This is a genomic window from Myroides sp. C1519, assembly GCF_038039755.1.
GTDB lineage: Bacteria > Bacteroidota > Bacteroidia > Flavobacteriales > Flavobacteriaceae > Flavobacterium > Flavobacterium phaeum_A.
In genome coordinates, this window is sequence record NZ_JBBPHM010000005.1 from 1 (window position 1) to 57,671 (window position 57,671).

Here is a 57,671-nt window from a genome sequence, read left to right on the forward strand (position 1 = left end):
CCGTAAACTGAAAACCGTAAACTGAAAACCGTAAACTGAAAACCGTAAACTGAAAGCTGTAAGCTGTAAACCTACTTATAAAACTCTTCTAAATCAAATCCTAATACAGCATTATACTTAGTGTATTGCTCATCAATAGTAGCACGTAGTTTAATGCGTTCTTGTGTTATTGGATGATCAAACTCAAGTTCTAATGCGTGAAGTAGCATAGCGCCAAGGTTATGTGTATCTAACCACAGCTTGTTTTGTTTATTACATCCGTGAGGCCGACTACCGATAATTGGGTGAAAGATATGCTTGAAGTGCTTGCGCAATTGATGTTGTCTCCCTGTTTCAGGATGTGCTTCTACCAAAGAATAACGAGAAGTTAGGTGTTGCCCAAAAGGCATATCTACCTCAACGCGTTGCAAGGTTTTATAATACGTTTTTGCCTCTTGTGTTTGTCCACTATCATTTGTAAGCGCGTAATCAATTGTTTCTTCATCAATGGTGTACCCACGAACAATAGCAATATATTTCTTCTCAACTTTTCGCGTTGCAAAGTCGTCATTCAACACCTTAAGCGTTTCTTTATCTAATGCAAATAACAACACACCAGAAGTTTTTCTGTCTAATCTGTGAACAGGATAAACGTATTGTCCTATCTGATCTCGCAAGATTTGAATAGCGTACTCTTGTATATCGCTCGCGATAAACGACTTGTGTACCAGTAAATCTCTTGGTTTATTAATTGCAACGACGTACTCGTCTTGGTAAAGAATTTCTAACATAAGCGCAAAGATAAAATAAGTCTGCACATTCTAAATAGCTAATTCCTAAAAATCAAAAGCTCCTTTCTTGTGGAGAAAAAAGCTTTTTTAATTTATTTAAAAGTTAAAACGTACCGATGCTAAAACTTGTGTGGGTCTAAGTTTAAAACCTGTTCTTGCTGTTTGAATATTATTTACAATGACCTGTTCATATTCCTTTGTATTCAATATATTTCGCCATTCTATATCAAAGTCAATCTTCTTTTTATTCCACTTAAAACGATACATCAAATCCATAAAACGATTCGAAAAAGTTTGTTTATCAAAGGTATTCTCCCGATAATCTAACTTCCATACAAAACTTTGGGTTTTAAATGGAATAATATCAAAACGAACATTATGACTTGTAGAATAGCTATATACAGATGTTAGTTCTTCTTTTCGTTCTTGTTCCCCATAATTAAAATCATAGGTGAAGTTTACCCAATCAAAGTGATTATTGCTAATTTGTAAACCATAATTATAATTATACATATTAACATCACGTAAAACCCTATTAATCAACACTTCACTATTGTTCCTGTTAAAACTAAACATCCCTTTTACATTCATACTCAATTTGCTCAAAAACTTACCTACATTAAGATTTGCCATATGACTAAAATTAGTATTCTTCTTTTCAATAGCTTCTATAACTTGCTGACCATTATCATCTATATGCGTAGAAAACAATACTTTATAATCTATTTTAGTATAACCAATATTCCCATTTGCAAACAATCCGTTGAAAGGGTTTTTGAACTCAAAAGCTATTCTTGAACTAAAACTTTTAGTATCCTCTATCTTATTTTTAAAAGCAATAAAATCTAATCCTCTAAATATGAAATTCGGATATAATTGACTCAAAGGAGTATAACTTGTTGATTGACTTGTACTCCCTCTAATTGTCCACATAGGCGAAAGTTTATAAGAGGTATAAAACGATGGCGTTAAATTCACTTTGTTTTTTGTCGTCTTCTCATCAATCACACGATTGTTTAAAGAAAATGTATTCCATACAATGGGCAAGTTAAAACTCATATCTAACTTAGTACCTTTATAGCTTACCCCTGTCCTTAATACATTATTAAATCGATCGTAATTTAAATCGTTTTGATATTGATTACCAACATTCTCTTTGTTTTGTTGCCAACCATATAAATCTGTTTCTACTTTTCTATTTTCATATACTAAACTATACTCCTCACTAATTGTCCATTTCTTCACTTTCCACGATATAGAAAAAGCATTGTTGGTATAAAAAGTATTATCCATATACTCTTGTTCAAGAGATTCATATTGCTTTAACGCTTCATCTGGAAAATTTAAAGTACTAATAGAAGTAGCATCATAATCTTGTTTATCACGTGTAAAATCAACAAGTGACTTGAAATTGATAAACTTATTCCTTCCTACTGGTATAAGTGTACTCATTGAGTTTTGTAAACTAAACGAAGGTGATTGTACACTTTGATAAATTGGATCAGTATTTAAGAGTAATACCCCTCTATTTTTAGACCTATTTAAACTAATCGTTACATAATCTTTAAAGAAATTATCTTCAGTATTCTTAGTAAAAGTAAATACTGATTTAAAGTTTTCTTCAAACAAGAAACTGTTATTTTTACGACTATAGCGAATCACTTGATCACTGTTATCTTCTGTAATATTTTTAACTTCAGTATACTCCTCTCCCGTGCGTTCTATCTCATTATTGTAATAATACACATTAGTTCTCATCTCTAATTTCTCCGTCAATTTTGTAAGGAAATTAGCTGAAACTAAATGTGATTTATTGAAAAGATAACGAGATTGATCAATTGAAGGAATAGTCGTTTCTGCCATATATAAAGTTGTTCCTATGGATTTAGAATAACTATACGTATCATAACTTCCTACAATAGAAAAGTCTTGTAGTTTATTAGAAATATTGTTTCCTGTATTATTAGCCTCATAATTAAAAAGATACTGTAAACCTTTGCTTAAAAACATAGGAGAAAGCGACGTATTCCACAAAAATGGATCAGCCCCCACTCCAGCTCTTCCACTGCCACTAAAACTAACTTTATCTTTTAATCGAATATTAATAGCTGGACTTTCTGAGGCTATTCTATTCTCTAACATTTTAATGGGTTGATGGTTTTCTAACACTTCTAATTTATCAACGTGAAGATTGGGTAATGCTTTTGTAATCGAAGAGTATCTTCCTCCCATTAAATCCTTGCCTTCTACGTAAAACTTATTAATTTCTTTGCCTTGATATTTAATTTGGCCTTCTTCAGAAACTTCAATACCAGGCATTTTTTTCAAGACATCCTCTAAAACACGATCATTCTTTCCTGCAAATGCTTTTAAGTCAAAAACAATCGTATCATTGTGCTGTGTAATAGCAGATGCTTTAACAAATATCTCTTCTAATTGTGTAGCTTCAGGAACAAGCTCAAACGCAAATTCTTGTGATTCATTTGCTATCTGCTTTGTCTGAGATAAGAAATTTAATGCATTAACCCGAATATTAACTTCAGACTCTTTACTTCTTAAAGCAAGTTCAAACCTACCTTTTTCATCTACCAACTCATAAGCTATAACAGCTTTAGTATTTAAATCTTCAATAATAACTGTAGCGTGATCAATAGGTTGTTTAGTATTATCAAACACCCTCCCCTTTAAAACCACTTGTGCTTGTGTAGTACAGAAGGTAAGTATAAAAAAAAGTAAAATAAAATGTTTCATAAAGTAAAATCGTCTGTACAAAAGCAACCATTTAACAGAGTCAGTTGCACTGTCAATATTGCTATTTCTAATTGGTTTATATGTCAACTGTTATTCATAACGCATTACCTCTTCAAAATTTTGCTACTAAGAACTACCTATTAACAAAAGGAAAAAGGATTACAATAAACAACATCTATATTTGCCTTTTATAGTTTTTCAATATGATTGGTATCATCTCCAACACGGCTATTTAGATTAGCTTCTGATTCAGAATTAGGCTCAACGTGTATGGTAATTCCACGCTCACTTAAAACTTGTTTTCTTGTTTTATTTGAGGCTATTTCACGTGCTTTAAGCATTCTTTTTGCATCAACAAGCATTGCATCTTCATAACCAAAATATCTACTAACTGTTTGTACCTTTTCACTTTTTCTAAATTCGAAAAGATAATCTGCTTTATCGTCAACTGCTTTTACAACAAAACCTGGTAAGTTCTTAAATTTATAGGGTCCCTCAATCAAATCTATTTCAGTTGTAAACCACACTGTCCATATCCTACCTCGTAACTCTCCTATTGCTTTCTGAACTTTCATCCCTTCATATTCTTCGATTTCCGGGAGTATATCCCACTTAATTTCCTTCAGTGAACTTTCCATCTTCATCAAAGAAGCCCCTACTTTACTAACTACATAAACTTTTTGTCCCTCTCGAATAACAGTCCAATCTAAACGTGTCGCTGCAACTCCAGGAGGAAAGAACATCTCTCCTCTAAACATCGAATTCTTTTCCTCTGCTAAAAACTCAATTAATTTAGATTTTGACTCTGAAGAAAATCTCGATTGATTAGCCCATACATCTAAATACATTTTCTCTGTATAAACACTATCTGCATCTTTTACACTTGGTTTAAACATTACTTCGTATTCATATCGCATTACATCAATTTTATCTTGTGCAATAACATTAAATGAGCTTATAAAGATTATAAGCATAAAATAAAGACTCTTTTTCATAAATAGAATTTTGATATATCAAATATAGCATTAACTGTCTGTTAAAAAAATTAACGATTATAATACATCATATTTCGACATAAAAAATCCCCAAGCACATAGCACTTGGGGATTCAATTACTTTATTTTGTAGGCTACTCTGCTGTAGCTTTTCTAATCATATCTACGTGTGGGATATTGTCTTCCAAATAATCCTCTGACACTGCTTCAAATCCAAATGAACCGTAAAACTTCTTTAAATAACACTGTGCTCCGATTTGAATATCTTGCGCTCCAAACTCCTCTTCTATCTTATCAATTGCGTGTTGCATCAATACCTTGCCATAACCATCTTTGCGATAATCAGCGTGAACAGCAACTCGCCCAATAGATATTTCAGGATAACTCAAGCCCGGTGGTACAATACGCGCACAAGCGATAACTTGATTTAATTTAGTTGCATATACGTGAAGACACTGTTTGTCCTTACCATCTAATTCTGGATAAGCACAATTCTGTTCAACTACAAAAATATCTGTACGCAAACGTATAATATCATATAGTTCCTCATTTGTCAATTCTTCAAATAATTTCGTGTGCCAATGTACGCTGTTCATATAGTGAGCTTTTAAGTTCGATACAAAGGTAAATAATTCTCAAAAAAATCAAATAAAACATTAACACTAAATAGCTTACATCTCAGGAAAATATTTCATTCCGATATAAAAAACGGTAAAGGCAAAGCCATTGTTTAAGGCGTGAAACAAGTATCCGTACCAAAAACCAAAGCGTATTCGCACATACCCCATCCCTACTCCTAAAATCAACTGAGGCAAGGTAATCAATGGGGATAACAACAACAAGCGCAGTGATACTGTGTCAAAATTAAATATGTGCACAAACCCAAACAAGATACTGTAACCGTAAAATACGTATAAAAAATTCTGATGCCAATACTTAGCTATTCGTTCTTTAAAACGAGTAATAACATAAATTCCCCCTGCAAAAATAGCTAAGAAAACTCCACTAATACTAATGCCTTTCGCTATGCTAATATCACCTAATACCTCAACAATAGAAAAAGTACAATACAACAACAATAAAACAAAGCCTATACTAATATACTTAATCCGAAACCGCATAGGCAAACGAAAGATTACCTCTTCTAAAAAAGGTCCAATAACAACTGCAAAAACAAAAAAGAGAGCAAAACCAAATTGCTCTATTAGCTGTTCAAACCCATCGTGCATTGGCAAATCAAAAACCTCATCTATTACACTACTACTGGTTATAACAATCAAAAAGGTAATTAACCACAATTGAAATGTTCGAACCATTTTATACGGTTTGCTCGCCACCATTCCCGATAAATCAGGTTTCCTTACAAAAGACAAATAGTCGCTTAGCAACTGATTAAAATTCATAATACAATTCTTTATGCCCAAGATAAATAAAAAAAGCGACTACTCCCGTAAGAATAGTCGCTCTATTATATCTATTTTTTATTGACTAAAAAAGACCTTTTAATGCATCAAGTGCACCACCTAATCCTTCTTTTCCTCCTGTTAAAGAGCTCAATAAATCTTTAGCATTTCCACCACCTAAGCTGCTTACTAAATCAGTTACTTGGAAACCACTTTCTCCTCCTTTAGATTTAGAAACTAAGCTCTCGATAATTTTTGGAATTACAGAACCTGCGAAGTTCTTAGCGATTCCGTCAGATAATCCTACTTTACTTGTAAGACCACTAATTAAGTTAGTAACCATTCCCATTACAATAGGGTTTGACATTAAGTTACTTGTAGAACCACCTAATAAGCTTGTCAATCCACCGATATCTCCAGCAGAAAGACTGCTTTTTAATCCGTTGATGATACTATCACCTGTTTCTTTTGTAACTGCACCTGCTAAGTCAGAAGAGATTCCTGCTCCACTGATTTCGCTTGAACTAACTTGTTCAATTAATTTTGAAATTTGCTCTATCATAGTATTTATTTTTTTGTGTGCTAAAACTAACCAATTATTTTCTCAATACTTGAATTTTCTCAAATATTTCATCCCAAATTAACACTTTACTCTCATCTGTTGAAGCATTAACATTAGGGGATAAAGAAAACGCTGGTTGCATTAAAACCTGAATAGCAGGATGTGGTTCTTCTTCAAAACGGTCTATTCCAGCAAATAACAAGGCTTCTTCATTAATCTTGTCCACTAAGTCAACCTCATTGATTGCTTCAGGATAAGCACAATTGACAATTCCCAACAAATGGTGTGCATTTTCTAAAACCTCTTTATCTACTAAATAACGTTCGAAATGACGTGTGTGAATTGTTAAAAACTGCGCATCGTGAATAACCTTGTGCTTGTCTGTACTTTTTAGGTCAACAGGAAAATGAATTCCATTTGGCAATACATATTCTCCTTTTAATTCTTCAATCGAATCATCATTATACAGAACGTGCATTCCCAATGCCAAAGCTTTCTGAGCTACTAACTCCCCTGCTTTGTTCATTCCTAAAATACCCAAAGTTTTACCAGCTAATTCAATTCCATTGCCATAAGACTCTTGCAACATCTTGAAGCTTGCATCTCCTTCTAACGGCATATTTCTATTTGACTCTTGTAATAAGCGACACCCCGTTAACAAATGAGCAAACACCATTTCGGCAGTTGCATTAGCCAGTGCCTCTTCAGCCCAAATAACTTTGATACCGTTGCTTTTTAAATGGTCTATCGTTTCTAAATTAACTTGCGTTCCTGCAAAAACAACAGCCTTTAAATGCGCTAATTCATCTATCGTATTTTTGTCTAATAAAGTTCCTCTTTGAACCAATAAGACTTCTATTTCATTCTTTTTAGTATAATTAACCAGTTGTTCGTGAGCAACTCTAACTTCTTTTACTTCAAATCCTATTTCTTCTAAGGCAACCTTAACTTCTTCAGGGATGCCGTCATTTGCTAAAATTCTCATTTGTTCTATTTTATCAATTATACTTGTTTTAACTTGTTTACTTATCTCTACCTATCTGCTTGCTACGTTGACAACGGTTTACACAAAGCTTTGTGTACTAAACAAGGGAGTTCATCTGCTGTAACACAGAAACTAATACTTCCACGCTTTCTAACGGCAATGCGTTATACAAAGAAGCTCTATAGCCACCAACAGAACGGTGTCCTTTGATATTCATTATTTTCGCATCCTGACATAGCACATCAAAAAGAGGTGCCATTTTCTCTTCAACAAAATCAAAAGTAACGTTCATCTTAGAACGAGAGTCTACTTTTGCAATTCCATTGATAAAATCACAATCGTCAATTACCTTGTACAACAAAGCTGCTTTTTGATTATTGACTTTTTCTATGGCTGATACCCCACCTAAATTGTGTAACCATCTAAAGTTTAATAAACTTGTATAGATTGCAAACACGTTGGCTGTGTGGTACAAACTCCCTTTATTTATATGCTCTTGATAGTTCAGCATATTGGGAATAGAACGCGATGTTTTACCTAATACTTCTTCTTTAATCAAAACAACACTCAAGCCGGCAGGACCTATATTTTTTTGTGCTCCTGCGTAAATAACATCAATTTTGTCGTAATCAAATTCACGCGAATAGATATCAGAACTCATATCACACACCATAGGGCAATCTGCTTTAGGAACAGCGTTAAACTGTGTTCCGTAAATCGTATTATTTGATGTAAAATGAAGGTAATCAAGTCCGGTTGGTACTATAATATCTTTCGGAATATAAGTAAACTTTTGATCCTCAGAAGAAGCGATTAAGTCCACTTCTCCAAACTGAGTAGCTTGTTCCAAAGCTTTAGTAGCCCAGGTGCCGGTATTGATATAACCAGCCCTGTGCTCTAATAAATTATAAGGAATGCGCATAAATTCCATACTGGCTCCCCCTTGTAAAAACAAGGCAGTATACCCTTTGTTTTCCAATCCAAGTAAAGACAAAGCCAATGCTTTTGCTTCTTCTAACACAGCGATAAACTCTTTACTTCTATGCGAGATAGATAAAATAGACATACCGCTACCGTTGAAATTCTGAACAGCTTCTGCCGCTTGTTCATACACTGTGGTTGGCAACAAACAAGGACCAGCCGAAAAGTTATGCACCTTTTTCATTTTCTATAAATCTAATAAGAAACGCAATGTATCTACATTATCAGCATAATCCCATAATTGTGGGCTTTGCGTTTGTCCAAATGCAATACTTCCGTCAATTAAATTATTGGATACGATACACTGTATTTTCTCGTGATCGTTTGCAAGACGTGTTTTCACTTCTTCAATATCGTCATAATACTCGTAAAATACAGACGATATAGGTGATGCGTAAGTAGTATCTTCTTTAATTGTCAAGAAACCATTGTCTAACAATTTGAACTCACTCATCAAGAAAACTGCTTTGTTATAGTCGTAGTTATTTGAGTATTTCTCATATTCAATAACATCGCGGTATTCGTACATTCCTTGGTAAAAACCATCAAATACAAAACCTCTTGGCACGAATAACTTAGACACGTTTCTACATCCTAATCCGTAGTAAGTAAATACGTCTTTCCCTAAAGCAACCATATCATCGTGGCTTTCTTCGCCATTTAAAACAGCTACTGAGTTTCTGTTTTTACGAATGATATTAGGCACTTTGCTAAAGTAGTAGTCAAAATAACGCGCAGTATTATCACTACCCGTTGCAATAACTGCATCAAAATCTTCCAATTTACCTTTCACAAAAACTACGCGATCAGCAAATTTAGGTTCAACCTCTACCAAGTAATTTGACAAGAAAGGCAATAGTTTCTGGTCGTTTGAAGACATTTTTACTAAAGCGATATTTCCTGACATAAGAACAGATAAGAAATCGTGGAACCCTACTAACGGAATATTTCCAGCTAAAATAAGTCCAACTTTCTTTAAAGGTTCTTTTGCAAAATCATATTGTGAAGTCCACTTTTCTAAGTTTTCTTTAGTCAAAGCATCAGCCCAAGAGCTAATCGAATTAATAACTTGTTCTTGTGTAAACCAACCATTGTAGTTTACGCTACTATTAATTAATTCTTCAAATTCGCAATAAAATCTATCATTATGACAAACATCATTGTTTCTTATAAACTCATTTGTAGCGAATTGGCGTAAAAAGTCTCCAATTTTAACAAACGCAACTTTTTTAACATCTAAATCCATATTGACTTGTATGTGAATTGTTTTGGGTGTAAATTTGCCACAAAGTTAATACATATAAAACAAAAATATAAGCTATGGCAATCATTATAACAGACGAATGCATTAATTGTGGAGCTTGCGAACCTGAATGTCCAAATACAGCGATTTATGAAGGTGCAGATGATTGGAGATACAAAGATGGTACAGCCCTTTCTGGTAAAATCGTTTTACCTGATGGATCTGAAGTAGACGCTGATGCGGCTCAAGAACCAGTATCTGATGAATTTTACTACATCGTACCTTCTAAATGTACGGAGTGTAAAGGATTCCACGAAGAACCTCAATGTGCTGCTGTATGCCCAGTTGATTGTTGTATTCCAGACGACAATCACGTTGAAAGTGAAGAAACACTTTTACAACGTCAAGCATTTTTACACAAGCACTAAAATATAGAAAGCGAAACTTAACAGTTTCGCTTTTTTTGTGTCTTAAAATACAAACCACTACTTACTTTTACCAAATTCCCTACAACTATCCATTTTTCAAAGAGTTATAAAGTTAAAATCATTTTAATTTCACTAACTTTAGTACATATATTAACCTAAATATTGTGTAAGATGAAAAAAGAAAATTTGTTGTGGACAACAGTTATGTTATTAGCAAGCACGTTTGCAATAGCAGGAGGTCCTTCTATTCAATTATGGGGTGGAGGTTTATTTGGTTTTAGTGTAGGTTCTATTGCCGCAGTTTATTTGTCTTGGAAAAAAAACAAATCTATACTTTGGGCTATTATCCACTTTGTTTTAGGATGGTTTTATGTAATCTATTATCTCATTACTGGAGGTACTAAAAAATAACAATACTTCAAGCTCTTTCTAAAATGAAAGGGCTTTTTTATTACCTCTCTCCCTATGAACTTCCTTATCCTTTTATTCATCTATTTCCTCATTTCCTTTTACTGAGCAATTTTTTAGTCTTGCTAAAAACAGCCTATACTTAATTTGATTGCTTTCCAAATCCTATCATACGTTTCCTATAATTCTAATGGAAGCCCCCAGAAAACAAAAAAATGCAATAAGACAAATAATATCAAGTCTTTCATCCAACTTCAGGTGTTCTGTTTTAATTGACAAACCTAATTTGTACTGTACACATTTTTTAGATTAGGTACAAAAGTTGGGAGCTAAGTATAAACATCTCTTTCCTATACGAAACAAAATAAACAAAGATTTAAAATGTAATGCATTGTGCCTGTAATAAAGAACATATCAAAGCGCAGTTTTAAACACACTATGTTCGAGACATCTACCACATACGTACCACAGAGGTTCGGAAAAAAGGCATTTTCTCGAAGATGTGTGGTACTTATGTGGTACTTGTGTGAAACAAGTATCAAAGAAGCTTATAATAAAAATACTTTAAAGCCAATATAACGCCCTATAATCGGTGATTCATATACTTTATGTATATTCTTAAACTGACATTTTAATTGTTCTACTAATTCTATTTAATACTCTTATAATGTTGCTATTGTATTAAGTATATCCTTTTCTACTTACCTTCACTCTTCAATATAAACACTTTTTTTATTGTAAAAAAATAGGGATAAATCTTTTAAAAGATTTATCCCCCTACCAAAAACTAAAAAATGTAAGATGCTTACAAAATTTAAATTATTCTACCTCATCCAAAATAGGAATCGGTTTAAAATCATCATTCAATGCTACTAAAGTAAACACACCACTTACCACTTGTTGCCTATAATCTTCTTTCATCTTCTCTCTATAGACTTCTACGCGAATGCGAATGCTTGTATTTCCAATTGATTCAACCTTACCAACCATTTCAACTAATGAACCTGCAGGTATCGGTTTAGAGAAATCAATTTTATCACTACTAACGATTACAAAGTTCTTTCTACAAAATCTCGTTGCTGTCATAAAAGCTGTTTCTGTCATCATCATAATCACTCGACCACCAAACATTGTGTTGTGGTGATTCGTAGTATCAGGAAAAACGACTTTAAATACGTGTGTTTCTGCTTTTACTTTTCTCTCCTCTACTGTTTCTTTAAGAACCATTATTATTGCTTATAACTATTTCAATTCGATAAGTACAATGTATGATTACTGATAACAAATGAGAATACTCTTGTTATAGCAAATAACACTGACTTAAAAACGATATGGGAATGGAAAAATAACGTGAAGTATGAATACAATAAAATGCGATTTAGCTTATCAAACAAAAAACTAAATCTCTGCTAAAGTACTTTTAGGCTGTACTTCTTTTATTTGTATTTCAACTTGACATTAAGCTCTAAACCGCGAAAGCATCGTCTTTAAAAAAATAGGCAGGTCTCCTGACTTGTAACAACTTTTATCAACCTTCCCATCGTTTATGACGACAGTGGTTTACTTTGGATAAAAGCCTATGCGTTACTTACAGTTGCGCGACAGTTCGTGATTTTAACACGATTCCCTTTTCATACACAGTTAAGTGTAACCTCTCTTTGTTGATAGATTCCTCCTATATTTAGGAGAACCGAAAAGCGAATATAAAGAAAGTTTTGAGAATAACTATAGATTGCGCTAACGAATGATATTTTTTATTACGCTTTAATTACAGCTAATTTTACAATTAATTTACCGTAATGTAATTAGTAATAAATAAAAAAGGAGTCACATCTTGTAATGTAACTCCTCTTCTTAGCTTATTTATTTTTTAAAATGTCTTGATAAATCTTTATCGTTTTCATCGTTTTATAACTATCCATTTTATCTCGTAAAACCTTAGCGTGTTCTTCTTTCACATCACTTATCTTAAGATCTCTTTTTTGCTTGTTTATCCATTTGTAGAAATAAGGCTGACCATTCTCTATTGAAATTACTCCAATTGAATCTGCTATAAAATTATAATCATTGATTGCAAATCGATATGGAATGTTCTCTTTAAATAAATCGTCTCCTGTATAAGTATATTTAGTATTTGATAATGCTAAATTAAATATAGTTGGAAAAATATCTTTGTGAGAAGCAATAACTTCATCATTAAAATAACTTGGTTTATATTTCTCTGGAATATAAAATAGAATTGGAACACTTCTTTTTAGAAACCCTTGCTCTGGTTTATATTCAAACACTTGTCTAATATTATGGTCTCCTGATGCAACAATAATTGTATTTTCTCCAAATGGCGAATTTTTAATCTCTTTTATTAATCGGGCAAGCTCAGACGCTGCATATTGATGTGAGTAAAAATTAGCATATGCCGTAGCTTCATCTACACGAATCTCCTTTAATAAATTATCAGGCATACGAATAGGCTTTGTTTTAAAGGACTTAGGAACTTCAAAAGGAGTATGGTTACTAATTGTCAACCCAAAAATATACTTAGGTTTAGAAGGGTCTTCTTTTAGTTTATCAAAAATATAGTCAAACAAATAACCATCGTGTACTCCCCAAGCAAATTCCTCTGCATTTGGATATTTGCTCTGAATATTATTTTTCCCCTCAATATAATCATAACCTTGATGTTTAATCATATTATCAATATTACGCCAAGATATACTTGCTCCTGTTAGAAAATACGTACTATACCCATTCTCTTTAAAAGGTAATGCTACCGACGAAGTAAAAGGAGTATCAAAATAAACTGATTGAGATATAATTGTTTTAGGTGTACCTATTAAAAAACTCTCAAGTGTTTGTATTGTCCCATTATAAGCAGATAGTCCATTTTTAAAGTAATACAAATCAGGCAATTCATCAGCCAAATCACCTATTAAATTAAACTCATCTGTATTTATATCAAAGTAATGATTACTCATACTTTCCATTTGAATAAAAATTATGTTAGGAGGATTTTGCTTTAAAAATTCATTATAAGCAGTATGAGCATACATTTCATTGTCGAACAAAGAATCGTTCGTTCCTTTATACATCTTTTGAACCTCAGCAAAACTATTTAAACCAATAGCTTTCAGTTCGCTTTCAATATCTGGATTTATTGCGTTTTCTTTTCGCTCTGAATTAGCAAACTTCAAAGAATACAAGGCATTATAACATAAGGAATTTACAAACTCATTTGTAGTAATATTTGTATGCTCTCTTCTAAGTGTAAAAACACCTACGCTCCCCCTCATTCCAATAAAAAATAAAGGAAATAGTAAAAGCATTATTAAACCGATCACCTTATTATTGGTAGTAGGTAAATTATTAGCACTTCTCTTTACAAAACGAGACACTAATAGTAAACCAAGAATAGCAATAACATATACACCGAGAATTTTAAACAAAGGATAGTCTGTCCAAACTGAATTTAATACTGCTGTAGTATCATCATAAAAGATTCCAAAGAACAATAAATTAATATGAGATTGGAAAAACTGGTAAAAGAAAAAATCTATTGTTATTAAAGAAACAAATACAACTAAGACAAATAATAAATAATACTTAGCAGAACTTAGAAAAACAGAAATAAACTTCGACTCAATTCTCTTAGGTATAAATAAAGAAACTAACCAAAATAAAACTATTGGTAAAAAACCATAACAAATTGCAGACACGTCAAAACGAGCTCCAACAATAAAAGATTCAATAATCCCTGTTTTATAAGCCGCTAACTCAGTAAAGTTTCCATAATTAAGTAAAAAAAATAACCTTCCTATGAAGAACACAAGCAAAAAATATGCGAAATACTTCAAAGAGATTTTACATATTTTCACAAATAAACCTAAATTCATAATGTTTCTATAATTCTATTAAAATGCAAAATTATAAATTCTCACATTATATACTATAATTAGTTACCTTTTCTATTATATTTGCAAGAGAAGGAAAACTCAAAAGAAAAACTAAAAATATTTTTCAAAACATTTTGTAAGAGTAAAAAGACTTTTATATATTTGCACTCGGTTTTGAAAGGACAAGTATTTCGAAGCTGATTTTTTGAGATAGTAAAATTTAAGATTTAAAGATAAAAGCAATGAGCAAAAGAACGTTTCAACCATCGAATAGAAAAAGAAGAAACAAGCATGGTTTCATGGAAAGAATGTCTACTCCAAACGGTAGAAAAGTATTAGCTGCAAGAAGAGCTAAAGGAAGACATAAAATCTCTGTTTCTTGTGAAACAAGACATAAAAAATAATGTTTGTATAAAACATAGCTAAAGGTGTTACTATTATTCGTAACGCCTTTTTTTATAGTCTGTCGGAAACGAAACTATCTATCACACACAACAACACTAAACTTACTTTATTGATTATAAAGTAATTAACATAACAACACAATTAAAGATGCCTAAAGACACTTCCATTAAAACTGTACTAATCATTGGTTCTGGACCAATCATTATCGGACAAGCTTGTGAATTTGACTATTCAGGTTCACAGTCAGCAAGATCTCTAAGAGAAGAGGGAATTAAAGTTATCCTTATTAACTCTAACCCTGCTACAATTATGACTGACCCTTCAATGGCAGATCATATTTACTTAAAACCTTTGACAGCAAGATCAATCATCGAGATCCTTGTGGCGCATCCTGAAATTGATGCTGTACTACCTACAATGGGAGGACAGACAGCATTGAACTTATGTTTAGAATGTGACGATAAAGGTATTTGGTCTGATTTTGGAGTTCGCCTTATCGGAGTTGATATCAACGCTATCAATGTTACAGAGGACCGTGAGCAATTCAAACAATTGTTAGAAAAAATTGACGTTCCTGCTGCACCTGCAAAAACTGCTACTTCTTACTTAGAAGGGAAAGAAATTGCACAAGAATTCGGTTTCCCATTAGTAATTCGTCCTTCGTTTACTTTAGGAGGAACAGGAGCTGCTTTTGTTTACAAAGCGGAAGACTTTGACGAACTATTGAAAAATGGTCTTGAAGCATCTCCAATCCACGAAGTTTTAATTGACAAAGCTTTACTTGGATGGAAAGAATATGAATTAGAGTTATTACGTGATAAAAACGATAACGTAGTAATTATATGTACTATTGAAAATATGGACCCAATGGGAATCCACACTGGAGATAGTATTACTGTAGCACCTGCTATGACATTATCAGATAGAACATTCCAAAGAATGCGTGATTTATCTATCAAAATGATGCGTAGTATCGGAAACTTCGCTGGTGGATGTAACGTACAGTTCGCTGTGTCTCCAGATGAAAAAGAAGATATTGTTGCTATTGAAATTAACCCACGTGTATCTCGTTCTTCTGCTTTAGCATCTAAAGCAACTGGATACCCTATTGCTAAAGTAGCTACTAAATTAGCGTTAGGTTATACATTAGACGAGTTACAAAACCAAATTACTAAATCTACATCAGCTTTATTTGAGCCGACTTTAGATTATGTAATTGTAAAAATCCCTCGTTGGAACTTTGATAAATTTGAAGGAGCTGACCGCACATTAGGTCTTCAAATGAAATCAGTTGGTGAGGTAATGGGTATTGGACGTTCATTCCAAGAAGCATTACACAAAGCAACACAATCATTAGAAATTAAACGTAACGGTTTAGGAGCTGATGGTAAAGGTTATACAAACTATGATCAAATCATTGAAAAATTAACTCACGCAAGCTGGGATAGAGTTTTTGTAATCTATGATGCAATCCAACACGGAATTCCATTAAGCAGAATTCATGAAATTACTAAGATTGATATGTGGTTCTTAAAACAATATGAAGAACTATATATGCTTGAAAAAGAAATTTCTAAATATACACTTGAAACTTTACCAAAAGACTTAATGTTAGAAGCGAAACAAAAAGGTTTTGCCGACAGACAAATAGCTCATATGCTAAAAACAGTTGAAAGTAAAGTTCACAATTTACGTGATGAACAAGGAATTAAACGTGTGTTCAAGTTGGTTGATACTTGTGCTGCTGAATTCCCTGCTAAAACACCATACTACTACTCTACTTTTGAATCTGAAATAGAACGCCCTGACGGAACTCGTTATGTTTCTAATGAAAGTGTTGTATCTGACAAGAAAAAAGTAGTTGTATTAGGATCAGGACCTAACCGTATTGGTCAAGGTATTGAGTTTGACTACTCTTGTGTACACGGTGTATTAGCTGCTGAAGAATGTGGATACGAAACAATTATGATTAACTGTAACCCTGAAACTGTTTCTACAGATTTCGATACAGCTAATAAATTATACTTCGAACCTGTATTCTGGGAGCATATCTACGATATCATTCAACACGAAAAACCAGAAGGTGTTATCGTTCAATTAGGGGGACAAACAGCACTTAAACTTGCTGAGAAACTTGAAAGAAACGGTATCAAAATATTAGGTACAAGCTATGACGCATTAGACTTAGCTGAAGACCGTGGACGTTTCTCTACTTTATTAGAAGAGTTAAACATCCCATTCCCTCAGTTTGGTGTTGCTAAAACAGCTGAACAAGCTTTAAAATTAGCAGACGAACTTGCTTTCCCGTTATTAGTACGTCCATCATACGTATTAGGAGGTCAAGGAATGAAAATTGTAATCAACAAGAAAGAATTAGAAGAACACGTAATTGAATTATTAAACTCAATTCCTGGTAACTCTCTTCTTCTTGACCATTATTTAGCTGGTGCTATTGAAGCGGAAGCAGATGCTATCTGTGATGGAGAAAATGTACACATCATTGGTATCATGGAACACATTGAGCCTTGTGGAGTTCACTCTGGTGATAGCCACGCAATGTTGCCTCCATTCAACTTAGGAGAGTTTGTATTAAACCAAATTAAAGACCACACAAGAAAAATTGCTGTAGCTTTAAAAACAGTTGGTTTGATCAACATTCAGTTTGCAATTAAAGATGACGTTGTTTACATCATTGAAGCAAACCCAAGAGCATCTCGTACTGTTCCTTTCATTGCTAAAGCATACGGTGAACCTTATGTAAACTATGCTACTAAAGTAATGTTAGGTGAGAAAAAAGTAACAGACTTTACTTTTAATCCTCAACTAAACGGATACGCTATTAAAACTCCGGTATTCTCTTTTAACAAGTTTAAAAACGTGAATAAAAACCTTGGTCCTGAAATGAAATCTACAGGAGAAAGCATCTTATTCATCGACAATTTAAGAGATGACCAATTCTACGAAATCTACTCTCGTAGAAAAATGTACTTAAGTAAATAAGCTTTTATCTACTATACTCAAGAGGGAGGTTGGTTTTATACTAACCTCCCTTTTTTTGCTACAAACCATAGCAATACTTTATACTCCTACAATCGTTATATTCCTTATTTTTGGGTTTTAAAAACATTTATTCTCTATGTCACAAGAACTCTTAATTGGTCTATTAGCAATTTTAATTATTGTAGCCTTTTTTATAGGAAAATCAGGAAAGAAAGATGGTTCTACTAACGAATCAGCGATTAAACTACAAGCTGAAAACGACTTTCAAAACAAACAAATTCTTCAACTTCAAGATGAAAAACAAAGTATGGAAGATAGCAATGAAATCTTGCGACAAGACAACCAAGAATTAATTGCCCGTATTAGTATTCGCGAAACGGAATTTGCGAATCTTAAAGAGCGCTTAGAACAACAGCAACAGGAAACTCAAGCATTGCAAGAAAAGTTTACGATTGAATTTGAAAACTTAGCCAACAAGATCTTAGAAGAAAAGAGTGAAAAGTTTACCAAACAAAACAAATTGAACTTAGAAACGATTCTTACTCCTTTGCAAGAGAAAATACTTCACTTTGAACAAAAGGTAGAGCAAACACACAAAGAGAGCATTGACCACCACGCGGCATTGCGTCAACAAATCTTTGGTTTACAACAAACCAATATGAAGATGAGTGAGGAAACACTAAACCTGACAAAAGCACTAAAAGGAGATAATAAAATGCAAGGGAATTGGGGAGAAATGATTCTTGAAAGTGTTTTAGAAAAATCTGGTTTAGAAAAAGGTCGCGAATATGAAACACAACAAAGTTATACGACAGAGAATGGAAACAAACTTCAACCGGATGTTGTTATCTATTTACCAGACCAACGCCATATGGTTATTGACTCTAAAGTATCTTTAGTTGCCTATGAACAATACGTTAACACAACAGATGCAGATGAACAAAGACGTTATCTACAAGAACACCTAATATCTATCAAACGCCACATAGATGGTTTGTCTGAAAAGAATTATTTTGAACTGTACAAAGGGACAAGTCCTGATTTCGTTTTATTGTTTATTCCGATTGAAACAGCTTTTTCAACTGCTATTAATGCAGATAATAGTCTATACACAAAAGCATTTGAAAAAAATATAGTTATTGTAACCCCTTCAACATTGTTAGCAACGCTAAGAACTATTGAATCAATGTGGACACAACGTAAACAACAAGAAAACGCGTATGAAATAGCAAGACAAGCTGGTTTGTTATATGATAAATTTGTTGGACTAATTACTGATTTAACGAAAGTTGGTAAAAAAATTGATGAGACTAAAAACGAATACGAAAGTGCTTTTAATAAATTAAGTGAAGGAAAAGGAAATTTAATTACTTCTGTTCAAAAATTAAAAGATATGGGCGCTAAAGCAAAGAAGAGTTTAGAAAATAATTTACTTGACAAATCGGAAAATAACTCCTAATTTTTCTTTTTTTTGACAACTTTTATATTTGTTTTTAATATAAAACCGGTATAAATTTTAAAATATGCATTCTAAAGCTTATTTTTGTGTTTGTTATTTATCATATCAGTTATAATTACTTTACAAACTTTGTCCTATGACTTTTACAGATATGCACCCAGCAGATATTGCTGAAGCTATTTCAGAAATGAAAAGAAAACAGCGAAACCTTGAATTTTTAAAGCTTTCGCCCGACTTGAAGGTTGAAGTATTTTCTTTTCTTGACATCAATATCCAAGAGGAAATTGTACACAGTATGACACAAGAGGATTATGCTGATGTATTAAATAACCTTGAGCCTGATGACCGTACTGAATTATTAGAAAACTTTCCAGATGAATTAATTAAGTATTCTATCAACTTATTAAATGATACGGAAAAACAAATAGCTTTAAACCTAATCGGATACAAAGAAGATAGTATTGCCAGACTGATGACGCCCTTGTACATTCAAACAAAGGCAAACAGAACAGTAAAACAAGTTCTTCAGCATATCAAGAAATACGGAAAAAAAGCAGAAACATTAAACTACATCTATGTTGTTGATGATAACAACAAATTAATTGATGACTTAAAGTTGGGTGAGCTTGTACTTGCAAATGAAGACACTTTAATTTCTGAATTAGTAGATGATAGTTTTGTTTCAATCACCTCAACTACTCCAATGGAGGAAGCGTTTGATACGTTTGAAAAATACGACCGATCTGCTTTACCAATTATTACTGAAAAAGGAGTATTGGTTGGAATTGTAACCTTTGATGATATCTTAGATAAGATTAAAGAACGTGATACAGAGGACATCCAGAAATTCGGGGGGATGGAAGAATTAGATTTATCATATACACATACACCCCTATTTGAATTAGTCCGCAAACGTGCTGGTTGGTTAATTATCCTATTCTTAGGAGAAATGTTAACTGCCTCTGCCATGGGGTATTTCGATGAAGAAATTGAAAAGGCAGTTGTACTTGCTTTATTCGTTCCATTGATTATTTCCAGTGGTGGTAACTCAGGTTCGCAAGCAGCATCACTTGTTATTCGTGCTATGGCCTTAGGAGAATTGAAATTAAACGACTGGTGGTATGTAATGCGTAAAGAGCTTGCTTCTGGAGTTATGCTTGGAGGATTATTAGGTACAATTGGATTCATCCGTATTCTAATCTGGCAAGAAGCAGGAATATACGATTATGGAGAACATTGGGTATTCGTAGGATTGAGTGTATCTGTATCGTTGTTATTCATCGTTCTTTGGGGAACACTATCAGGTTCGTTAATTCCATTTATACTTAGAAAGTTCGGAATGGACCCTGCAACGGCATCTGCTCCATTCGTAGCTACTTTAGTAGACGTTTCTGGATTGATAATCTATTTCTCTATTGCAGCAATGTTCTTAACAGGAAAAATACTTTAAAACGACTTAAAATCAATATAACAAAAAAGCTTGAAGTTAATTCTTCAAGCTTTTTTTATTTTCTCTTATTACTAATGCACTTGTAATAGATAAGCATCGCAATCGTCTTTCTTTATTTCGTTGTTTTATAAACTGTCTTATATAGAAACACTTTCTTGTTTTACTTCACAATAAACAGCTTTCGAAGCTATGCATATGCTATACTACATAAGTTATCCTCTATCTAAGCACAGGTTTTAGTAAACTAATCTATTTCAGTTGCCTTGCTACTTGTTTACATCAAGTATTGTTGGACTCTAATAACAACCTTCTTAATCACTACTTCTTGATTAATAGAAAACTCTTGTTATCAATCGTATTATAAGTCTGTGGATTTACCGTGTCATTATAAGCAGTTACACGCGTAGTGTATTCCTCTTTATAGGTGTTCTCTTGCTTCATCACAACCACTTTTTTTTGCGAATTTTTCACAACCACTTTCTCTTTGCTAACTGTACAACTAATACAGCCTAAAAAAACAACTAATAGTAATAAAAACTTACCCATATTCATTATATTTAATTGATAATCATAAATACACAAAACGATATTATATCTCCTCTCTAAACTTCACTTTTTTCATATTAGGCAAAAAGGCAGCTATAATTCCAATTAAAGGTAAAAAAGCACAAATGTGATAAATGTGTTCAATAGACGTTTTATCTGCCCACACCCCTAATATAGCTGATCCTAAACCCCCCATACCGAATGCAAAACCGAAAAACAAACCAGATACCATACCTATCTTCTTAGGCAACAATTCTTGTGCATACACCAAAATAGAAGGGAATGCAGAGGACATAATTAAACCAATAATAACAATTAATATACCTGTCCAAAACAAATCTACATAAGGCAACAGCAGTGTAAATGGCGCAGCTCCCAATACAGAGAACCAAATAATATACTTACGCCCTACCCTATCTCCAAAGAAACCTCCGATCAAAGTACCTGCGGCAACGGCAATTAAAAAGTAGAATAAATATACTTGTGCTTGGACTTCACTTACGCCAAACTTTTCCATCGTAAAGAATTGGAAATAACTTGAAATACTCGCTACATAAAAATACTTTGAAAAAATCAGCAATAACAAGACAGCTATAGCTGAGTTAACACGAAACTTAGACAATTCAGGAATGCGAATTACCTTTTTCTTTTTGTGAACCGGATTACTTAAAATCCCCTTATACCAAGTACCTATAAAATAATATACAAACTGTGCGACTAAAGCTACAAACACAAACCACAATAAGTGTTGCTGCCCCTTTGGCAATACAATCCACGCTACTAACAACGGAGCTAATGCCGTACCTGTATTTCCACCTATCTGAAAAATAGATTGTGCTAAACTTCGCTTTCCACCTGAGGCTACAAAAGATACTCTTGACGATTCTGGATGAAAAATAGAAGACCCTATTCCAATCAATACAACAGAACACAAGACAATAGCATAACTTGGCGCAAAGCTCAACAACATCACCCCTAACATTGTGCAAATCATCCCATACATTTGAGAATAAGGTTGTGGATTCTTATCCGTATAATTTCCTACTAAGGGTTGTAGTAAAGAAGAAGAAACTTGATAACAAAAAGTAATCATACCTATTTGAGCAAAACTTAGATTATAGTTTTCTTTCAACATCGGATACACAGCAGGCACCACGGCTTGCAATAAATCATTACATAAATGTCCAAAGCTAATTGCTAATAAAATAGGATACACTGTCTTTTGTGCCAGCGATTGCTGTCCTACTTTATCTAACCATTTCTTTTGAAAACCGATAAAATTAATCATATAAATGTTGTTTGTGAGTTCGTAAATATAGCTGTAAAAGCCCTAAAACTTGGTAAATGTGCATTTTAATTTTTAACTGAAGAGATTTTTACTATTTTTACTACTCACACATCTAAAATAATAACTTCATGCATTCGTCTAACTCACAAATGAATAACACATCGGCATTAAAAGAAAATGAAGGGGTTGAACAACCTCACATTACTAATGCTAATGCTATTCAACGTTTTCAACAAAGACGCAAGCAACGTATCAGTACGGAAGAAATTATCAAGCGAATTACCAACCACGATAAAGTGGCTTTAAGTCAGGGGATCACGCTTATTGAAAGTCTTAATCAAGACCACCATAAACAAGCAGAAGAAATTATTCAAGGTTGTTTACCTTTTGCAAACAAATCTATACGTATTGGTATAACGGGAGTTCCTGGTGTTGGAAAAAGTACGTTTATCGAGTCATTCGGACAACTATTAACAGCAATGGGTAAAAAGGTAGCCGTATTAGCTATTGACCCAAGTAGTAGTATTACCAAGGGAAGTATTTTAGGGGATAAAACAAGAATGGAAGAACTTGTAAAAGATCCTAATGCTTATATCCGCCCTTCTGCATCAGGCGATAGCTTAGGTGGAGTAGCTCGTAAAACAAGAGAAAGCATCATTTTATGTGAGGCGTGTGGTTTTGATACTATTTTGGTAGAAACAGTTGGTGTAGGACAAAGTGAAACAGCTGTTCAAAGTATGGTTGACTTCTTTTTGTTGCTTAACTTAGCTGGTGCTGGAGATGAGTTACAAGGAATTAAAAGAGGGATTATGGAAATGGCTGATGCTGTTGTAATAAACAAAGCTGATGGTGAAAATGTAAAAAGAGCTCACCAAGCTAAGTTAGACTTTAATAGAGCGTTGCACTTATTCCCTAAAAAACCATCTGATTGGACTCCAAAAGTTACTACTTGTAGCGCATTACAAAACACAGGGATTCAAGAAATATGGGATATCATTGAAAAGTATTGTGAATTGACAGCACAAAACAATTACTTCCAAAATCGCAGACAAGAACAGAATCAATATTGGATGATGGAAACCATTAATGAGAACATCTTAATGAATTTCTACAATCACCAAGGTATTAAATCGCTAATTACGGAAAACAAAAAAGCAGTGCAAAACAATGAATTATCACCTTTTGCAGCTGCTCATAAAATCTTAGAATTCTATTTTAAAGAATAAGGATTAGTCTTCTTCTCCTAATTCTTCATCTTCTACATAACGTTCCATTTCTCTCTCGTAAAACTCTCCAGCTTTAACGATCAATCCTTCCATTTCAGCTTCTACTTCAGCTTCTTCATTCTCCTCGATAGTTTCTAAAAACTCAACTTCATCCGTATTTAAGTTGATAATGAATCTTGGAAAATCTAAATGTATAATGAAGATATCATCTGGAAACTCTGTATTATCTGCTAAAACAAATTTAGGTAATTGCATATTATATGATTTTAATTATTTATTAATTTATTTGATAGTTTGTGGAAGCGAAGATATAAAAATATTGCCGCAGTAGTTAATCCTGCTAACAATCCAATCCATATACCTGGCGCCCCTACATCGGTATATAATCCTAAATAGATTGACACAGGGAACCCTATAATCCAATACGATATAAAGGTAATAATCATTGGTATATTTACATCTTGTAATCCACGTAATGCACCAAGTGTCACCACCTGAATACAATCTGATATCTGGAAAATTGCAGCTACTAATAATAATTGTCCTGCTACTCTAATTACTTCGTCATTCAACACAGCGTTTACCTCATCTTTGTTGTCTAAAAACAACATTGGAATATAATTGTGAAACAACACAAAACACAAGGCAAATACAGTATAAATGATAATTGCCATTAATAAGATAGAACGAGCGACAACTTTTAACTGCACGTAATTTTTAAGTCCTTTCTGGTTTCCAACGCGAATCATTGCTGCTACACTCAATCCACTTGCAAACATAAATGTCATTGACGACATACTCAACGCAATTTGATTTGCCGCTTGAGCCACTGTACCAATCATTCCTGAAAGCCAAACAGCTCCAACGAATAGCGCAACTTCAAAGAAACTCATCATTCCTGAAGGAATTCCAAGTTTACTTATTCTATTTAGCATATCCTTTTTTAAATCAGTCACCTGCATCTTAGACATAAATGGCTTGAACATCTCTTGGCGATTCAAAGCAAAGTGCATATACACAATCATCACCAAACGCGAAATAAGTGTACCATACGCTGCCCCTAACATCCCCATTTCGGGGAAAATCCACACACCATAAATCAAAACGTAGTTACAAACAATATTTGTTACATTGGCAATTATGGTTGCGTACATTGAATTTTTGGTCTGACTTTTACCATCGGCAAACTGCTTATAAGCTTGATACATTACCATTGGAATTAAAGACAACGCCACAATATCTAAGAATGGTTTTGCCAATAAAGTAACATCCTCTGGTTGTCCCATATGCATTAATAACGGCTTAGAAAAAAAGATCAATAAAAACAATCCAATTCCTAAAGTCGTACACAAAAACAAGCCGTTCACAAAAATACTTCTTCCCGTATCTACATCATTCTCAGCATCACTATGTGCTACAAGAGGGGTAATAGCAGTAGAAAATCCAACTCCTAAAGAGATGGCAATAAAGACAAAACTATTAGCTAACGAAGCAGCTGCTAATTCAGTTGCTCCAATTTTACCAACCATAATATTATCTATTACTCCAACAATTGTATGTCCCAACATGGCTAAAATAATTGGATAGGCAAGTCGGATATTGTAATTAAACTCTTTAAAGTAAATAGATAAATTCATCTTTTTTTTTGCAAATATACAGAGTTGAGCCCGAAATAAAATTTTCACTTCTCTTAATAAATTAAAAATGTTTAGCCAACGGCAGGTTTTTTGTTTATATCATCCACTATAAAACTAATAAAACTCAAAACCTATGTTCGCATTAAGTAAAAAATTCGCTTTTACTTTACTAACAGGAGCCTTACTTATAGCTTCACCGGCTATGGCTCAACAAAAAACTAAAGCTTATTACCCTAAAGGATTCCGCGTTGGTTTCGGAATTAATGGTGGAGTACCGACAGATTCGAAATACGATGCTGCTTTAGGTGTTGATGCAAGATTACAATATGATGTAAGCAAAAAAACATCATTTACACTTACCTCTGGATACACTCATTTATTTGATGGAGATAACGGAGATTTAGGTTTAGTACCTGTAAAAGCAGGTTTCAAACAATTCTTAAGCAAAAATATTTATGCTATGGGAGAGTTAGGAGCAGCTATTGGTACACATAAAGAAATGGGGAACTCATTCTTATGGTCTCCTTCAATTGGTTTTGCAAACAAATTCATTGATGTTAGTTTACGTTATGAAAACTACAATGACTACAACACAGACCAAATTGGCGTACGTGTTGCTTATGGTTTTAGCTTAAAGAACTACAAAAAACACAACGAAAAAGCTAAAAACAAGCACAACAATAAGTACAAAAAGAAACACAAGAAAAATAAATAAGCCAGCCAAAAAACACAACAGAAAACAAGCCACAATTAAAAACGCCTACAGCATATTGCTCGTAGGCGTTTTTTACTTTTTATACTTTATGCTTTAGAAACTGTGGATCATTCTTCTTCATTCCCTTTTGTTTGCACATCACCCTCTAACAACATTTTCTTATACCTTTCTAAATCAACTTTTATATCTTCAGCAACCTCTGGTATCTTCACATCTGTAAACTCACTAAATATTTCATCTAATATCTTTGCAAAAATATACCTACAAACTGCTTTATCATCTGCTGGGATCACGTACCACGGACATTCTTCTGTTGATGTTGCATTGATTGCTTCTTCATAATATTGTTGATATAAGTCCCAATATTCCCTCTCCTTCACATCTTCAGGCGCAAACTTCCAATTGTGCTTACCTTGGTCTAATCGCCTTAAAATTCTCTTCTTCTGTTCATCTTTACTCAAGTGTAGGAATATCTTAATAACCACTACTCCATTGTTTTGAATATGTTTTTCAAAGTTCTTAATCTCATCTAACCTATTTTCCCAAAACTCATCTGTAATATCTTCTTCTTTTGTTATGTGTGGCAAGCGTTCATTTAAAACAATCTGCGGGTGAACTCTTGAAACAAGTACATTTTCATAATGTGTCCGATTAAATACTGTAAACTTACCTTTCTCTGGTAAGGCTACATAATGACGCCATAAATAATCGTGTTCTAACTCATAAGAAGTCGGTTTCTTAAAACTCTGAACAACAACTCCCCTTGCGTTGAAAGAGCGAAACACCTCTCTAATCAAACTGTCTTTTCCTGCTGTATCCATCCCTTGTAAGCAAATCAAAACACTGTATTTATTGTGTGCATACATCACATCTTGAAACTTACCAAGTTTTCTACTCAGTCCTTCTAACTTGCGAATAGCCTTCTTTGAAGTAATATCTATATCGGGTTTCGTTGGTAATTTTTCCAGTTCAATTGGATTGTCTATCCTATAATTTTCTCTTATCTTCATAACATACTTTTTGTAAAGTAAAATTTACTACTTTTTATTAGTTAAACGAATCATATTCAAATATTTATTTCAATGAAGCAAATTGCATTAGAACTACTTTTCCAAATATTCGGTATAAGCGCAGCTTCTGGCCTTGTCTACAACGATAATCAAATTCACTTAATTGCTGACAACTCGACTAACTTCTACCATTACAATATGGAGAAAGAACAGCTTTTCAAAACACCTTTAACAACAGGAGGTAATGGTATAGACAATATTGTGAAAAGCGAAAAACCAGACTATGAGTCAATCACAACAGATGGCATCAACTATTATATCTTTGGATCAGGTTCAAAGCCTAACAGAATAAACCTGGTTGAAGTAAACAGACTAACAAATGAGGTAATTAGTGAAAATGACTTAGATATTTTATACGACTCAATGAAGAGTTTCGCAAACTTATCTGAGGAAGATTTTAATATAGAAGGAGTTGTTTTTGATGAAGAACAATGGTACTTTTTCAATAGAGGAAATGGCCCTAAAGCAGCTAATGGAATATTTGTTGTAAAGGGAGCAAACATCTTAAACGACTTTCAAATTACTTATACTCCTATAAAATTACCTAAGATTCAGAAAGTACAAAGTAGCTTTACAGATGCTGTAAAAGTAGGTGATAAACTATACTTTTTAGCAGCAGCAGAAGATGGCCAATCTACTTATGCAGATGGAGAAATCAAAGGAACCTTAGTCGGTCGTATTGACTTAAAGAAGTTGAAAGTAGAAAAAACAAAAGTAATTTCTGAGACACATAAGTTTGAAGGTATTACACTGTTTGACCAAAACCAATCAACAACAACATTCTTATTGTGTGAAGACCCAGATAATGACGATAAAGCAACGGGAATTTACAAGTTAACCTTATTTAATTAGAAAGTATAATTAAGCTGTATTGTATTAACAACAGCTTAGTTTCTATTACAAAAGACATCCATTTTCTTGTCTATTGACACAAAGCCTATAAGACAAGACAACAATAAAAAAGGGAAAGTATACTTAATATACTTTCCCTTTCGTTTCAAAATTATATTGAATCAGTTTATTTCACTTGTTTACAAAATCTTCTATTGGTCCATACAGCCAGTACAAAATAAAATATACAAACTGCCCACATCTCAATAAACAGACTTTTCATTTCAGCTAAAGAAGCACCAAATTGACTCAATGCTACAAAGCCTTGTGCTCCTGCTGTACTCGGTACAAAAACAGCTACAATCTTTGCCCAAGTAGGGAAAGCAACTGTAGGCCAAGATACCCCAGATAACAATAACGTTGGAATTGAAAAAATTGTTACTGTCATAATTGCATCTTCTCTCTTTCTGAACAAGTTTACAAGAGCCATTCCCATAAAAGTAACCGCTAAAATAAATGGCGTTAAGAACACCATAATTTCAAATAAGTTACCTCTTTGTGGAAACGTAAAAATATGCATAACCACACAAATTTCAATTAACAATAACGTCATTGAAATTATTAAATAAGTCAATGCTCTTCCCAAAGTTAAAAACACACTTCCAAAACGTCTATTTGCAAATGCAAATGTTTCAGGAAACTTATTAAGCTCACGCATTGTACCACCTAAAATTCCCATTCCCGACAATTGCAATGTTTGCAATGCGATAATAAATACCACGGGAATTAAGAACGTAGCATATCCTACGTTGATGTTATACAAAGGAGCTGCTGTAATATTAAATGGTCGTCTTGTAGCAACAGCTTGCTCCATTGGAATACCACTTGACAGCATTTTATTCACCTCTACCTGTCCGTTAAAAGTACCTAAGGCCTTCATAACAGCACCTATTGTTTGCTTGTAATACAACATATAAGAAGCATCACAATAAGCAGACACGTGAGGCATTAATCCTTTTTGTATATCTCTTCCAAAGTCAGCAGGTATTACAATAATCCCCTTAACTTCTTCTTTGTCATATAATTCTTTAGCCATATCAAGGCTTGCCGTATGATAAGCAATAGTTAATTGAGGAGTAGCCTCAATCATTCTGCTCACTTGCTGGCTTAGCTTTGAGTGGTCATTATCAACCACAGCAACAGGTAAGTCGTTAAATGTCTCGTGAGAATACACATACGAATAAAAGAAACCAACTAATAAAACTGAAATAATATAAGACATCACAATAGCTGAGTCTGCAAAAATCAGTTTAAACTCTCTTTTACACGCTTCAATAATTAAAGCAAAACTTTCTATAATTCCCTTAAACATTGTAGCCTCCTCTCTTTAATTTATCATAGTAAAATGGTATTCCTATAATTCCTACACATACAAAAACAGCAAGTGTAATTACATACGTTTGTTGTACACTATTATATGCAAATCCTCTTACCACATAATCCACAATAAAACGCATATAAGCGTGGAATGGAAAAATATAGTTAAAGCCTCTAATGAAAGCACTCATCCCTTCTGGTGGAAATGTATATCCTGCAAAAGAGAAAGCTAATGCAGCATAAGACCCTCCAATTGTAAGAGCTGTTCTCATACTAAACATCACTGAAGCTAAGAAGAAAGCCATACTCTGACATACCACAATAAAAGACAAGAAAAACAGATTAACGACAAAGAAACTGCCGTGAAACGGAATTCCTATCTTGTAGTACAATAAGGCATTCATAAAGAAACCTATGATAGAAAACACAATTGTGTAAGGCAATATCTTACCTAAAATAATAGTAAATATATTTCCATTACCTTGTACTAATAGCTCACGCCCTTTTCTATATCTCAATACAGAACCAAATACATAGATAGAAACCACCATAATTACAATCTGAAATGCCATTGGCATAAACGCAATTGTAAGGTAATATTCATAACTTGTATATGGGTTATACAAAACGTGAGAATCTGTACCTACAGGAGAAACCATAGTTACCGCCTGCTCCATCATTGCCCCACCTTGTTGTAAGGTCTGAATACGCGCACCTGCGGCAAAAGCACCTGCAGTCAACTGAAAATCACGAAGTATTAAACCTGCTGGCAATAAATACTGCCCATTATAATAACACGTAATGTTTGTATAAACACTTTTCTGTACGTTCTTTTGAAAGTTTTTAGGAATAACAACCATTGCAAATGATTCCCCTCTACGAACAGTTCCTTGTCCTTCAATTTCATCAGCAACCTCATATGCAATTTTCATTGTTGATGTTGATTCCAATGTACGTGCAAATTGACGAGATAACTTACTCTTATCTAAATCTAACAAAGTAATCGGTAGATCCCTTGAAACTCCTTTGCCTAATAATGAGGCATAATAGATAAACAGTATCAAAGGGACTCCCAACATCAATACTAATAGCCTCGGACTTGTAAAAATCCTTGTGCATTCTCCCTTAAATATGGACCAAAAACCCTTTTTCACTTTATCTATTTATTTATTTCAAACTACTTTCTAATACTAATGCACTCATCCCTGGTCTTAGACCTTCCACTTTAGTTGTTGGGTATGCTTTAATTAGAAATGTTTTCATATCAAAATCACCTTTTGCTTTTGTAGCACTCCAAGTAGCATAATCACCCTGTGCAGCGATATATTTTACTTCAAGTTCAATATTATCTTGTCCTAAAGCAGGAATACTAACAGTAAACTTAGTATTCATTTTAAACTTAGGCATCAAGTCTTCTCTAATGTTGAAATAAATCCAAACATCACTTAAATCTACTAAGTTAACTACAGGATAACCAGAGTTTACAATTTCTCCTTTATTAGGCATAATTGTTAATACCTCAGCATTTTGAGGAGCCTTAACTTGTCCCTCACCTTGTAATATTTTCACTTCTTCTACAGCAGCCATTGCTTGGTGCACTTTAGCCATTGCAGCAGTCTTATCTTCAACACGCGCACCTTTCAATGCCATTTGATATTGAGAATGAGCTGCCTTTTGAACTTCTTGTGCTGCCTTATATTGTGTGTAAGCCTCATCTCTTTTTTGAGCAGGCAATACTTTCTCATTAAACAAGTTTTCAATACGCGCATACGTTTTTTCAGCTAATTCAGCTCCAACCTTTGCTTGTTGCCACATATTAAAAGCAGCTTGAATTTCTTCTTCTCTTGCTCCTTTATTAGCTTTATCATCTAAGGCTTGTGCCGCTTTCTGAACAGACTCTGCTTGTGTTAATTTAGCATCAATCTCCGGAGTACTGATTTGCAATAAAACTTGTCCTGCTTTTACTTGCTCCCCTTCTTTTACATAAATATCACTAATACGACCTGGTATCTTTGACGCTACATTAATTTGCGTTGCTTCAACCTGACCTTGAATATAAGACTCTGTTGGAGCACTCATATACCACAATGACACTGTTAAGATAACTACGATTACAAATAGCCCTACAATTGCACTTACTATCTTATTTCTTTTCATCTCTAAATCTTATATTACTTTGTATACTGTAAAAATTCATTACTCAATCCTGTGAATTCAAATAAAGAAGCCAAAGCTACTGCATAATTAAAATGCGCTTGTAACTTCATTAACTTCACACCTGATAATTTCATCTCTGCATCTACCACGTCTGTTGATGTAGCAAACCCTTCAGAGAACGCTTTATTTCGAACACGTAAAAACTCTGTTGCCAGTGTTTCTTGAACTTTTAAATTATCAATTTGTTCTTCTTGCTTTTGAATATCTTGATATAGTTTAGCCACTAACATCTTGATATCACTTTGTGCTTTTATTTCAAACAGCTCAACGCTCTCTTTTGTAGCCTTAGCTGCTCTAATCTCGTTTTTATTTTTAAATCCTTCAAACAATGTATAAGTAACCCCTACACCAATAGTCCAAGGTTTATTGTCATTATTTAAGATATCTAAGCCATTCATTGGGTTATTATGAGCTAAGATCGTTTGTCCAAAAGCCAATACCGTTGGATAATTTGCAGATTGCTTAACCTTAACGCCTTGCTCTGCTAATTCTTTTTGCAAAGCTACTTTTTGTAACTCAGGATAATTCGCAACAGCAGACTCTTGATAGAACGCTAACCCTTCTAAAGAAGGCACGATAAAAAAGTCGCTTTCCAATTCGTTGTTTACAGCTTCTACTTCTAACGTATTTGCTAAAGCTACTCTTGCTAAATTTGCGTCTTTTGTTGCCGCATCCAATTGTCGTTTAGCTTCAGATACCGCTACATCTGCAGAAAGTTTTTCGACTGGAGCAATGATTCCATTCTCCTCCAATTTAGTAGCATCGTGTAAGTGGTTTTCCATTCCTTTTAAAACTTCCTTACGCACAACTACTGCCTCTTCTGCCAACTTAACAGTAAAATATCTCTGAGCAAGCTCTGATATCAATTTATTCTTTGCACTTGCTAACTCTTTCTCACCTATTTCTTTTTCAATAGCGCCTGCCTTTATTGCTGCGTTGATTTTACCTCCCGTAAACAAAGGCATTGTTGCCATGAATCCTCCCATAGCCATACCGCGTTTATTAAAAGTAACCTCCCAATCTCCAAGTACGCCCGGATTTGGAAGATGTACAAAATCACCTACGCCATTTCTTAATCCATTTAAATCAACCCCTAACTGGCGGTCTTTATATATACCTAAACCAAAAGCACGTATTGTAGGATAACGAAGGCCTTTTCTTGCTTTCCATTCAAACTCGTGAACCTCCTCTTTTTTCTCAATAGCTTTTAACAAACTATTCTCCCTATTCATTATTTCATAAGCTTCTGTAAATGTCATTGACTGCCCTAAAGCAGTATTTGTTCCACATACACAAAGAAGAATCCCCCCTACTATAGAAAGACATTTATTCAATTTCAATTTCTTCATTAACTTACATTGTTATTTTAAACATACACAAATATAAAGACTATAAAACTTTGACCTTTACTGTTTTCAAAATCTGCATAAAATTAAACTATTTTATGCAAAAGTAAAGTCATAATCAAAGTATTTAATACTTCCATCAATAGATTACTCATTTTATTTAGAGCTTTACCGCAAACTTTAACTTAATACAGGTTTTGTTTGTTTTCTATTTATTATTCGCAAATTATCAATAAACAAAACATATGCCATTTATACCTTAAACAAACTTAAAAGAAAAGAGCACCCCTCATAAAATATGAAAGATGCTCTTTTCTTATATTGTGAAAGCTTCACTGCGTACTCAATAAAAGTTAAATATAACTTACAAGCTAAGCCAATACTTTTATTTTTCTATTTCGCGTAAACTTTCCATTTTTTTCAATTCTAAGAAGCCTTTAATATCTTCAAAGTGCTCTACTACTCTTTTATTTCCAAACTCGAATACTTTTTCTGCTAATCCATTTAAGAAATCACGGTCGTGAGAAACCAAAATTACTGTTCCTTCAAACTCATTTAAAGCATCCTTAATAATATCTTTTGTTTTCATATCAAGGTGGTTCGTAGGCTCATCCAGAATAAGAACATTATAAGGTTCTAACAACAACTTAACCATTGCCAAACGAGTTTTCTCTCCCCCTGACAACACCTTCACTTTTTTGTGAATATCATCTCCAGAGAACATAAATGCCCCTAAAATATTCTTGATTTGTGTTCTGATATCTCCTTCTGCAATACGATCTACCGTTTCGAATATAGTCAAACTTTCATCTAACAATGACGCTTGATTTTGTGCAAAGTATCCTACTTGAACATTGTGTCCTAACTCTAAACTTCCTTCATAGTCAATTTCTCCCATGATTGCTTTAATCATCGTAGATTTACCCTCTCCATTCTTCCCTACAAAGGCAACTTTTTGTCCTCTTTCAACAACAACATTAGCATTTTTAAACACTACGTGGTTTCCGTAAGACTTACATAATTCATTTACAACAACAGGGTACTGACCTGAGCGAGCTGCTGGTGGAAACTTCAAACGCAAAGCAGAATTATCTACTTCATCAACCTGAATAATTTCTAACTTCTCTAACATCTTAACACGCGATTGCACTTGTAAAGTTTTAGAATAAGTCCCTTTAAAACGCTCGATAAACTCAGTGTTTTCAGCAATCATTTTTTGTTGCTCTTCATATGCTTTCAATTGGTGTGCTCTACGATCTTGACGCAATACCAAATAATCTGAGTACTTCGCTTTGTAGTCATAGATTTTACCCATTGTTACTTCAATCGTACGGTTTGTGATATTATCTACAAAAGCACGGTCATGGGAAATTACCATAACAGCCTTAGCTGAATTAATCAAAAACGACTCTAACCATTGGATACTCTCGATATCCATATGGTTCGTAGGCTCATCAAGTAAGATTAAATCTGGTTTCAACAAAAGAATCTTAGCTAACTCAATACGCATTCTCCATCCTCCACTGAATTCAGAAGTTGGTCTATCCATATCTTCGCGACTAAAACCAAGTCCTTTTAAAATTTTCTCTACTTCTGCATCATAATTAACTTCTTCAACAGAATAAAATTTCTCACTTAATTCAGATACACGCTCAATTAACTTCATATAACTATCACTCTCATAGTCTGTACGTACAGTTAATTCTTCATTAAGTTTATCTATTTCATCTTTCATTGAAAAAACATCAGAAAAAGCTTTAGACGCTTCCTCTCTAACGGTACAGTCATCTTGCGTTAATAAATGCTGCGGCAAGTAAGCAATCACTGCATCTTTAGGTGCTGAAATAGCTCCAGAAGAAGGTTTGTTTTTTCCTGCTACAATTTTTAATAAAGTAGATTTACCTGCTCCATTTTTTCCCATAAGAGCAATCTTATCATTCTCATTGATTGAAAAGTTAACCCCACTAAATAAAGTAGTACCCCCAAACTGAACTGAAATATCATTAACTGTTATCATGTAATCTTGTGTATCTGATTTTTAATTAAGTTGCAAATATAGTATTTGTTAGATATCCTATACTATATTACACACAATAAAAAATGCCCAATAAACGATGTTGTTTATTGGGCATTTTTATATTTTATTACTGAGTTTACTACTCTTGTTTTTTCTTTCCTAATACACTTAAAAGTACATATCCGATAATTCCTCCTAAACCAGAAGCAATTAAAATACCTAATTTAGCTTGATCTGGAAACTCTGGATGTAAGTTAATATCGAATGCTAATTCTGTAACGAATAAGGACATTGTAAATCCAATAGACGCTAAGAATCCAAGTCCTATTAAATTTCCGTATGTCATTCCTTTTGGCATTGTTACAACCTTTAACTTGATCAATAATCCTGTTAAACCAGCTACACCAACTACCTTACCTACAAGTAAACCAAATGCTACACCTAAAGTAACAGCACTTAATCCGCTACCTCCTCCTAAAGAAATTGGAATAGCCGCATTCGCTAAAGCAAACACTGGCATTACAAAGAAGCTTACAAAATTATGCATACTGTGCTCCAAACGAATAGCAGGTGGTAAAGCATCAGTAGATACCTTCTGCATCCCTTCAACACATTCCATTTGTTCACCTGTTAAGTTAGGAATTTTATCATCTGGGTCAATCTTGCGGAAACGCTCACGTAACTTATCTATTTTATTTACAAAATAAGCTTCGTGTACTTTTGCTGTAGATGGAATAGCAAATGCAGCTAAAACAGCAGCAATTGTTGCGTGTACTCCTGATAACAAGAATGACAACCATACTCCTCCAATACCGATAATTGCATAATAAACAGTATTTCTAACTCCTAATAAATTACTGATGATTAACAATCCGAAGAATCCTAACCCCATTCCAAGGTTCATTAAAGACAAATCGTTTGTATAGAAAATAGCAATAACCAATACAGCACCCAAATCGTCTGCAATAGCTAAAGCTGTTAAAAACACTTTTAAAGACGTAGGAACGCGATCTCCTAATAAGAATAAAACCCCTAAAGCAAACGCGATATCCGTTGCCATTGGAATTCCCCATCCGTGAGCTGCATCTGTTCCTCCGTTAAAAAACAAATAAACTAAAGCAGGTACTGCCATTCCTCCAATTGCAGCAATAATTGGTAACATTGCTTTTTTAGGAGATGACAATTCTCCCGTAGTTAACTCTCTTTTTAATTCAAGACCTACTACAAAGAAAAATATTGACATTAATCCATCATTAACCCATTCTTTCAAAGAGTGATTTAATACGCTCTCGTTAAAAGAGAAACCGATATGGTTATTTTCCCAAAAATTCACATACTCTGCTGCCCAAGGTGAATTCGCCATAAAAATGGCAATCAAAGCCGCTAAAAACAATACAACCCCTCCAGATGTAGATTTACTCATAAATCTGCTAACTGGATTTGTAATCCATTTATCTGCAGGTGTTACTTTAATTTGATTCTCCATTTTTTAAAATATTTGTAAGCGAATATATGTTTTCTATAGATTTTGGACAAATACAACCCGCTTTTTTTTCCTTTTTTTAAAACATTTTTCTTTTGAAAATACTCAAAATATCAATAATCAAATATTCTAATTCCTAAAATTCATTAATAAAACATTCCCTATATTCTTAATCTATTAAATCTTCTTCATTCATTTCTTATATAATTTTTCTTCTGTTTTTTTTAAGCGTTAAATTCAACTATTTTAATTAGTTATCTAAACAAGCCATCAGCTAAGTCATATTACTTTTTAATATCTATACATAAGTTTAATACTACTATCATTGTAACCTTCTGTGGTACTTGTTTCGGACAAGTACCACAGAAGTACCACACACCTTCGGGAAAAAGGCTTATTTCCGAAGGTGTGTGGGAGATGTGTGGGAGATGTCTCGAACATAGTGCGTTTAAAACTACTCTTTGATAAGTTCTTTATCACAAGCAGAATCAATAATATTATACTTAACCCTTCGTTTATTTATAACACAACACATTGGTTTCAACACCTACAAACACAGCAACATCAGTTCACACAATACAACTATGTTGAATTTCACTTAATAAACATTCCAATCATCTATACTGACAAAAAACAGCATCTATAGTCACAAAACAAGTAATATCCTTCTTTTCACAGCCATTTATCGCTACCTAATAAACTGCTAACTCTCTATAATTAGTCATTTTACAATGTAAAATCGACATTTTTAATCTAATCAAAATGTACAATGACTAAGTTTAAGTATATTTGTACTTTGATAAACTGAAAAGTATGAATACAATTTTAGACTCAAATATAGAACCTAAAGCTAAACCAAAATGGTTACGCGTTAAACTTCCGACAGGAAAAAAATACACTGAACTAAGAGGATTAGTTGATAAATATAAGTTAAACACCATCTGTACATCAGGTAGTTGTCCTAATATGGGAGAATGCTGGGGAGAGGGTACTGCTACCTTTATGATTTTAGGTAATATCTGTACTCGTTCTTGTGGATTCTGTGGAGTAAAAACAGGACGACCAGAGACAGTGGATTGGGATGAACCAGAAAAAGTAGCTCGTTCTATCAAGTTAATGTCTATCAAACACGCTGTAATTACAAGTGTGGACCGCGATGACTTAAAAGATGGTGGATCTATTATTTGGGCAGAAACAGTTGAAGCTGTTAGACGTATTAGCCCAGGAACTACAATGGAAACCTTAATTCCAGACTTCCAAGGTATCGAACGCAATATAGACCGTATCATTGAAGTTGCTCCAGAAATCGTTTCTCACAATATGGAAACTGTACGCAGATTGACAAGAGAAGTTCGTATTCAAGCAAAATATGACCGTAGTTTAGAAGTGTTGAAATACTTAAAAGACAACGGTGTCAATAGAACTAAATCAGGAATTATGTTAGGGTTAGGAGAAACAGAAGAAGAAGTTATCCAAACTATGCATGATTTAAGAGCTGTAAACTTAGATGTACTGACTATTGGTCAATACTTACAACCAAGTAAAAAGCACTTACCTGTGAAAGAGTTTATCACTCCTGAACAATTCGAAAAATATGAAAAAATCGGATTAGAATTAGGATTTAGACACGTTGAAAGTGGCGCTTTAGTGCGTTCTTCTTACAGAGCACAAAAACATCTTTTATAATAAAATACAAGGTCGCTTACACAGCGACCTTCTTGTTTTTATATTTATGAAAAAAATAAATATTGCTATTAATGGTTTTGGCCGTATCGGTCGTAACTTGTTCAAACTTCTTTTAGAAAATCCATCGATTGATGTTGTGGCTATAAATGACTTAGCCGACACCAAAACAATGGCTCACTTACTTAAATACGATAGTATTCACGGAATACTAAAACGCGATGTAAGTTGTGATGAACACCATATTATTATAGACAACAAGAAAATACCTTTTTTCAACGAAAAGGAAATAACAGGTTTAGACTGGAAAGCTTTAGATGTAGACTATGTTGTTGAAGCTACTGGAAAACGTAAGACATACGACTTACTTAAACAACATATAGACCAAGGGGCTAAAAGAGTTATTCTTTCTGTTCCTCCTGAAGATAATGTTATCAAAACAATCGTACTTGGTGTAAATCAAGATATTCTAACGGGAGAAGAGTTAATTATATCTAACGCGAGCTGTACAACAAATAACGCTGCACCAATGGTTAAGGTGATTAAAGAACTTTGTGGTATGGAACAAGCGTATATAACGACTGTTCACTCTTATACAACAGACCAAAGTTTACACGATCAACCGCATAAAGATTTACGCAGAGCAAGAGGAGCTGCACAGTCAATTGTTCCTACTACAACAGGTGCCGCTAAGGCATTGACAAAGATCTTCCCTGAATATGAAGGAAAAATTGGAGGTGGTGGTATTCGTGTTCCTGTACCTGATGGATCACTGACAGATATTACTTGTTATGTTAAAAGAGAAATAAGCATCGATGAGATAAATACTGCTTTTAAACAAGCGGCAGAAACTGATTTAAAAGGAATTCTTGCTTACACAGAAGACCCGATTGTTTCTGTTGATATTTTAGGCAATACTAATTCTTGTCTTTTTGATGCACAATTGACTTCTGTACTCGACAAAATGGTTAAGATTGTTGGATGGTATGACAATGAAATTGGATACTCCTCTCGATTAATTGACCTAATCACTTACTTTGATAAGATTAAAAAATAATGAACATAAAAAAAGCTCCTCAATTAAATTGAGGAGCTTTTTAATATAAAGACTAATTAAATTAGTTTGATGCATTTAATTTTTGGCTCATCTCCATAGAAATTGAAGAACGCTCCATTTTAATTTTACCAGCCATTGTTTCTAAAACAATCGTACCTTCTGATAACTCAGCAATTTTACCGTGAATACCTGACTTAGTTATTACACGCTCTCCTACTTTAATACTTGCTTCGTATTCTTTCTCTTTTTTCGCTCTTTTTTGTTGTGGGCGAATCATTAAGAAATAAATTACCGCAAACATTAAGATAATAGGTAAAAACTGTTGTAATTGTTCCATTGAATTTTAATTTTTAAGTTAGTTCATTATTCGTTACGAGCAGCAACATTAGCTTTAATAGATAAGACTTCTTCTCCTTTTTCAGAATTAGTAACTAACGTTACAGTCTTACTCTGTTGTCCTTGAGCTCCTGTTTGAAATCTTACTTTCAACTTAGAAGTTTCACCTGGTTTAATAGGTGTTTTTTGATACTCAGGAACTGTACATCCACAAGAAGCACTTGCATTAATAATAATTAAATCTGCATCTCCTTCGTTCTTTAATTCAAACTCAGTTGTTACAGCTTCATTATTTTCAATATTTCCAAAATCATGTACCAATCTGTCAAAAGTTACTTTAGGATAAACTCCTTGTTCTTTATTAGATGCTACAATCTCAGCTGCTTTCTCAGGGTCTATACGACTTGATGCGTCTGTATCTTTACAAGAAACAGCTACAAATGCCAAACCTAAAGTTAATAAAATTGCTTTTTTCATAATCTCTTTAGTTTTTTTAAAAACTATATTAGACCTTTTCCGATCTTATTTAATTTATCACCTTCTTGGTATGCTTTAGAAATGTTATCTAAAACTCCGTTGATAAATATACTACTTTTTGATGTAGAATATTCTTTGGCAAGCTCTAAATATTCGTTTATTGTTACTTTTACTGGAATAGAAGGGAATTTTAAAAACTCACAAATAGCCATTTTTAAAATAATTGTATCTAATTCAGCAATACGCTCTGGATCCCAGTTAGGTGTTTTATCTTCAAACTCTTTACTTAATTCTTCAAAATTAAGAATCGTTTTTCTATATAAATTGATTGCAAACTCTTTATCCTCTGAGTCTTTATAAACTTTAGGAACAAAAATTTGAAGATCATTTTCTTTTAACTGACGTAATTGCTTCTGAATCATTGTATTTACCACTGGTAAATCGTCTAAATAAGTAAGCTTACTATCTTCGATGAAAGAATAAATCTTCTCGTTTGGAGCAATGATTTCAGTAAAAAGATTAACTACAAATTGACGATCGTCATTGAATGTAACCTCTTTTTTACTCATATAAGCTTTGTAAAAATCACTTTCTTTCATTTCATCCAATATCATTTGGATATAATGATCGTGAATTTGCCAATCTGTAATTTTTTTCTCTTCTACTTTCGTAGTAATAGAAACTGAATTCTCTAACAAATTCAATACAGCGTTTTCGATAAGACGTCTATTGGGATTTCGTTCTTCTTGTGTAGCTAAATGTTTCTTTTGAGCAAGTGAAACATATTCTTCTTCTTTCTTTCTAACCTCTATTAAAGCAGTGATCATCAATAAGTACAAATCTTGTATACTTTCAATGCTGTGGATTAGAAACTTTTCTCCTGACTGAACCTGTTCAGAATTACTTTGTTGCATCGCATAAAGCGTTTGCATAACCTTTATACGGATGTGTCTTCGGTTTAACATGCTACTTAAGAACTTTTTTATTATTGGATTGTCGTTTGTATAACCGCGCAAAGGTATAAAAATATAGTTTTAATCAAATTATATTTTTTGATAAGTATGTAATTTAACTCTTTTTTAAAACCTATCTTCTCTTTTTTGTCAACAAAAAAGACTTTTTAGTGCTTATTTTACTTTTAATCAGCTGTATAAAAATAACTTAACAAACTACTTTATAACACCTTACAAGTATTCCTAATCATTATTTAAAGCTAAAAACACTTACCTAAGTTCATTTTATTTAAAGCCCAAAAAGTCTTTTAATAAACTATTCTCCCCTCTATTTTTTTTATTTCAAGCTAACTCTTCTTTATGCTAAAACAAATAAATATTGATAGTTTTTTTAATTTTCGAACAATACCTCTTCTATAATAAACCTTTATCTTTGCACACATTAGTAGTTAAACAACTACACAAGCTAAACAACAATTTATCATTACTCTTAAGTGAGTATTACTAAATATTATGAGTGCATTACGTCATCTAAATAAATACTTCTATAAATATAAAACTCGCTTTACAATTGGGGTTTTAATAACAATAGTCGCACAAATATTTACACTTTATACTCCGAAATTAGTTGGAGATTCTATCCGAGTATTAGAACAAATGAATGTTTTTGACAAGCAAGAAGTAACTAAATTGCTGTTGAACAATATTCTATGGATTTTAATCACAACGCTTATTGCTGGATTCCTAACGTTCTTAATGCGTCAGACGTTAATTGTAATGTCAAGACACGTTGAGTTTGACCTGAAAAATGAAATATTCAAACACTACGAAGTGCTATCTCAAAGTTTTTACAAGAGAAATAGAACGGGTGATTTAATGAATAGAATCAGTGAAGATGTTGGAAAGGTAAGACAATATGTGGGGCCTGCTGTGATGTATTCTATCAATACGATTATTCGTTTTGCTGTGGTATTAACGCAAATGTACTTAATCTCACCACAGCTGACTTTGTACTCTTTATTACCCCTTCCTTTATTAGGGTATTATGTCTTCAAATTAAGTCGACAAATAAATCAACGCAGTTCTATTTTTCAAGCCAATTTATCTAAACTTACAACATTTACTCAAGAGATGTTCTCTGGTGTGCGCGTAATTAAAGCATACTCTATAGAGAAAGAAAAACAAGAGGAATTTAGATCGCTAACACAAGAAAGTAAAGACAAATACTTAAACTTAGCTAAATCAAGTGCATTGATTATGCCATTGATGACTTTCCTAATCGGATTAAGTAATCTTGTTGTTATTGCTGTTGGAGCCTTACTATTCTTCAATGGTCAAATTCCTGATATAGGTATTATAGCTCAGTTTATCTTATACATCAATATGCTTACTTGGCCTGTAGCGTCTTTAGGTTGGGTATCTACGATGATTCAAGAGGCTGAGGCTTCTCAGAAAAGAATCAATGAGTTCTTAGAAGAAAAACCAGAGATTTATAACACTAATCCAAACCACACTAATGTAGAAGGTAAGATTACTTTTGAAAATGTGTCTTATACATACGAGGATACGGGTATTAAAGCACTTGATAATGTTTCGTTTACTTTGGACAAAGGACAAACCTTAGCTATTCTTGGAAAAACAGGTTCTGGAAAGTCTACTTTACTTACTCTAATTAGCAGAATGTACGATGTTAATGACGGACAAATTCTAATTGACAATACTCCTATTAAGGATTGTAATTTAGAAGATTTACGAAATAGTATTGCCGTTGTTCCTCAAGATGCATTCCTATTTTCTGACTCAATTGCTAACAATATACGCTTTGGAAAAGAAGATGCTACAGAAGAAGAAATTATTGCAGTTGCAAAAAAAGCAGCTGTACACGAAAATATCATCCAATTCAACGATGGTTATAACACAATTTTAGGAGAAAGAGGTTTAACGCTTTCTGGTGGTCAAAAGCAAAGAGTTTCGATTGCCAGAGCCTTAATTAAAGATGCCCCTATCCTTATTTTAGATGATTCCCTTTCTGCTGTAGATACAGAAACAGAAGAACGAATTTTACACAATCTGGAGAAACACAGTAAAGATATAACTACCTTAATTGTAACACATAGGGTATCCTCAGCGAAGAATGCTGACTTGATTATTGTTTTAGAAGATGGAAAAGTAATCGAACAAGGTTCACACAACGATCTTATAAATAGCAAAGGGTACTATAGTGAGCTACATCAAAAACAACTAAATGAAAAAGAAATCTTATAAATAGTTGGTTTATTAGGTTTTTTTTTAGACTTTTGAATGCTATATGAACAAATCAATTAATTGATAAGAAGGAATTATGAGAGATAACGAAATGTTAGAAAAAGAGGAAATTTTCTCAAAAGTTTTAAGAGCAGGTAGAAGAACCTATTTCTTTGATGTAAGATCTACAAAAGCAGATGACTATTACATAACAATTACTGAGAGTAAAAAGTTCACAGAAGAAGATGGATCATTTCACTTTAAAAAACACAAAATCTACTTATACAAAGAGGACTTTGGAGCATTTAGAGAGATTTTAGACGAAATGACACAATTCGTTGTTGATCACAAAGGGGAGGAAGTTATTTCAGAAAGACACCAAAAAGATTTCAAAAAAGAATATCAAAAAGGTGATGACGTAAATTCATTTACAGACATTAGTTTTGACGATATTTAATCGTTTGACAACAAAATATTTAAAAGTCCGATTTATACAATCGGACTTTTTTTATACCTTTGTATGACATTTTCATAGGCAATGATGTCTGCCTCGAACCGCTTCTAATTACGAATGCTGATGACGTCTAACATAATAAGTAATATAACACTATATAACTAAATGATAGACTATGGCATTAAATGACTACTTTAAAAAAGAAGCTCTTTCTACAAAAACACTTTTATCGTATTTTTTAAAATGGACTGTAATCAGTACAATTGCGGGTAGTTTAATCGGTTCTGCTTCTGCGCTATTTTTATTCCTTTTAGAAACAGTAACAGATCTTAGAATTGACACCCCAATCTTACTTTACTTTTTACCCTTAGGTGGATTAATTGTTGGCTTAGTGTATTACTACTGGGGTGGTGATGCTAATAGAGGAAACAACTTATTAATTGACGAATACCACTCTCCTACTCAAACGATGCCTCTAAAAATGGCGCCTTTAGTTTTAATTGGTACCTTAATTACACATCTATTTGGTGGTTCTGCTGGTAGAGAAGGAACCGCTGTACAAATGGGAGGAGCTATTGCAGACCAATTCACAAAATACTTTAAGATATCCCATCAAGATAGACAAACCATTATTCTAATCGGTGTTAGTGCAGGATTTGCCTCTGTTTTTGGAACTCCCTTAGCTGGAACATTATTCGCATTAGAACTAATGCTTGTTGGAAGAGTAAAATACCAATCCCTATACCCTGTGTTAATTGCAGCTTTAATAGCACACTTTACTTGCTTAGCGTGGGGAATTTCACATACCGTTTACCTTATAGATAGCATTCCTAATTTCTCACTTCTATTACTACTCAAACTGATATTTGCGGCATCAACTTTTGCTATAGCTGCTATTTTATTCGTTAAAACAACTGACTTGTGGTCTGCTTTATTTAAAAAGTACATTGCTTTTCCTCCTTTGAGACCTTTCGTTGGCGCAATTATTTTTATAGCATTGATACTAACAATTGGCAACAATACTTACCTTGGACTTGGAGTACCCACAATTGTAGCGTCTTTCGATGTATCACAAGAATGGAATGTTTTCTTGCTTAAAATACTTTTCACGGGGTTAACCTTAGGAGCAGGTTTTAAAGGAGGCGAAGTAACTCCCCTCTTTTTTATTGGTGCAGCATTGGGAAGTTTTTTAGCACTGTATCTAAACTTGCCTATTAGTTTTCTTGCTGCATTAGGTTTTGTATCTGTTTTTTCTGGTGCAACAAAAACACCTTTAGCATGTACTTTTATGGGAATTGAATTATTTGGCGTAGATGTTGCTATATATTTAACGCTGACATGTATTGTTGCTTTTATGCTCTCAGGAAAACATACAATCTATAAATCACAACGTTTTGCATGATTAATAAACACAAATAATAACTCAAAATAAAATAACATATCATCAAAAACAACGCACTCAAATAGCATATTATCAATTATCTACTCGTATTTTAAGATATAATTATCATATTGTTATTTTTACAATTTTTAGACATCAAAATTAAGGTTACAAAAAGTATAAAAATTCAAAATCTTTGCTACCTTTGCCCGGTATCTATGCTAAATTATTGATTGATTTGAAAGTAGAAAAAAAGCTTCTTTTAAAATTAATTGACTTTAGAAATGGAATAACTAAATACACTAAAACTATTACAAACTAAACAACAAAAAGATTACATTAAATTCTATTTTATGTTTCACAAAAAATTTTTAAATCGATTTACATTTGGGCAATTAACTGTTGCCATTGTAGTAATTTATTTACTTTATTCTGTAGTATCTGTCGTTCTTTCTTTGAACCCTACCCCATCTACTGCAAGCATTGTTAACTTAGTTATTTCAGGTATTCTTGCAACACTTGCTTTTACAGACGTTACACAAAATAAACACACAATTCGTAAAAACTACCCAATCTTTGCTCGTTTCAGATATATGTTTGAGTCTATCAGACCTGAAATGCGTCAATACTTCTGGGAAGGTGAATTAGATGGTAAACCTTTTAATAGACGTGAGCGTTCTATTGTTTACCAAAGAGCGAAAAACGAAAAACAAACAGTGTCTTTTGGTATGCAAGATGACCCTAACCGTTTAGGTTATGAATGGGCAGCACACTCTGTATATCCAAAACACATTTCTGATACAAACTTTAGAACTTTAATCGGTGGTGACCAATGTACACAACCTTATAGTGCAAGTGTTTACAACATTAGTGCAATGAGTTACGGTGCATTGAGTAAAAAAGCTATTACTGCTTTAAACGAAGGTGCTAAAATTGGAGGATTTGCTCACAATACTGGTGAGGGAGGTATTAGTCAATACCACCGTTCTGGAGGTGATTTAATCTGGCAAATTGGTACTGGTTACTTCGGATGTCGTGATGAGAAAGGTTTCTTCAATGAAGCTTTATTCGAAGAGCGTTCTAACTACCCTGAAGTTAAAATGATTGAGTTAAAACTTTCTCAAGGGGCTAAACCTGGACACGGAGGATTACTTCCTGCTGAAAAAAACACACCAGAAATTGCTGCTATTAGAAGTATTACTCCTCATACAACAGTTCACTCTCCATCTGGACATACTGCATTTTCTAACTCTACTGAATTAATTAATTTTGTAGCTAAACTTAGAAAATTATCTAATGGTAAACCAGTTGGTTTCAAAATTTGTATCGGTAAAAAAGACGAGTTCTTAGATATCGTTAATGCAATGCTTGAAACAGGTATCCACCCTGACTTTATCACTATTGATGGTGCTGAAGGAGGAACAGGAGCTGCTCCATTAGAGTTTATTGATTATATGGGTATGGCATTAAATGATGCTTTAGTGTTTGCTAACAAAACATTAATCGAAAACGGTTTAAGAGATAAAGTGAAATTATTAGCTTCTGGTCGTATCATCTCTGCATTTGATATTTCTAAAGCAATGGCTTTAGGTGCTGATGCTTGTTACAGTGCTCGTGGTATGATGTTCGCTTTAGGATGTATCCAAGCTTTACAATGTGATAGCGGATATTGTCCAGTAGGTATTGCAACACAAGATGAAACTCTTTATAAAGGTTTAGATATTACTGATAAGAGAATGCGTGTAGCTAACTTCCACAAAAATACAATGAAAGCTTTAGGTGAATTCATTAGTGCTTGTGGATATGAAGATCCTAAACAAATCGACGCTAAAACTTTCCACAAACGTATTGAACATGGAGTTAATAAAACTTTCCAAGAGATGTACTTCGGAGAATTAGACACAAGAAAAAAACAAGCTTAATTAAAAGCTTACTAAATACAGAAAAGACTGCAATTATATTGCGGTCTTTTTTTTTATCTTCGCTTTTCACTTATCAATCAAATCGTCTTGCAAATAAAACTAAAACACTGGGTTACTTTATTTATACTTTCTCTAGTATGGGGATCATCGTTTATTCTGATTAAACGAGGTATAGAATACTTTACACCCATACAAGTTGGAGCACTAAGAATTACATTAGCTGGTTTATTCTTACTTCCCATTTCAGTTAAACACATTAAGAAAATGCCTAAGAAAAACTTTCCTTGGTTATTTCTAACAGCTGTAGTAGGTAGTTTTATTCCAATGTTCTTATTCCCAATTGCAGAAGTACACTTGAATAGCTCAATTGCCGGTATTTTAAATGCTCTTATGTCTATTTTTGTAATTGTATTAGGTGTCATGTTCTTTAAATACAAAACACACCTGGGCGAAGTATTAGGAGTCTTGTTTGCTTTTATAGGTGTTGTCTTATTATTACAATCACCTGAAAATAGTGTTGCTGTACCTAATGAATGGTTCTACCACTTACTTCTTATTATAGCTGCGCTAATGTATGCGTATAGTGGTTTATTGACTCAGAAATATATGGGAGATATTCCTCCTATTGTATGGACAGCCTTCATAGAATTAGTACTTCTCGTACCTGCATTAATTGTCTTAATTAGTTCGGGGTTCTTTCAAACTATTTTAGAACATCCTGAAGCTTTAAAAGGAATTGGTTTTGTATTCTTATTAGCTTTATTCGGAAGTGCTTTAGCAAATATCTTTTACTATAAATTAATCAACGAAACCAATGCAAGCTTTGCATCATCTGTTTCTCTATTAATGCCTCTAATCGCTTTTTGTTGGGGATTATTAGATGGGGAATACTTAGGGTTACTTCAAATATTAGGAGGTATATTGATTATAGCTGGATTGTATTTTGGTAGAAAAAACATACAATTGCCTAAACGTAAAAAAGCAATTGAAAAAGCATAAAAAAAGGGAAAGATAATCATCTTTCCCTTTTTCATTTAATATCGCGAATTAATCAAATGGCAAGTTGTCTAAATCAACATTACCACCCGTTAATATAATTCCTACTTTTTTACCACTGAATTGTGGGCGTTCTTTAATTAACACTGCTAATGCCACAGCACTACTTGGTTCTACAATAATTTTCATACGTTCCCAAATAACACGCATTGCACTGATTATTTCGTTCTCACGAACTCTTACAATACTTTCTACATTGTCTTTTATAATCGGAAATGTAATATCTCCTAATTGTGTTCGTAGACCATCTGCAATCGTATTAATCGTCAAATTGCCTTCAATTTGTCCACTTACCAAAGAGCGGAAAGCATCATCTGCTTCAAGTGGTTCTCCACCGATTACAACAATTCCCTCTTTACCAAAATGTTTGGCAGCAAGCGATGTTCCAGCAATAAGTCCACCTCCACCTACTGGCGTAATAATGACATCTAAATCCGGATGATCTTCTAAAAACTCCATTGCTGCAGTTCCTTGTCCAAGAATCACATTCATATCATTTGACGGATGTATAAACGTTGCACCTGTTTCATCCATAATTTGCTTACTCACGCGCTCTCTTGACTCCATAGTTGGAGAACATTCGTGAATATCTCCTCCGTAAACCATAACAGCATTTCTCTTTACTGCCGGGGCATCGTGAGGCATAACAACATAACACTTGACATTCAAATAACGACACGCTAACGCTAATGCTTGCGCAAAGTTACCTGACGAGTGTGTGATAACACCCTTTTCTCTTTGTTCGTCACTTAATTGTAGAACAGAATTAATCGCACCACGCATTTTAAACGCACCAGCACGTTGAAAGTTTTCACATTTAAAATACAAATCACTACCCAAAAAGTTTTCTATATGCCCTGACTCCATAATAGGAGTATTGTGTATATACGGCTTAATACGCTCGTGACAAGCCATCAATTCTTGTTTCATAAATCGCTGATTTTATAAAGAAAAAACTCCCAATCCGAAGACTGGGAGTTCAAAAATATTTTATCTTATTTTACGTCCATTAATTCTACGTCGAATACTAAAGTAGCATTTGGAGGAATAACTCCACCTGCTCCGTTTTCACCGTATCCTAAGTAAGAAGGGATAATGAATCTTGCTTTATCTCCAACTTGTAACAAAGCAATTCCTTCGTCCCATCCTTCGATAACATAACCTTGTCCTAAAGGAAACTCGATTGGTTTTTTACGTTTGAATGAGTTATCAAACTCTTTACCATCAGCTAAAGTACCTTTGTAGTGTACAGAAACGATTTTACCTTTCTCTGCTTTTTTACCAGTACCTTTGATAATCATTTGGTAACGTAAACCACTTTCTGTAGTTTCAAATCCTGCTGCTAATTCTTCTACTGCTTTATCAGCTGCAATTTTAGCATCTTGTTCTCTTCTTGCTCTTGATCCTTCAAAAACTCTGAAAGCTTCAACTGCATTAAATTTTTCAGCATCTGCACCTACTCTAACGATTTCGATTGACTCGATAAGATCTCCTTGAGCTACTGCATCAACTACATCTTGTCCAGCAACTACGTGTCCGAAAACAGTGTGTTTACCATCTAACCAAGGAGTTGCAACGTGAGTAATGAAGAACTGAGAACCATTTGTTCCAGGTCCTGCATTAGCCATAGATAATACTCCTGGAGTATCGTGTCTTAATGAAGGGTGGAATTCATCGTCAAATTGGTAACCTGGTCCACCTGAACCTGTACCTTGAGGACATCCTCCTTGAATCATAAAGTCTGGAATAACTCTATGGAATTTTAACCCATCGTAGTAAGGTTTCCCTTGTGGACGAGCATTATTCTCAAGATTTCCTTCTGCTAAAGCTACGAAGTTACCTACTGTTCCTGGTGTTTTATCCTCTGTTAACTTTACTAAGATTTCTCCTTTTGACGTGTTAAACTTTGCGTAAATACCGTTTTCCATTGTTTATTATATTTTGCATTTAAAATGACGCTTTCTTTTATTCAAAAAAAAGCTGTTTTATACTTTCTAATTTCTTCTTGAGCGCAGATAAATCACAAAAGACATCCCTGCTAAAGCCATTCCGCCAATGCAAACCCCACTCCATCCGAAATATTTCCACAAATATAAACCAAAAGCCGAGCCAAACGCAGTTCCAAGGAAACTAAATGACATATAGACAGTATTTAATCTATTTCTGGCTTCTGGTAATAAAGAGTAAATACGGGTTTGATTAGACACATGAATTGTCTGCAATCCTAAGTCAATCAACACAATACCTATAATCAACCCTATAACTGAAGTGCTTGAAAAGTAAAAAACAAGAAAACTTAAACCTGTCATAAGTATGCCATAAAGTATCAATTTTCTCGCGCCTCCTGCTCCTCCTATTTTTCCAACCAATGGAGCTGCAAAGGCACCACAAGCTCCTATTAATCCAAAAGCACCTATCAACGCTGAATCATAACCAAAGGGTTCATTGTGTAACAACAAAACCATTGTAGTCCAAAAAGCACCAAATTGAGCAAAAGCTAAACTCGTTATTCCTGTTGCTTCTCTTAAAACAGGCTCTTGTTTTATCAACACAAACAGCGACTTATATAAGTCCATTAAATTCCCCGTAAACACAGGTTTATTCTGTGGTAATCTTATTTGAATCATTATTACTAAAAGAACACTAACGGCTGTAGCAATCCAAAACATACCTCTCCATCCTAACCATACACCCACAAAACCACTTATTGTTCTTGAAAACAATATTCCTATCAACAAACCACTGACTACAGTTCCGATTACCTTTCCCCTTTGTTCATCTGACGACAAACTCGCCGCCATTGGTAAAACTAATTGAGGTACAATAGACGTGGCACCGAGTATAAAGCTAATGATTTGCAATACTAAAAAGTTCTTTACTACAGCCGTTAAGGCTAAAGCAATCGTTGCTAAAATAGTAGTGAATATAATTTGCTTCTTGCGTTCTAATTTATCACCAAGGGGAATCATTAGAAACATTCCTATTGCATATCCTGCTTGTGTTAAATACGTCAAAGTACCTGCAGACGATTCTGAAACACCAAACTCATCTGCTATTAACGGAATTAAAGGTTGACAATAATATAAATTTGCTACAATTAACCCCGTAATTGCAGCCATAAATAAAACATTCGATTTAGATAAACTCATGTTACAAAAGTATAGCAATTCAGAAAAACAATTCTAATGCCAAAAAGCAAAATAGATAATTATTACAACTCTTAGATAAATAGCATAAGAATTACCTATAAACTAAAGAGTCTCAAAAAAATACTAAAAAACTATATATCTACCGCTTAATTGATATTTTTGCCAAAAAAACTTGAAGAACATTCTATTCTTATTAGTTGCTATTTTATTAGAAACTATAGCAACCAGCACACTAAAAGCGAGTCATAACTTCACTAAGTTACTTCCGACAATTGTAACAATTGTAGGTTATGCAGGTGCTTTTTACTTTCTAAGCTTAACCTTGCGTACCATTCCAATTGGTATCGCTTATGCTTTGTGGTCAGGAATTGGAATTGTATTAGTAACTGTAGCTGCTTACTTTATCTACAAACAAAAATTAGACGTTCCTGCTTTAATCGGAATTGCCTTTATTATTGTAGGAGTAATCATCATTCAATTATTTTCAAAAAGTCAGGCACACTAATACAATTTTGTTAACTAAGATTTCGATTGTACATTTGCCAAAATTTCACATTTATTATGCGCATAGATATTATTTCAGTTTTACCAGAACTAATAGAAAGTCCTTTTCAAGCTTCTATTTTAAAAAGAGCAATTACTAAAGGATTAGTAGAAGTACATTTTCACAACTTACGTGATTATAGTACCAATAAGCATAAGAATGTAGATGACTACCAATTTGGTGGTGGTGCGGGAATGGTAATGAGTGTTGAACCAATTGACAAATGTATCACAGCACTTAAAGCAGAAAGAGAATACGACGAAATTATTTATATGACTCCTGATGGAGAAACATTAAACCAACAGATGGCTAATGGAATGTCAATGTTGAAGAACATCATTATCCTTTGTGGACATTACAAAGGGGTGGATCAACGTGTACGTGACCATTTCATTACTAAAGAAATCTCTATTGGTGATTATGTACTATCTGGTGGTGAACTTGGAGCAGCAATTTTATGTGATGCTATCATCCGTTTAGTTCCAGGTGTATTGAGCAATGAAACCTCAGCACTGACAGATAGTTTCCAAGATAACTTACTTGCTCCTCCTATTTACACAAGACCAGCGGAATACAAAGGATGGAAAGTTCCTGATATTCTATTAAGTGGAAACTTCGCTGCTATTGATAAGTGGAGAGAAGATAAAGCGTATGAGCATACAAAAAACAGAAGACCTGATTTATTAGATAGAGAATAGGTTCTAAAATATTCTTTCCCTAAACTATTACACTACATCCTTACTAATGTTGTTTTTTAAGACTTCAAATCAAAAGTAAGAATACAAGTAGCAAAAAATAGCGAAAACAAAGGAATAAAAAACTAACAAACAGAATAACAAGCAGTTATTATTAAAAAATAATTACTTGTTATTCTGTTTTATTTTTTATATTTGCACTCGATTTAGACCAACCTCTGGCGAGGTCCGTGTATGTTGTTCTAAGATTAACACATTATACATTATTACAATGGCAGATTTAATGAAATTCGTTCAAGACGAATTAGTTGCAAAAAAAGATTTTCCTGAATTCAACGCAGGAGATACTATCACAGTTTACTACGAAATTAAAGAGGGTGAGAAAAAAAGAACTCAGTTCTTTAAAGGTGTAGTTATTCAAAGAAGAGGTTCTGGAGCTACTGAGACTTTTACTATCCGTAAAATGTCTGGAAACGTAGGTGTAGAGCGTATCTTCCCTGTAAACATGCCAGCTTTAGAAAAAATCGAAGTTAATCAAAGAGGTAAAGTTCGTAGAGCTCGTATCTTCTACTTCAGAGAACTTACTGGTAAAAAAGCAAAAATCAAAGAAAGAAGAAGATAATCAACTTTCTGAGAGTTATAAAAAAAGAGATTGTAGCAATACAGTCTCTTTTTTTTTATGCCTATAATTCAGCTGTAATAGCATTGAAAAACAAGTTCTATTTACTATCAAAACGAATTGGATTATCTGAAGTATTATTACACCTAACTTCTGCTATACTATAGTTAAGTACACAAAAAAAGGAGCCTTCACAATGGAAAGCTCCTTTACAAAATATACTTAATTTATTACAACTTCTTACGGTTGTCAAAAGAACGAGTATCAATCAATTTGTAATACGGATCTATACCAACCTCTGTTGGTTCTTCATCTACAATAATTGTAAACTCATTTTCAATTGCAGTTATCTTTACTTTTTTCAAGTAAAGCACCTTTTCGTCTTTCGACTTCTTATCGCTTGTCTCTTTTGACTTATCAACCTTTGCAAAAACACCTACCTCAACATAATCTGCTAAAGGAAGTGATTCTATCATCAAGTCCTTATCTCCTTTAAAAGTTAATTGTTTATCTCCCTTATCGGCATACAACTTCTCTCCTTTTTCACCTGCTCTGTGTTTACTCACAAAAGCCTTTATCTTCACTTCATACTTGCCGTTGTCTAACTTTTTAACCTCAGCTTTATCAACGTAATTATCGTAAAGTGTAATCGTTTCAAACATATCTTTAATCATATATTGCAACGAATCTGGTGTAGCTACTTTTAAATCGGCTACTAACTCCGCTGTTGTTGTAAAAGGAGCCTCTTGAAAAGCAACCTTTTTAATATATGCTTTCAACGTACCATTTAGCTTATCATCTCCAATATAATCACTCAACGTATAGAATACTAACGACCCTTTGTTATAGTGGATGTATTGCTGATTCTCGTTATACATCAATGGTTGTTCTTTCTTTCTCTCGCTACCTCTTCCTCTTAAATAACCATCTAACGCATCTTTTAAGAAACGACGCATTTGTCCTTTCCCATATTCTTGCTCTAATACTTTAAGCGAACTATATTCAGACAAACTCTCTGATAACATCGTTACTCCTTGTACGTTTCCTCCAATCACTTGATGTGCCCACCATTGATGTGCTACCTCGTGAGAAGTAACAGAGAAAGGATAATCTACTGCATTCTCATCTGTCTCATCTACATCTGCTACAAACCCAATTGTTTCTGAAAAAGGAATTGTATTGGCAAAGGATTGAGCAAATGATCCCATTGTCAATGGAAACTCAATAATACGCGCTTGTTTATGTTGGTAAGGACTAAACTCTTTGCTATAATAAGCTAATGACTTTTTCACACCTGAAATCATACGATCTATATTATATGGATGTCCTTTGTGATAGTACACTTCTATATTGATGTCATTCCACTTCTCTGATTTCACTTCATATCGTCCAGAATTAAACGCATAGAAGTTCAACATCTTTTGGTCCATCTTATAGTGGAAATAACGTCTATCGCCTTCTGTCCACTCTTTTTGCAAATACCCAGGAGCAATTGCAATTTGGTCAGCTGCTGTGCTTACAGTTGTTTCAAATCGAATCCAATCAGAATCACTACTGATATACGTATTTTGCAACGCCTTTTTATCCGATTGCTTTGCCATACGCTCTTTCGGCTGTAAATCGTATTTCTTACGTACCTCATCATCGGTTAACTCACCTCTTTCGCTATACCCTAAAGATGGAAATATACTATTATTGATAAAAGTACCATTCTCTAAGACAGGAGAATTTGAACGCAGTAACGTATTCGGTTTATTAGCAACAGTAAATGTCATCTTTACAGAATCACCAGGTTGAAGTGGTGTTTTAAAACGGTAAAACTGCAACCCTTGCACACTATCTTGAGACAAGAAGTCAGCTCCTTCAATCGCTATCGTATTCTTATAATCAACCAAATAATTAACAAGTAAACTATCTACTGCTTGAGTAGATTTATTCTTCAACACATACACCCCTTTTGCAGAGAAATCACGCGTATTAGGAAAAATATCAAAGTCCACTTTTACATCAACAATACGAGGTAACACTAACGAAGCATACTTTTTATACGTCTTTTCATATTCCACTTGAAGCAACTCCATTTCTTTCGCTGAATGGTAAGTATTCAGTACAGACGCTTCATAATACAAATAACCACCTATTGATAAGAAACCTACTAAACACAACACTGTTGGTACAACAATCAATGCATTTGCTCGTTGTTTTGCATAAAAAATACGCTCTTTTAAACTACCGAATGTTCCTCTTCTCCAAAACAATAAAGTCAATCCACCTAAGAAACAAACAAATAACAGCCAGTAAAAAGCATAGATATAGAACTTCGTTGCTCCACTGCCAAAACCATTCATATCTGAATAAGAAGACATTGGTAAGTCATTAAAGAAAAACAGTTGTTGTTCTATTCCTATAGCCGTCAATTCAGGCCAAGCAATAGATAAGACTAACAACACAAAGAAACCAATGATATAGTTTCTAAACACCGTTTGAACAGCAATACTAAACAACGCCCAAATGATATAACCTACCCACGAAAAAGCAAGTAAACTACGCAGATACAAGCCTATTTCAAATTGGTAATAACCATTGTAAATTTGAATTCCTATTCCCGTTATCATAATCACTAATAACAATACAAACTGCAATGCTATTAAGGCAAAAAACTTAGAGACAAAGAACACCCAGTTTGGTGTAGCTGTTGAATCTACTAATAAGTTCATTTTAGACAACGAACCTCTTTGTACTAATAATCCAGAACCAAGGAACGTCATAATCAAGATAAACAAATCAAACGTGCTTCCTGGTATTTCTAAGATACTACGCGTTAATGGGAATGTTTTAGTACCGTACATCGTCATAGCAAATCTACCTACAGATACCATAAACAATATTCCAACACCTATTAAGATTAAGAATACTCTATTCTTCGCTAAATATTTAAAATCAAGTTTTGTAAACGCCCATACATTAGTCCAATCTCTTTTACACGAGTAATCGTAAGTAACTTTCGGCAATTCAATTTTAAAGATTCCGATAAAGTTGTTTTTAGTAACGCGTTCTCCTTTTACTTTTTTACCAAAAGACAATGTCATTGGGTGTTGAGAAAAACGGAACATCTTTCCTAACAACAGTAAGAAAAAGGCAGTAACACCTAACCATATTAAACGGTTGATGATAAACCATTTTTCTAACGGAAGTCCGTTGTAATTCATCTCATTTACGGTCCAATATTGTGTGTAATAACGCAAAGCTTGTCCGCCTGTCGGATCAATCAACGCTGCTACCACACGATTGTCTAAATCAGAAGCTATACCACTTACAACACCTTGTAAGATGATTAATATCAAAATAACTACAAAACCGATGTACACATTTCGAGTCAAGGTAACTACTGTAAACACAATAGCCCCCATAAACAGCATATTCGGAATGACATTGAACAAATACACTTGTACATAGTTCATAATATTATTTGGTCCAACCAACGTCTCATTTGCCCACGGTAAAAGCGTAGCGATAAACGCAGCTACTCCCATAGACAGTGAAATCATCAGGGTAACCAAGAATGAACTCAAGAATTTACCTGCTAAATAGTCAACTTTAGAGAATGGATAAGCATAAAGTACGTGATGCACATTATACTTGTAATCCCTGTATATTGAAGCCCCAATAATAGATGGAAACAAAAAGTACAACAGCGAATTAAAGCTATAGATGAAAGAGTTTAACATTAAAGGCGAATTGACAAAACGCAATGAGCTTGTCGTATTCTTCACGGAGTCAAACATTCCCAATGAACTAACCATTGCGAAAAAACACAAGGTAAAAAATATCGCTATGTACAAATAAAAGGTCCAGTTCTTAAACCAACGTTTAAGCTCAAAAGAAAAAATAGTTCCAAACATAGCTTAATCGTTTTTAAGTGCCACAAAATAAACATCCTCTAAGTTTGGTTTCACTTGTGTAAATCCAGCATCAGCTAAAGAGTTTTGTGAGTAAGCACGTACATTTAGTTTATTGTCTTGGTTGTATTTTCCAGAAAGAATAGTCAATTCTTTGTTTAGCACCTCAGCCTCTTCACGAACAACCTCCTTCGTCCAAATCATTCCCTCTAACTTTTGTTCTGCTTGCTTAGGCGTACTTCTTTCCAATAGTTTCCCTCCGTTCAAAATAGCCATCTCGTGACATAATTCGTTTACATCATCTACGATATGCGTCGAAAAGATAACCGTATTATTATTACCAATCTCGCGAAGTACATTTAGAAAACGGTGTCTTTCTGCAGGGTCTAATCCCGCAGTAGGTTCATCTACAATAATCAATTTAGGATCGTTTAACAACAACTGAGCAATTCCAAAGCGCTGTTTCATTCCACCTGAATAGCCACTAACACTTTTGCGTCTTACCTCATATAAATTTGTAACATCTAATACGCTTTTTACAATTTCACTGCGTTGTTTAGCATTTGAAATCCCTTTCAAACGTGCGAAGTACTCTAACAAATCAAGAGCAGACATATTCGGGTAAACACCAAAATCTTGAGGTAGATACCCCAGTATTTTTCTAAACTCATTTTGTTGTTCTAACACATTGATATCACCAAAATGAATAGAACCACTAT

Annotated in this window: 49 protein-coding genes and 2 riboswitches (1 of these 51 running past the window's edge); of the genes, 19 read left to right on the forward strand and 30 right to left on the reverse strand. The window is 33.7% G+C overall.

From position 1 onward, the window contains the following. Nucleotides 1–71: 71 nt before the first annotated feature. The 9 genes from AABL81_RS04310 to AABL81_RS04350 all read right to left on the reverse strand — a co-directional run bounded on the left by AABL81_RS04310 (nucleotide 72) and on the right by AABL81_RS04350 (nucleotide 9,693). Nucleotides 72–770, reverse strand: a complete 699-nt coding sequence (locus AABL81_RS04310; RefSeq protein WP_090408609.1) for a pseudouridine synthase — start codon at nucleotides 768–770, stop codon at nucleotides 72–74. A gap of 96 nt (nucleotides 771–866) precedes the next feature. Continuing rightward, entirely contained in the window at nucleotides 867–3,521 is a 2,655-nt protein-coding gene (locus AABL81_RS04315; RefSeq protein ID WP_341340429.1) for a carboxypeptidase-like regulatory domain-containing protein, read from the reverse strand. A gap of 188 nt (nucleotides 3,522–3,709) precedes the next feature. Further along, nucleotides 3,710–4,516, reverse strand: a complete 807-nt coding sequence (locus AABL81_RS04320) for a GLPGLI family protein (RefSeq protein WP_158210378.1) — start codon at nucleotides 4,514–4,516, stop codon at nucleotides 3,710–3,712. A 134-nt stretch (nucleotides 4,517–4,650) separates the two neighbouring features. Further along, nucleotides 4,651–5,112 carry a GNAT family N-acetyltransferase gene (locus AABL81_RS04325; RefSeq protein WP_090408612.1) on the reverse strand — a complete coding sequence of 154 codons (462 nt, stop codon included), beginning with the start codon at nucleotides 5,110–5,112 and terminating at the stop codon, nucleotides 4,651–4,653. Nucleotides 5,113–5,187: 75 nt separating this feature from the next. Beyond that, the gene (locus tag AABL81_RS04330; RefSeq protein ID WP_341340430.1) at nucleotides 5,188–5,919 is read right to left on the reverse strand and encodes a CPBP family glutamic-type intramembrane protease; all 732 of its coding nucleotides are present in this window, start codon (nucleotides 5,917–5,919) and stop codon (nucleotides 5,188–5,190) included. 85 nt (nucleotides 5,920–6,004) lie between these two features. Further along, entirely contained in the window at nucleotides 6,005–6,481 is a 477-nt protein-coding gene (locus AABL81_RS04335; protein ID WP_158210376.1) for a hypothetical protein, read from the reverse strand. 34 nt (nucleotides 6,482–6,515) lie between these two features. Next, nucleotides 6,516–7,466 (reverse strand): NAD(P)-dependent oxidoreductase, encoded by a 951-nt coding sequence (locus AABL81_RS04340; protein WP_158210375.1) that lies wholly within the window; start codon nucleotides 7,464–7,466, stop codon nucleotides 6,516–6,518. Nucleotides 7,467–7,563: 97 nt separating this feature from the next. Next, a complete protein-coding gene (gene serC / locus AABL81_RS04345; protein ID WP_341340431.1) occupies nucleotides 7,564–8,631 on the reverse strand; it encodes a 3-phosphoserine/phosphohydroxythreonine transaminase in 1,068 nt (355 codons plus the stop codon). Between the two features lie 3 nt (nucleotides 8,632–8,634). Next, the gene (locus tag AABL81_RS04350) at nucleotides 8,635–9,693 is read right to left on the reverse strand and encodes an acyl-CoA reductase (protein ID WP_341340432.1); all 1,059 of its coding nucleotides are present in this window, start codon (nucleotides 9,691–9,693) and stop codon (nucleotides 8,635–8,637) included. Between the two features lie 74 nt (nucleotides 9,694–9,767). On the opposite strand from AABL81_RS04350, the gene AABL81_RS04355 reads away from it, so the two are divergent. Both AABL81_RS04355 and AABL81_RS04360 read left to right on the forward strand, forming a co-directional pair. After that, complete coding sequence (locus AABL81_RS04355; RefSeq protein WP_090408630.1) at nucleotides 9,768–10,118, forward strand: 4Fe-4S dicluster domain-containing protein; 351 nt, start codon at nucleotides 9,768–9,770, stop codon at nucleotides 10,116–10,118. 171 nt (nucleotides 10,119–10,289) lie between these two features. Then, nucleotides 10,290–10,529: a hypothetical protein gene (locus tag AABL81_RS04360; RefSeq protein ID WP_199269091.1), complete on the forward strand. Its 240-nt coding sequence runs from the start codon at nucleotides 10,290–10,292 to the stop codon at nucleotides 10,527–10,529. An 816-nt stretch (nucleotides 10,530–11,345) separates the two neighbouring features. Here the strand turns inward: AABL81_RS04360 and AABL81_RS04365 are convergent. Continuing rightward, nucleotides 11,346–11,753, reverse strand: a complete 408-nt coding sequence (locus AABL81_RS04365; protein WP_158210373.1) for an acyl-CoA thioesterase — start codon at nucleotides 11,751–11,753, stop codon at nucleotides 11,346–11,348. A gap of 254 nt (nucleotides 11,754–12,007) precedes the next feature. Beyond that, a riboswitch (cobalamin riboswitch) is annotated at nucleotides 12,008–12,197 on the reverse strand. Between the two features lie 188 nt (nucleotides 12,198–12,385). Then, nucleotides 12,386–14,416, reverse strand: coding sequence for an LTA synthase family protein (locus AABL81_RS04370; protein ID WP_158210372.1), 2,031 nt, complete (start codon nucleotides 14,414–14,416; stop codon nucleotides 12,386–12,388). Between the two features lie 242 nt (nucleotides 14,417–14,658). Between AABL81_RS04370 and rpmH the strand changes: the two genes are divergently transcribed. From rpmH to mgtE, 4 genes are all read left to right on the forward strand, one after another. Continuing rightward, nucleotides 14,659–14,820 (forward strand): 50S ribosomal protein L34, encoded by a 162-nt coding sequence (gene rpmH, locus AABL81_RS04375; RefSeq protein ID WP_081498613.1) that lies wholly within the window; start codon nucleotides 14,659–14,661, stop codon nucleotides 14,818–14,820. A gap of 148 nt (nucleotides 14,821–14,968) precedes the next feature. Then, nucleotides 14,969–17,821 carry a carbamoyl-phosphate synthase large subunit gene (gene carB, locus AABL81_RS04380; RefSeq protein ID WP_158210371.1) on the forward strand — a complete coding sequence of 951 codons (2,853 nt, stop codon included), beginning with the start codon at nucleotides 14,969–14,971 and terminating at the stop codon, nucleotides 17,819–17,821. Between the two features lie 136 nt (nucleotides 17,822–17,957). Beyond that, nucleotides 17,958–19,280 (forward strand): DNA recombination protein RmuC, encoded by a 1,323-nt coding sequence (locus AABL81_RS04385; RefSeq protein ID WP_158210370.1) that lies wholly within the window; start codon nucleotides 17,958–17,960, stop codon nucleotides 19,278–19,280. A gap of 136 nt (nucleotides 19,281–19,416) precedes the next feature. Continuing rightward, nucleotides 19,417–20,730 (forward strand): magnesium transporter, encoded by a 1,314-nt coding sequence (gene mgtE / locus AABL81_RS04390; protein ID WP_158210369.1) that lies wholly within the window; start codon nucleotides 19,417–19,419, stop codon nucleotides 20,728–20,730. Nucleotides 20,731–21,048: 318 nt separating this feature from the next. Here the strand turns inward: mgtE and AABL81_RS04395 are convergent, their stop codons facing one another. Next, nucleotides 21,049–21,276: a hypothetical protein gene (locus tag AABL81_RS04395; protein ID WP_341340433.1), complete on the reverse strand. Its 228-nt coding sequence runs from the start codon at nucleotides 21,274–21,276 to the stop codon at nucleotides 21,049–21,051. A gap of 43 nt (nucleotides 21,277–21,319) precedes the next feature. Next, on the reverse strand, nucleotides 21,320–22,564 hold the full coding sequence (locus AABL81_RS04400; protein WP_158210367.1) for an MFS transporter: 1,245 nt from the start codon (nucleotides 22,562–22,564) through the stop codon (nucleotides 21,320–21,322). Nucleotides 22,565–22,713: 149 nt separating this feature from the next. Here AABL81_RS04400 and meaB point away from each other — a divergent pair, with 149 nt between their 5' ends. After that, nucleotides 22,714–23,790: a methylmalonyl Co-A mutase-associated GTPase MeaB gene (meaB, locus tag AABL81_RS04405; RefSeq protein ID WP_341340434.1), complete on the forward strand. Its 1,077-nt coding sequence runs from the start codon at nucleotides 22,714–22,716 to the stop codon at nucleotides 23,788–23,790. A 3-nt stretch (nucleotides 23,791–23,793) separates the two neighbouring features. Here the strand turns inward: meaB and AABL81_RS04410 are convergent, their stop codons facing one another. Beyond that, nucleotides 23,794–24,045 (reverse strand): hypothetical protein, encoded by a 252-nt coding sequence (locus AABL81_RS04410; protein ID WP_341340435.1) that lies wholly within the window; start codon nucleotides 24,043–24,045, stop codon nucleotides 23,794–23,796. Between the two features lie 11 nt (nucleotides 24,046–24,056). Continuing rightward, nucleotides 24,057–25,427 (reverse strand): MATE family efflux transporter, encoded by a 1,371-nt coding sequence (locus tag AABL81_RS04415; protein ID WP_341340436.1) that lies wholly within the window; start codon nucleotides 25,425–25,427, stop codon nucleotides 24,057–24,059. Between the two features lie 133 nt (nucleotides 25,428–25,560). On the opposite strand from AABL81_RS04415, the gene AABL81_RS04420 reads away from it, so the two are divergent. Beyond that, the gene (locus AABL81_RS04420; protein WP_158210364.1) at nucleotides 25,561–26,142 is read left to right on the forward strand and encodes a hypothetical protein; all 582 of its coding nucleotides are present in this window, start codon (nucleotides 25,561–25,563) and stop codon (nucleotides 26,140–26,142) included. A 107-nt stretch (nucleotides 26,143–26,249) separates the two neighbouring features. On the opposite strand, the gene AABL81_RS04425 is transcribed toward AABL81_RS04420, so the two are convergent. Next, nucleotides 26,250–27,152, reverse strand: a complete 903-nt coding sequence (locus AABL81_RS04425; RefSeq protein ID WP_158210363.1) for a PPK2 family polyphosphate kinase — start codon at nucleotides 27,150–27,152, stop codon at nucleotides 26,250–26,252. Between the two features lie 72 nt (nucleotides 27,153–27,224). Between AABL81_RS04425 and AABL81_RS04430 the strand changes: the two genes are divergently transcribed. After that, nucleotides 27,225–28,064: a DUF6929 family protein gene (locus AABL81_RS04430; protein WP_341340437.1), complete on the forward strand. Its 840-nt coding sequence runs from the start codon at nucleotides 27,225–27,227 to the stop codon at nucleotides 28,062–28,064. 166 nt (nucleotides 28,065–28,230) lie between these two features. Here AABL81_RS04430 and AABL81_RS04435 read toward each other — a convergent pair whose 3' ends face one another. From AABL81_RS04435 to nhaA, 6 genes are all read right to left on the reverse strand, one after another. Further along, the gene (locus tag AABL81_RS04435; RefSeq protein WP_341340438.1) at nucleotides 28,231–29,415 is read right to left on the reverse strand and encodes an ABC transporter permease; all 1,185 of its coding nucleotides are present in this window, start codon (nucleotides 29,413–29,415) and stop codon (nucleotides 28,231–28,233) included. Continuing rightward, nucleotides 29,408–30,574, reverse strand: a complete 1,167-nt coding sequence (locus AABL81_RS04440; RefSeq protein WP_262885438.1) for an ABC transporter permease — start codon at nucleotides 30,572–30,574, stop codon at nucleotides 29,408–29,410. The genes AABL81_RS04435 and AABL81_RS04440 overlap by 8 nt, the downstream gene beginning before the upstream one ends. 13 nt (nucleotides 30,575–30,587) lie before the next feature. Continuing rightward, complete coding sequence (locus tag AABL81_RS04445) at nucleotides 30,588–31,577, reverse strand: HlyD family secretion protein (protein ID WP_158210360.1); 990 nt, start codon at nucleotides 31,575–31,577, stop codon at nucleotides 30,588–30,590. Between the two features lie 14 nt (nucleotides 31,578–31,591). Further along, the gene (locus AABL81_RS04450; protein ID WP_341340439.1) at nucleotides 31,592–32,986 is read right to left on the reverse strand and encodes a TolC family protein; all 1,395 of its coding nucleotides are present in this window, start codon (nucleotides 32,984–32,986) and stop codon (nucleotides 31,592–31,594) included. Nucleotides 32,987–33,368: 382 nt separating this feature from the next. Beyond that, on the reverse strand, nucleotides 33,369–35,000 hold the full coding sequence (locus AABL81_RS04455; RefSeq protein WP_341340440.1) for an ABC-F family ATP-binding cassette domain-containing protein: 1,632 nt from the start codon (nucleotides 34,998–35,000) through the stop codon (nucleotides 33,369–33,371). A 139-nt stretch (nucleotides 35,001–35,139) separates the two neighbouring features. Then, a complete protein-coding gene (nhaA, locus tag AABL81_RS04460; RefSeq protein ID WP_158210357.1) occupies nucleotides 35,140–36,486 on the reverse strand; it encodes a Na+/H+ antiporter NhaA in 1,347 nt (448 codons plus the stop codon). A gap of 810 nt (nucleotides 36,487–37,296) precedes the next feature. Between nhaA and lipA the strand changes: the two genes are divergently transcribed. Together lipA and gap are read left to right on the forward strand one after the other, a co-directional pair. After that, complete coding sequence (gene lipA, locus AABL81_RS04465; RefSeq protein WP_090408688.1) at nucleotides 37,297–38,169, forward strand: lipoyl synthase; 873 nt, start codon at nucleotides 37,297–37,299, stop codon at nucleotides 38,167–38,169. A gap of 46 nt (nucleotides 38,170–38,215) precedes the next feature. Next, the gene (gene gap / locus AABL81_RS04470; protein ID WP_341340441.1) at nucleotides 38,216–39,223 is read left to right on the forward strand and encodes a type I glyceraldehyde-3-phosphate dehydrogenase; all 1,008 of its coding nucleotides are present in this window, start codon (nucleotides 38,216–38,218) and stop codon (nucleotides 39,221–39,223) included. A gap of 61 nt (nucleotides 39,224–39,284) precedes the next feature. Here gap and yajC read toward each other — a convergent pair whose 3' ends face one another. From yajC to nusB, 3 genes are read right to left on the reverse strand one after another with little or no spacing between them, the layout of a single operon-like run. Beyond that, the gene (gene yajC, locus AABL81_RS04475) at nucleotides 39,285–39,560 is read right to left on the reverse strand and encodes a preprotein translocase subunit YajC (protein WP_090408694.1); all 276 of its coding nucleotides are present in this window, start codon (nucleotides 39,558–39,560) and stop codon (nucleotides 39,285–39,287) included. Nucleotides 39,561–39,586: 26 nt separating this feature from the next. Next, a complete protein-coding gene (locus tag AABL81_RS04480; RefSeq protein ID WP_158210355.1) occupies nucleotides 39,587–40,036 on the reverse strand; it encodes a DUF1573 domain-containing protein in 450 nt (149 codons plus the stop codon). Between the two features lie 23 nt (nucleotides 40,037–40,059). Then, entirely contained in the window at nucleotides 40,060–41,001 is a 942-nt protein-coding gene (nusB, locus tag AABL81_RS04485; RefSeq protein ID WP_341340442.1) for a transcription antitermination factor NusB, read from the reverse strand. Nucleotides 41,002–41,502: 501 nt separating this feature from the next. On the opposite strand from nusB, the gene AABL81_RS04490 reads away from it, so the two are divergent. The 5 genes from AABL81_RS04490 (at nucleotide 41,503) to AABL81_RS04510 (ending at nucleotide 47,989) form a co-directional block, all read left to right on the forward strand. Next, nucleotides 41,503–43,254: an ABC transporter ATP-binding protein gene (locus tag AABL81_RS04490; RefSeq protein ID WP_341340443.1), complete on the forward strand. Its 1,752-nt coding sequence runs from the start codon at nucleotides 41,503–41,505 to the stop codon at nucleotides 43,252–43,254. Between the two features lie 76 nt (nucleotides 43,255–43,330). Then, complete coding sequence (locus tag AABL81_RS04495) at nucleotides 43,331–43,690, forward strand: PUR family DNA/RNA-binding protein (RefSeq protein ID WP_090408702.1); 360 nt, start codon at nucleotides 43,331–43,333, stop codon at nucleotides 43,688–43,690. Between the two features lie 68 nt (nucleotides 43,691–43,758). Then, a riboswitch (Fluoride riboswitch) is annotated at nucleotides 43,759–43,827 on the forward strand. Nucleotides 43,828–43,862: 35 nt separating this feature from the next. Continuing rightward, a complete protein-coding gene (locus AABL81_RS04500) occupies nucleotides 43,863–45,089 on the forward strand; it encodes a chloride channel protein (RefSeq protein WP_341340444.1) in 1,227 nt (408 codons plus the stop codon). A 332-nt stretch (nucleotides 45,090–45,421) separates the two neighbouring features. After that, a complete protein-coding gene (locus AABL81_RS04505) occupies nucleotides 45,422–46,990 on the forward strand; it encodes an FMN-binding glutamate synthase family protein (protein ID WP_341340445.1) in 1,569 nt (522 codons plus the stop codon). Between the two features lie 87 nt (nucleotides 46,991–47,077). Then, nucleotides 47,078–47,989, forward strand: coding sequence for a DMT family transporter (locus tag AABL81_RS04510; RefSeq protein WP_341340446.1), 912 nt, complete (start codon nucleotides 47,078–47,080; stop codon nucleotides 47,987–47,989). 48 nt (nucleotides 47,990–48,037) lie between these two features. On the opposite strand, the gene AABL81_RS04515 is transcribed toward AABL81_RS04510, so the two are convergent. The 3 genes from AABL81_RS04515 to AABL81_RS04525 form a co-directional block, all read right to left on the reverse strand. Beyond that, the gene (locus AABL81_RS04515; RefSeq protein WP_158210349.1) at nucleotides 48,038–48,976 is read right to left on the reverse strand and encodes a pyridoxal-phosphate dependent enzyme; all 939 of its coding nucleotides are present in this window, start codon (nucleotides 48,974–48,976) and stop codon (nucleotides 48,038–48,040) included. Between the two features lie 65 nt (nucleotides 48,977–49,041). Then, entirely contained in the window at nucleotides 49,042–49,974 is a 933-nt protein-coding gene (locus tag AABL81_RS04520; protein ID WP_158210348.1) for a peptidylprolyl isomerase, read from the reverse strand. Between the two features lie 66 nt (nucleotides 49,975–50,040). Beyond that, on the reverse strand, nucleotides 50,041–51,195 hold the full coding sequence (locus AABL81_RS04525; RefSeq protein WP_158210347.1) for an MFS transporter: 1,155 nt from the start codon (nucleotides 51,193–51,195) through the stop codon (nucleotides 50,041–50,043). 172 nt (nucleotides 51,196–51,367) lie between these two features. Here AABL81_RS04525 and AABL81_RS04530 point away from each other — a divergent pair, with 172 nt between their 5' ends. The 3 genes from AABL81_RS04530 (at nucleotide 51,368) to rplS (ending at nucleotide 53,056) form a co-directional block, all read left to right on the forward strand. Continuing rightward, complete coding sequence (locus AABL81_RS04530; RefSeq protein WP_158210346.1) at nucleotides 51,368–51,700, forward strand: DMT family transporter; 333 nt, start codon at nucleotides 51,368–51,370, stop codon at nucleotides 51,698–51,700. 56 nt (nucleotides 51,701–51,756) lie between these two features. Continuing rightward, entirely contained in the window at nucleotides 51,757–52,437 is a 681-nt protein-coding gene (gene trmD, locus AABL81_RS04535) for a tRNA (guanosine(37)-N1)-methyltransferase TrmD (protein ID WP_090408726.1), read from the forward strand. Nucleotides 52,438–52,705: 268 nt separating this feature from the next. Continuing rightward, nucleotides 52,706–53,056 (forward strand): 50S ribosomal protein L19, encoded by a 351-nt coding sequence (rplS, locus tag AABL81_RS04540; protein WP_158210345.1) that lies wholly within the window; start codon nucleotides 52,706–52,708, stop codon nucleotides 53,054–53,056. A 227-nt stretch (nucleotides 53,057–53,283) separates the two neighbouring features. Here the strand turns inward: rplS and AABL81_RS04545 are convergent, their stop codons facing one another. Then, nucleotides 53,284–56,955 (reverse strand): ABC transporter permease/M1 family aminopeptidase, encoded by a 3,672-nt coding sequence (locus tag AABL81_RS04545; RefSeq protein ID WP_341340447.1) that lies wholly within the window; start codon nucleotides 56,953–56,955, stop codon nucleotides 53,284–53,286. 3 nt (nucleotides 56,956–56,958) lie between these two features. Beyond that, nucleotides 56,959–57,671, reverse strand: the 3' portion of a protein-coding gene (locus tag AABL81_RS04550; protein WP_090408735.1) for an ABC transporter ATP-binding protein. Its footprint extends 163 nt past the window's final position; only the last 713 of its 876 coding nucleotides appear in the window; its start codon lies beyond the right edge, outside the window; it ends in the stop codon at nucleotides 56,959–56,961.

Coding starts and splice junctions, on each gene's coding strand:
- AABL81_RS04310 (WP_090408609.1), bottom strand. CDS start 770: ATGTTAGAAATTCTTTACCAAGACGAGTACGTCGTTGCAATTAATAAA.
- AABL81_RS04315 (WP_341340429.1), bottom strand. CDS start 3,521: ATGAAACATTTTATTTTACTTTTTTTTATACTTACCTTCTGTACTACA.
- AABL81_RS04320 (WP_158210378.1), bottom strand. CDS start 4,516: ATGAAAAAGAGTCTTTATTTTATGCTTATAATCTTTATAAGCTCATTT.
- AABL81_RS04325 (WP_090408612.1), bottom strand. CDS start 5,112: ATGAACAGCGTACATTGGCACACGAAATTATTTGAAGAATTGACAAAT.
- AABL81_RS04330 (WP_341340430.1), bottom strand. CDS start 5,919: ATGAATTTTAATCAGTTGCTAAGCGACTATTTGTCTTTTGTAAGGAAA.
- AABL81_RS04335 (WP_158210376.1), bottom strand. CDS start 6,481: ATGATAGAGCAAATTTCAAAATTAATTGAACAAGTTAGTTCAAGCGAA.
- AABL81_RS04340 (WP_158210375.1), bottom strand. CDS start 7,466: ATGAGAATTTTAGCAAATGACGGCATCCCTGAAGAAGTTAAGGTTGCC.
- serC (WP_341340431.1), bottom strand. CDS start 8,631: ATGAAAAAGGTGCATAACTTTTCGGCTGGTCCTTGTTTGTTGCCAACC.
- AABL81_RS04350 (WP_341340432.1), bottom strand. CDS start 9,693: ATGGATTTAGATGTTAAAAAAGTTGCGTTTGTTAAAATTGGAGACTTT.
- AABL81_RS04355 (WP_090408630.1), top strand. CDS start 9,768: ATGGCAATCATTATAACAGACGAATGCATTAATTGTGGAGCTTGCGAA.
- AABL81_RS04360 (WP_199269091.1), top strand. CDS start 10,290: ATGAAAAAAGAAAATTTGTTGTGGACAACAGTTATGTTATTAGCAAGC.
- AABL81_RS04365 (WP_158210373.1), bottom strand. CDS start 11,753: ATGGTTCTTAAAGAAACAGTAGAGGAGAGAAAAGTAAAAGCAGAAACA.
- AABL81_RS04370 (WP_158210372.1), bottom strand. CDS start 14,416: ATGAATTTAGGTTTATTTGTGAAAATATGTAAAATCTCTTTGAAGTAT.
- rpmH (WP_081498613.1), top strand. CDS start 14,659: ATGAGCAAAAGAACGTTTCAACCATCGAATAGAAAAAGAAGAAACAAG.
- carB (WP_158210371.1), top strand. CDS start 14,969: ATGCCTAAAGACACTTCCATTAAAACTGTACTAATCATTGGTTCTGGA.
- AABL81_RS04385 (WP_158210370.1), top strand. CDS start 17,958: ATGTCACAAGAACTCTTAATTGGTCTATTAGCAATTTTAATTATTGTA.
- mgtE (WP_158210369.1), top strand. CDS start 19,417: ATGACTTTTACAGATATGCACCCAGCAGATATTGCTGAAGCTATTTCA.
- AABL81_RS04395 (WP_341340433.1), bottom strand. CDS start 21,276: ATGGGTAAGTTTTTATTACTATTAGTTGTTTTTTTAGGCTGTATTAGT.
- AABL81_RS04400 (WP_158210367.1), bottom strand. CDS start 22,564: ATGATTAATTTTATCGGTTTTCAAAAGAAATGGTTAGATAAAGTAGGA.
- meaB (WP_341340434.1), top strand. CDS start 22,714: ATGAATAACACATCGGCATTAAAAGAAAATGAAGGGGTTGAACAACCT.
- AABL81_RS04410 (WP_341340435.1), bottom strand. CDS start 24,045: ATGCAATTACCTAAATTTGTTTTAGCAGATAATACAGAGTTTCCAGAT.
- AABL81_RS04415 (WP_341340436.1), bottom strand. CDS start 25,427: ATGAATTTATCTATTTACTTTAAAGAGTTTAATTACAATATCCGACTT.
- AABL81_RS04420 (WP_158210364.1), top strand. CDS start 25,561: ATGTTCGCATTAAGTAAAAAATTCGCTTTTACTTTACTAACAGGAGCC.
- AABL81_RS04425 (WP_158210363.1), bottom strand. CDS start 27,152: ATGAAGATAAGAGAAAATTATAGGATAGACAATCCAATTGAACTGGAA.
- AABL81_RS04430 (WP_341340437.1), top strand. CDS start 27,225: ATGAAGCAAATTGCATTAGAACTACTTTTCCAAATATTCGGTATAAGC.
- AABL81_RS04435 (WP_341340438.1), bottom strand. CDS start 29,415: ATGTTTAAGGGAATTATAGAAAGTTTTGCTTTAATTATTGAAGCGTGT.
- AABL81_RS04445 (WP_158210360.1), bottom strand. CDS start 31,577: ATGAAAAGAAATAAGATAGTAAGTGCAATTGTAGGGCTATTTGTAATC.
- AABL81_RS04450 (WP_341340439.1), bottom strand. CDS start 32,986: ATGAAGAAATTGAAATTGAATAAATGTCTTTCTATAGTAGGGGGGATT.
- AABL81_RS04455 (WP_341340440.1), bottom strand. CDS start 35,000: ATGATAACAGTTAATGATATTTCAGTTCAGTTTGGGGGTACTACTTTA.
- nhaA (WP_158210357.1), bottom strand. CDS start 36,486: ATGGAGAATCAAATTAAAGTAACACCTGCAGATAAATGGATTACAAAT.
- lipA (WP_090408688.1), top strand. CDS start 37,297: ATGAATACAATTTTAGACTCAAATATAGAACCTAAAGCTAAACCAAAA.
- gap (WP_341340441.1), top strand. CDS start 38,216: ATGAAAAAAATAAATATTGCTATTAATGGTTTTGGCCGTATCGGTCGT.
- yajC (WP_090408694.1), bottom strand. CDS start 39,560: ATGGAACAATTACAACAGTTTTTACCTATTATCTTAATGTTTGCGGTA.
- AABL81_RS04480 (WP_158210355.1), bottom strand. CDS start 40,036: ATGAAAAAAGCAATTTTATTAACTTTAGGTTTGGCATTTGTAGCTGTT.
- nusB (WP_341340442.1), bottom strand. CDS start 41,001: ATGTTAAACCGAAGACACATCCGTATAAAGGTTATGCAAACGCTTTAT.
- AABL81_RS04490 (WP_341340443.1), top strand. CDS start 41,503: ATGAGTGCATTACGTCATCTAAATAAATACTTCTATAAATATAAAACT.
- AABL81_RS04495 (WP_090408702.1), top strand. CDS start 43,331: ATGAGAGATAACGAAATGTTAGAAAAAGAGGAAATTTTCTCAAAAGTT.
- AABL81_RS04500 (WP_341340444.1), top strand. CDS start 43,863: ATGGCATTAAATGACTACTTTAAAAAAGAAGCTCTTTCTACAAAAACA.
- AABL81_RS04505 (WP_341340445.1), top strand. CDS start 45,422: ATGTTTCACAAAAAATTTTTAAATCGATTTACATTTGGGCAATTAACT.
- AABL81_RS04515 (WP_158210349.1), bottom strand. CDS start 48,976: ATGAAACAAGAATTGATGGCTTGTCACGAGCGTATTAAGCCGTATATA.
- AABL81_RS04520 (WP_158210348.1), bottom strand. CDS start 49,974: ATGGAAAACGGTATTTACGCAAAGTTTAACACGTCAAAAGGAGAAATC.
- AABL81_RS04525 (WP_158210347.1), bottom strand. CDS start 51,195: ATGAGTTTATCTAAATCGAATGTTTTATTTATGGCTGCAATTACGGGG.
- trmD (WP_090408726.1), top strand. CDS start 51,757: ATGCGCATAGATATTATTTCAGTTTTACCAGAACTAATAGAAAGTCCT.
- rplS (WP_158210345.1), top strand. CDS start 52,706: ATGGCAGATTTAATGAAATTCGTTCAAGACGAATTAGTTGCAAAAAAA.
- AABL81_RS04545 (WP_341340447.1), bottom strand. CDS start 56,955: ATGTTTGGAACTATTTTTTCTTTTGAGCTTAAACGTTGGTTTAAGAAC.